The organism is Henriciella marina, from assembly GCF_027213945.1.
GTDB classification, from domain to species: Bacteria; Pseudomonadota; Alphaproteobacteria; order Caulobacterales; family Hyphomonadaceae; genus Henriciella; species Henriciella marina_A.
Window position 1 is genome coordinate 171,808 of sequence record NZ_JAPWGW010000002.1, and the last position, 57,671, is coordinate 229,478.

51 protein-coding genes and 1 tRNA gene (2 of these 52 only partly in view) are annotated in these 57,671 nt (G+C 59.8%); 24 read left to right on the plus strand and 28 right to left on the minus strand.

All coding sequences use genetic code 11. The features are described 5' to 3' along the window. A protein-coding gene (gene dgcA / locus O4G74_RS07240; RefSeq protein ID WP_269401968.1) for an N-acetyl-D-Glu racemase DgcA crosses the window boundary here: on the plus strand, nt 1-192 show its final stretch. 786 nt of this gene lie to the left of the window's left edge; only the last 192 of its 978 coding nucleotides appear in the window; the start codon falls outside the window, past its left edge; the stop codon is at nt 190-192. Here dgcA and O4G74_RS07245 read toward each other — a convergent pair. After that, nucleotides 189-1,286: a hypothetical protein gene (locus O4G74_RS07245; protein ID WP_269401969.1), complete on the minus strand. Its 1,098-nt coding sequence runs from the start codon at nt 1,284-1,286 to the stop codon at nt 189-191. The two genes, dgcA and O4G74_RS07245, sit on opposite strands and share 4 nt — an antisense overlap. A 5-nt stretch (nt 1,287-1,291) precedes the next feature. After that, nucleotides 1,292-1,696, minus strand: a complete 405-nt coding sequence (locus O4G74_RS07250; RefSeq protein WP_269401970.1) for a hypothetical protein — start codon at nt 1,694-1,696, stop codon at nt 1,292-1,294. 98 nt (nt 1,697-1,794) lie between these two features. On the opposite strand from O4G74_RS07250, the gene O4G74_RS07255 reads away from it, so the two are divergent. The 8 genes from O4G74_RS07255 to groL all read left to right on the plus strand — a co-directional run bounded on the left by O4G74_RS07255 (nt 1,795) and on the right by groL (nt 8,875). Continuing rightward, entirely contained in the window at nt 1,795-2,214 is a 420-nt protein-coding gene (locus O4G74_RS07255) for a PaaI family thioesterase (protein WP_269401971.1), read from the plus strand. A 92-nt stretch (nt 2,215-2,306) separates the two neighbouring features. Beyond that, nucleotides 2,307-3,809 (plus strand): flavin-containing monooxygenase, encoded by a 1,503-nt coding sequence (locus tag O4G74_RS07260; protein WP_269401972.1) that lies wholly within the window; start codon nt 2,307-2,309, stop codon nt 3,807-3,809. A 63-nt stretch (nt 3,810-3,872) separates the two neighbouring features. Further along, complete coding sequence (locus tag O4G74_RS07265) at nt 3,873-4,226, plus strand: DUF423 domain-containing protein (RefSeq protein WP_269401973.1); 354 nt, start codon at nt 3,873-3,875, stop codon at nt 4,224-4,226. A 100-nt stretch (nt 4,227-4,326) separates the two neighbouring features. Then, nucleotides 4,327-5,097: an SDR family NAD(P)-dependent oxidoreductase gene (locus O4G74_RS07270; RefSeq protein ID WP_269401974.1), complete on the plus strand. Its 771-nt coding sequence runs from the start codon at nt 4,327-4,329 to the stop codon at nt 5,095-5,097. Nucleotides 5,098-5,111: 14 nt separating this feature from the next. Beyond that, on the plus strand, nt 5,112-5,483 hold the full coding sequence (locus O4G74_RS07275; RefSeq protein WP_269401975.1) for a tRNA-binding protein: 372 nt from the start codon (nt 5,112-5,114) through the stop codon (nt 5,481-5,483). Then, nucleotides 5,480-5,968 carry a PaaI family thioesterase gene (locus O4G74_RS07280; protein ID WP_269401976.1) on the plus strand — a complete coding sequence of 163 codons (489 nt, stop codon included), beginning with the start codon at nt 5,480-5,482 and terminating at the stop codon, nt 5,966-5,968. The genes O4G74_RS07275 and O4G74_RS07280 overlap by 4 nt, the downstream gene beginning before the upstream one ends. A 904-nt stretch (nt 5,969-6,872) precedes the next feature. Further along, nucleotides 6,873-7,160 carry a co-chaperone GroES gene (groES, locus tag O4G74_RS07285; protein WP_269401977.1) on the plus strand — a complete coding sequence of 96 codons (288 nt, stop codon included), beginning with the start codon at nt 6,873-6,875 and terminating at the stop codon, nt 7,158-7,160. Nucleotides 7,161-7,219: 59 nt separating this feature from the next. Continuing rightward, nucleotides 7,220-8,875, plus strand: a complete 1,656-nt coding sequence (gene groL / locus O4G74_RS07290) for a chaperonin GroEL (RefSeq protein ID WP_269401978.1) — start codon at nt 7,220-7,222, stop codon at nt 8,873-8,875. A 188-nt stretch (nt 8,876-9,063) separates the two neighbouring features. On the opposite strand, the gene O4G74_RS07295 is transcribed toward groL, so the two are convergent. Next, entirely contained in the window at nt 9,064-9,747 is a 684-nt protein-coding gene (locus tag O4G74_RS07295) for a hypothetical protein (RefSeq protein WP_269401979.1), read from the minus strand. Nucleotides 9,748-9,910: 163 nt separating this feature from the next. On the opposite strand from O4G74_RS07295, the gene O4G74_RS07300 reads away from it, so the two are divergent. The 3 genes from O4G74_RS07300 (at nt 9,911) to O4G74_RS07310 (ending at nt 11,830) form a co-directional block, all read left to right on the plus strand. After that, nucleotides 9,911-10,609 carry a CoA transferase subunit A gene (locus O4G74_RS07300; RefSeq protein ID WP_269401980.1) on the plus strand — a complete coding sequence of 233 codons (699 nt, stop codon included), beginning with the start codon at nt 9,911-9,913 and terminating at the stop codon, nt 10,607-10,609. Between the two features lie 259 nt (nt 10,610-10,868). Further along, entirely contained in the window at nt 10,869-11,498 is a 630-nt protein-coding gene (locus O4G74_RS07305) for a CoA transferase subunit B (RefSeq protein WP_119380833.1), read from the plus strand. Next, the gene (locus O4G74_RS07310; protein WP_269401981.1) at nt 11,495-11,830 is read left to right on the plus strand and encodes a zinc ribbon domain-containing protein YjdM; all 336 of its coding nucleotides are present in this window, start codon (nt 11,495-11,497) and stop codon (nt 11,828-11,830) included. The genes O4G74_RS07305 and O4G74_RS07310 overlap by 4 nt, the downstream gene beginning before the upstream one ends. Nucleotides 11,831-11,833: 3 nt before the next feature. Here O4G74_RS07310 and O4G74_RS07315 read toward each other — a convergent pair whose 3' ends face one another. Next, complete coding sequence (locus tag O4G74_RS07315) at nt 11,834-12,811, minus strand: DNA topoisomerase IB (RefSeq protein ID WP_269401982.1); 978 nt, start codon at nt 12,809-12,811, stop codon at nt 11,834-11,836. A gap of 116 nt (nt 12,812-12,927) precedes the next feature. Between O4G74_RS07315 and O4G74_RS07320 the strand changes: the two genes are divergently transcribed. Genes O4G74_RS07320 through O4G74_RS07330 form a run of 3 tightly spaced genes read left to right on the plus strand, consistent with a single transcriptional unit; the run spans nt 12,928 to nt 15,879 of the window. Continuing rightward, complete coding sequence (locus O4G74_RS07320; RefSeq protein WP_269401983.1) at nt 12,928-14,436, plus strand: acetyl-CoA acetyltransferase; 1,509 nt, start codon at nt 12,928-12,930, stop codon at nt 14,434-14,436. 22 nt (nt 14,437-14,458) lie between these two features. Continuing rightward, on the plus strand, nt 14,459-14,896 hold the full coding sequence (locus O4G74_RS07325) for a hypothetical protein (RefSeq protein WP_269401984.1): 438 nt from the start codon (nt 14,459-14,461) through the stop codon (nt 14,894-14,896). After that, the gene (locus O4G74_RS07330) at nt 14,893-15,879 is read left to right on the plus strand and encodes a zinc transporter ZntB (RefSeq protein ID WP_269401985.1); all 987 of its coding nucleotides are present in this window, start codon (nt 14,893-14,895) and stop codon (nt 15,877-15,879) included. The genes O4G74_RS07325 and O4G74_RS07330 overlap by 4 nt, the downstream gene beginning before the upstream one ends. Nucleotide 15,880: 1 nt before the next feature. Here the strand turns inward: O4G74_RS07330 and O4G74_RS07335 are convergent, their stop codons facing one another. The 12 genes from O4G74_RS07335 to O4G74_RS07390 form a co-directional block, all read right to left on the minus strand. Beyond that, complete coding sequence (locus tag O4G74_RS07335; RefSeq protein ID WP_269401986.1) at nt 15,881-16,564, minus strand: DUF938 domain-containing protein; 684 nt, start codon at nt 16,562-16,564, stop codon at nt 15,881-15,883. Next, entirely contained in the window at nt 16,565-17,572 is a 1,008-nt protein-coding gene (locus O4G74_RS07340) for an aldo/keto reductase (RefSeq protein ID WP_269401987.1), read from the minus strand. 15 nt (nt 17,573-17,587) lie between these two features. Beyond that, a complete protein-coding gene (locus O4G74_RS07345) occupies nt 17,588-19,333 on the minus strand; it encodes a class I adenylate-forming enzyme family protein (protein ID WP_269401988.1) in 1,746 nt (581 codons plus the stop codon). A gap of 119 nt (nt 19,334-19,452) precedes the next feature. Next, complete coding sequence (locus tag O4G74_RS07350; protein WP_269401989.1) at nt 19,453-20,115, minus strand: hypothetical protein; 663 nt, start codon at nt 20,113-20,115, stop codon at nt 19,453-19,455. A gap of 99 nt (nt 20,116-20,214) precedes the next feature. Continuing rightward, nucleotides 20,215-22,131 (minus strand): 1-deoxy-D-xylulose-5-phosphate synthase, encoded by a 1,917-nt coding sequence (dxs, locus tag O4G74_RS07355; RefSeq protein ID WP_419715374.1) that lies wholly within the window; start codon nt 22,129-22,131, stop codon nt 20,215-20,217. A gap of 54 nt (nt 22,132-22,185) precedes the next feature. Then, complete coding sequence (locus O4G74_RS07360; protein WP_269401991.1) at nt 22,186-23,070, minus strand: polyprenyl synthetase family protein; 885 nt, start codon at nt 23,068-23,070, stop codon at nt 22,186-22,188. A gap of 11 nt (nt 23,071-23,081) precedes the next feature. Then, nucleotides 23,082-23,330, minus strand: a complete 249-nt coding sequence (locus O4G74_RS07365; protein ID WP_119380822.1) for an exodeoxyribonuclease VII small subunit — start codon at nt 23,328-23,330, stop codon at nt 23,082-23,084. A gap of 72 nt (nt 23,331-23,402) precedes the next feature. Continuing rightward, nucleotides 23,403-24,011: a histidine phosphatase family protein gene (locus O4G74_RS07370; RefSeq protein WP_269401992.1), complete on the minus strand. Its 609-nt coding sequence runs from the start codon at nt 24,009-24,011 to the stop codon at nt 23,403-23,405. A gap of 73 nt (nt 24,012-24,084) precedes the next feature. Next, on the minus strand, nt 24,085-25,257 hold the full coding sequence (locus tag O4G74_RS07375) for a GNAT family N-acetyltransferase (RefSeq protein ID WP_269401993.1): 1,173 nt from the start codon (nt 25,255-25,257) through the stop codon (nt 24,085-24,087). Nucleotides 25,258-25,330: 73 nt separating this feature from the next. Next, on the minus strand, nt 25,331-26,188 hold the full coding sequence (gene lepB, locus O4G74_RS07380; protein ID WP_269401994.1) for a signal peptidase I: 858 nt from the start codon (nt 26,186-26,188) through the stop codon (nt 25,331-25,333). Nucleotides 26,189-26,393: 205 nt separating this feature from the next. Further along, the gene (locus tag O4G74_RS07385; protein ID WP_269401995.1) at nt 26,394-27,461 is read right to left on the minus strand and encodes an MBL fold metallo-hydrolase; all 1,068 of its coding nucleotides are present in this window, start codon (nt 27,459-27,461) and stop codon (nt 26,394-26,396) included. 69 nt (nt 27,462-27,530) lie between these two features. Continuing rightward, nucleotides 27,531-28,910 carry an L-serine ammonia-lyase gene (locus O4G74_RS07390; RefSeq protein WP_269401996.1) on the minus strand — a complete coding sequence of 460 codons (1,380 nt, stop codon included), beginning with the start codon at nt 28,908-28,910 and terminating at the stop codon, nt 27,531-27,533. A gap of 127 nt (nt 28,911-29,037) precedes the next feature. Between O4G74_RS07390 and O4G74_RS07395 the strand changes: the two genes are divergently transcribed. The 8 genes from O4G74_RS07395 (at nt 29,038) to O4G74_RS07430 (ending at nt 41,451) form a co-directional block, all read left to right on the plus strand. Then, on the plus strand, nt 29,038-30,522 hold the full coding sequence (locus O4G74_RS07395; RefSeq protein WP_269401997.1) for an amidase: 1,485 nt from the start codon (nt 29,038-29,040) through the stop codon (nt 30,520-30,522). 31 nt (nt 30,523-30,553) lie between these two features. After that, entirely contained in the window at nt 30,554-31,342 is a 789-nt protein-coding gene (locus O4G74_RS07400; protein WP_269401998.1) for an enoyl-CoA hydratase/isomerase family protein, read from the plus strand. Nucleotides 31,343-31,567: 225 nt separating this feature from the next. After that, nucleotides 31,568-33,910: a TonB-dependent receptor gene (locus O4G74_RS07405; RefSeq protein ID WP_269401999.1), complete on the plus strand. Its 2,343-nt coding sequence runs from the start codon at nt 31,568-31,570 to the stop codon at nt 33,908-33,910. 196 nt (nt 33,911-34,106) lie between these two features. Continuing rightward, nucleotides 34,107-35,111, plus strand: coding sequence for a zinc-dependent alcohol dehydrogenase family protein (locus O4G74_RS07410; protein WP_269402000.1), 1,005 nt, complete (start codon nt 34,107-34,109; stop codon nt 35,109-35,111). 178 nt (nt 35,112-35,289) lie between these two features. After that, nucleotides 35,290-37,491, plus strand: coding sequence for a catalase/peroxidase HPI (gene katG, locus O4G74_RS07415; RefSeq protein ID WP_269402001.1), 2,202 nt, complete (start codon nt 35,290-35,292; stop codon nt 37,489-37,491). 152 nt (nt 37,492-37,643) lie between these two features. Beyond that, complete coding sequence (locus tag O4G74_RS07420; protein WP_269402002.1) at nt 37,644-38,132, plus strand: (2Fe-2S)-binding protein; 489 nt, start codon at nt 37,644-37,646, stop codon at nt 38,130-38,132. Then, complete coding sequence (locus O4G74_RS07425) at nt 38,129-39,178, plus strand: FAD binding domain-containing protein (RefSeq protein ID WP_269402003.1); 1,050 nt, start codon at nt 38,129-38,131, stop codon at nt 39,176-39,178. Before O4G74_RS07420 ends, O4G74_RS07425 begins: the two co-directional genes overlap by 4 nt. Continuing rightward, nucleotides 39,178-41,451: a xanthine dehydrogenase family protein molybdopterin-binding subunit gene (locus tag O4G74_RS07430; protein ID WP_269402004.1), complete on the plus strand. Its 2,274-nt coding sequence runs from the start codon at nt 39,178-39,180 to the stop codon at nt 41,449-41,451. The genes O4G74_RS07425 and O4G74_RS07430 overlap by 1 nt, the downstream gene beginning before the upstream one ends. Here O4G74_RS07430 and ligD read toward each other — a convergent pair. Both ligD and O4G74_RS07440 read right to left on the minus strand, forming a co-directional pair. Further along, nucleotides 41,448-43,931, minus strand: coding sequence for a DNA ligase D (gene ligD, locus O4G74_RS07435; RefSeq protein WP_269402005.1), 2,484 nt, complete (start codon nt 43,929-43,931; stop codon nt 41,448-41,450). The two genes, O4G74_RS07430 and ligD, sit on opposite strands and share 4 nt — an antisense overlap. Before the next feature lie 6 nt (nt 43,932-43,937). Continuing rightward, entirely contained in the window at nt 43,938-44,807 is an 870-nt protein-coding gene (locus O4G74_RS07440) for a Ku protein (protein ID WP_026180582.1), read from the minus strand. 219 nt (nt 44,808-45,026) lie between these two features. On the opposite strand from O4G74_RS07440, the gene O4G74_RS07445 reads away from it, so the two are divergent. Then, nucleotides 45,027-47,546, plus strand: coding sequence for an NAD-dependent epimerase/dehydratase family protein (locus O4G74_RS07445; protein WP_269402006.1), 2,520 nt, complete (start codon nt 45,027-45,029; stop codon nt 47,544-47,546). A gap of 13 nt (nt 47,547-47,559) precedes the next feature. On the opposite strand, the gene O4G74_RS07450 is transcribed toward O4G74_RS07445, so the two are convergent. The 10 genes from O4G74_RS07450 to O4G74_RS07495 form a co-directional block, all read right to left on the minus strand. Further along, a complete protein-coding gene (locus tag O4G74_RS07450) occupies nt 47,560-48,633 on the minus strand; it encodes a serine hydrolase domain-containing protein (RefSeq protein ID WP_269402007.1) in 1,074 nt (357 codons plus the stop codon). A gap of 48 nt (nt 48,634-48,681) precedes the next feature. After that, nucleotides 48,682-50,034, minus strand: a complete 1,353-nt coding sequence (locus tag O4G74_RS07455) for an efflux transporter outer membrane subunit (protein ID WP_269402008.1) — start codon at nt 50,032-50,034, stop codon at nt 48,682-48,684. A gap of 4 nt (nt 50,035-50,038) precedes the next feature. Continuing rightward, the gene (locus O4G74_RS07460) at nt 50,039-51,976 is read right to left on the minus strand and encodes a MacB family efflux pump subunit (protein ID WP_269402009.1); all 1,938 of its coding nucleotides are present in this window, start codon (nt 51,974-51,976) and stop codon (nt 50,039-50,041) included. A gap of 11 nt (nt 51,977-51,987) precedes the next feature. Further along, entirely contained in the window at nt 51,988-53,334 is a 1,347-nt protein-coding gene (locus tag O4G74_RS07465; RefSeq protein ID WP_269402010.1) for an efflux RND transporter periplasmic adaptor subunit, read from the minus strand. Between the two features lie 103 nt (nt 53,335-53,437). Continuing rightward, nucleotides 53,438-53,513 (minus strand) — tRNA-Lys (locus O4G74_RS07470). A 217-nt stretch (nt 53,514-53,730) separates the two neighbouring features. Then, nucleotides 53,731-54,468, minus strand: a complete 738-nt coding sequence (locus tag O4G74_RS07475; protein WP_269402011.1) for a sulfotransferase — start codon at nt 54,466-54,468, stop codon at nt 53,731-53,733. A 209-nt stretch (nt 54,469-54,677) separates the two neighbouring features. Next, complete coding sequence (locus tag O4G74_RS07480) at nt 54,678-55,412, minus strand: proteasome-type protease (RefSeq protein ID WP_269402012.1); 735 nt, start codon at nt 55,410-55,412, stop codon at nt 54,678-54,680. Nucleotides 55,413-55,418: 6 nt separating this feature from the next. Next, entirely contained in the window at nt 55,419-56,237 is an 819-nt protein-coding gene (locus tag O4G74_RS07485) for a transglutaminase family protein (protein WP_269402013.1), read from the minus strand. A gap of 9 nt (nt 56,238-56,246) precedes the next feature. Next, nucleotides 56,247-57,185 (minus strand): alpha-E domain-containing protein, encoded by a 939-nt coding sequence (locus O4G74_RS07490; protein WP_419715375.1) that lies wholly within the window; start codon nt 57,183-57,185, stop codon nt 56,247-56,249. After that, nucleotides 57,185-57,671, minus strand: partial view of a circularly permuted type 2 ATP-grasp protein gene (locus O4G74_RS07495; protein ID WP_269402015.1) — the final stretch only. 941 nt of this gene lie beyond the right edge of the window; 487 of the gene's 1,428 nt are visible here — the last part of the coding sequence; its start codon lies beyond the right edge, outside the window; it ends in the stop codon at nt 57,185-57,187. The genes O4G74_RS07490 and O4G74_RS07495 overlap by 1 nt, the downstream gene beginning before the upstream one ends.

Below are 57,671 nucleotides of genomic sequence, written 5' to 3' on the forward strand. Positions count from 1 at the left end.
GCCTGTGGTCTCGGCGTCATGGTCGGCTGTATGGTGGCAGGCTCCATCAGCATGGCACCTGCCGTCCTGCTTGGCACGCTCGCCGACGCCGTCGATCTCGATGGCCCGCTCTGGCTCTCGAAGGATGTCGAGCACGGCCTGCAATATGAGGGCGGAACCGTCTTCCCGCCCTCACAAGACCTCTGGGGCTAGGCGTCCAGAACGTCTTTCCAGCCAGATGGCGCATGCGGCCCGATAAAGAGCTGCTCCAGTGCACCGATGCCCTCTGACGACTTTCCGTCTGGGCCTTCATGCGTGACCTTGGAAATCGCCTGGATGTGAAGATTGGTCGGTTCTTTCCAGGTCATAACGCCCGGCTTGAAGTCCTCTCGCTCGATCGCATACTCGCCCTTATAGACGCCGTGGCCCCAGCTTGGATGGCTGTAGCCAAGCCCCTTCATCTGGAAGATCGACTGCGGCTCATAGTGCACCTTGTGCAGGCGGCCCTGAGTGTCGGTGACTTCTAGGAGACCCTTGCTGATCCGCCGCGTGCCAGCCTCATATTCTGCTGTGAACTTCGGGCTATCGAGGTGCATCAGCGCCTCTGCGTCCGCGCCGTCCATGCCGAGCACAGAGCGGGTGTTCCAGCTATCGCCCTTTTCGTCCTCATTGACGTGGAAATAGACTGCCAGGTTCTCGAAATTGAGCGGCGTCCAGACCCAGTAGAACTGGAACGGCTTCTCAGGCACGACCGGCTGCGGGTCCTGCGCCCCGATGGGCCGGATGCCCCAGCTGCGGTCGCGCGTACCGTAATAGCTGGAAACCTCGATGCGCTCACCATCAATTTCGATCCAGCCATTCCAGTGGCCGTTCTGCGTCATGCGGGTGACATCCATGACGGTGCGCGAACCCGACCGGCGTTGGAAGCGTGGCTCCTCAACCGGGAAGTGGCGCCCTTCAAAGGTCAACTCGCCTGAGATGCCTTCCGCACCCTCGAGCGTGATTTTCACCGAGTGAAGCGGCTGGAGCACTTCGATCTTCATCGGTCCGACGCGGGTATCCATACGCTCATGGTGCATGACACGCGACAGATGGACCGAATGCTGCACGCCATCCTTCAGCACAGAAAACGCGCCATCCATTATGTTGAGGTGCGGATAGACGCCAAAGGCCGCGCCGAAAAAGACAGAGCCATCCTTCGAATAGCCATTGAAGAAATAGCGATCGTAAAAGTTACGGTCGGACCCTGCGACCCAGACCGGTTCAGGTGTCTGGTGGATCGGATATTCGTCGCCCCAGGTGAGCATATTGGCTAGCCTTTCTTTTCTATACTTGCGCCGAACCCGATAAGGTTTCCGGCAGGGTCCCAGAGGTGAAATTCGCGCATGCCATGGCCGGGCTGATCCTTGGGTTCAGCCTCGATGCGTCCTGGCACGAAGTCGCTATAGGTCGACGCTTCCAGCCATTCGGCATGAAGCAGGTCGAGATGCTCGACGCAGCCAATTTCGGTGTAGCAGGCGGTGTTCTCAGCAATCGCCCGATCCGCGCATTTCCATAGATGCAGCGCGAGCTTGCCGCGCCGGACGATTGCGTAATTCCCATCGTCAAAAACGGCGGTCCGAAAGCCCAGATGCTTTTCATACCAGCGGGCTGCCTCACCCGGGTCGGGCGCAGCAAATTTCGGTGCCGTGTGTGCCCCCTCCAGCGGATCGTACATCCGGTTTCCTTCCCTGTCGTGACCTCTTGGCGGGTCCTTCCTCTTGCCTACACTGTCGAAACCAGAGACCGGGATCAATCACTGACGCGGGGAGAGACATGACGTCGAAAGTAACAGTTGAGGAAGCAAACGCCTTTCTTGCCCAGGCCTTCAACAATTCCCAGAACCGGTCCGAAGTCATCCTGATGGAGGATGGCCACGCCATCATGCGCCTCAAGGCAGGCCCTGAACACTTGCGTCCTGGAGGATACATCTCCGGCCCGACACAGATGACCATGGCCGACAGCGTCACCTATATGGCAATCTTCACGCGTCTCGGGATCACGCCGATGACAGTGACGAGCAATCTCAACATCAACTTCCTGCGTCCGTGTATCGGCGATGCCGTCATCGCCGACGCAAAGCTGATGAAGCTCGGCAAGACGCTCGCCGTCGCCGAAGTAGAGATTCGCGCGGAAGGGTCGGACAAGGTCGCCAGCCACGGAATTGTGACCTATTCTATCCCCGCGGCGAATTAGCCGCCTCCCGCTACGTCATACGCATAGCTCCCTATTCGGGCGCCCTCTCGCAGTGCTAGCCTGACCTCATAAAAGTCCAAGGGAGGACAGGTATGAGCGAACAGATTCTCGATGTGCTCATCGTCGGTGCCGGCATTTCCGGCGTCGGAGCTGCCCGGCATATCAAGGCTCGCTGCCCGGGTAAGAAGCTTGCCGTGTTCGAAGCGCTAGATGGCTTTGGCGGCACTTGGAGAGTCCACACCTATCCCGGCATCCGCTCCGATAGCGACCTCTACACCTTCGGCTATCGCGACAAGCCCTGGACAGGCCCGCCCATCGCGACCGCACAAGAGATCCTCACATATATGGGCGAGTTCATCGAAGAGAACGATCTTGCCCCGCTCATCCATTACAATCACAAGATCACGAGGGCTGAGTGGTCCTCAGCCGAGAAGCTCTACACCGTCACCTATGAAACGCCCGATGGTGAGCACACCGTAAAGGCGCGCTTCCTCTGGATGTGTCAGGGCTATTATGACCTCGACAAGGGCTACACACCTGACTGGGAGGGCATGGACAGTTTCAAGGGAGAGATCGTTCACCCGCAGGACTGGCCGGACGATATCGACCTCTCCGGCAAGAAGGTCGTCGTTATCGGGTCGGGCGCCACCGCCGCGACGCTGGTGCCGAACATCGCGAAGTCCTGCGAACACGTCACCATGCTCCAGAGGTCCCCGACTTATTTTTCGACCGGGCGTAACGCGAATGATCTAGCCGACGAACTCCGCCGTCTTGAGATCGATGAGGAGTGGATCCATACCATCATCCGCAAGAAAGCGCTGACCGATCAGCGGGACTTCACAGCCGCCGCACGGTCTGACCCGGACGCCGTGAAGAAGATGCTGTTCGACAATATCAAGGCCGTCATGGGCGAAGATTGCGACATGGCGCCGTTCACGCCGAACTACCGGCCATGGCGCCAGCGCATCGCCTTCGTGCCGGATGGCGACTTCTTCCATGCTGTGCGTGAAGGCCAGGCCAGCGTCGTGACCGACCATATCGACCGTTTTGTCCCGGAAGGCATAAAGCTGAAATCCGGCGAAGTGCTTGAAGCCGACATCATCATCACGGCGACGGGCTTTAATCTCAAATTCCTCGGCAACATTCTTTTCGTCGTCGATGGTCAGACAGTCGATTTCAATGAGCGCCTGACATGGCGCGGCATGATGGTCGAGGACGTGCCAAACATGCTCTTCGTCTTCGGCTATTTCCGCGCCAGCTGGACCCTGCGCGTTGACCTTCTCGGGGATTTCATGGTCCGCCTTCTGGAGCATATGGGGAAGACCGGCGCTGCCGAAGTGCGCCCTGAAGTCCCCGCAGGTGAGCGCACGCTCGAGCGGATGAGCTGGATGGACGCGGTCGACTTCAACCCGGGCTATCTGCAGCGCGGTGAGCATCTGATGCCGAAGCGGATCGATCACCCTGAATGGCAGCACACGCAGGACTATTGGCACGAGAAGGACGCCCTGCCCGAGGTCGACCTCGACGAAGCCTCCTTGGTCTATGAGGACGCCTCTGGCCAGCTCGTCGGCAAATCGGCGGCCAACGCGGCCTGAGATCGAATGAGCCGTTGAAGGTATCTACATACCTTCCTTAGAGGTAAGGATTGGAGGCCCAGAATGGTATTGACCCTTATTGCTTCAGTCCTTGGTTTTGCCGGTGTCGCCCTTGGTGCATTCGGAGCCCACGGCATGTCTGGCCGGTTCACACCGGAGAGCCGCGGCTGGTGGGAAACCGCCACGCTCTACCTGCTCGTTCATGCAGTGACCGTCTTTGCGGTCAGCCTGTCCGGGCGCACAGGGCTTTTCTCGACCGGCGGCTGGGCGATGATCATCGGCGCCGTGATCTTCTCCGGTACGCTCTACGCCATGGCACTCGGCGCACCGCGCTGGTTTGGCGCGATCACCCCGATTGGCGGTCTCGGCTTGCTGGCAGGCTGGGGCCTTTTCGCGCTCGCGGCCCTGCGTAGCTAAAAATTCCCTGCATCGGTTTCCGCGAGGGGATTGGCAGCGCGCGCGATTTGAATATGGTGCGGCGCCAGATACTGCACATGTGAAGTAAATGGAGGAAACCATGGCCAGTCTTTTCGATCTCACCGGCAAGGTCGCGCTCATCACCGGTTCGTCGCGCGGTATCGGTAAGTCCATCGCGGAACAGATGGCAGAGCAAGGCGCGAAGGTTGTCATCTCCTCCCGCAAGCCCGGCCCATGCCAGGAAGTTGCCGAAGCCCTGAACGAGAAGCATGGCGCAGGCACAGCGATTTCTGTCCCGGCCAACATCTCCTCCAAGGAAGAGCTCCAGCACCTCGTGGAAGAAACGCGCGCCTCTTTCGGCAAGATCGACATTCTCGTCTGTAATGCCGCGTCCAACCCGTATTACGGTCCGATGGAAGAGATTGGCGACGAGCAGTTCGAGAAAATCCTGTCAAACAACATCATCTCCAATCACTGGCTGATCCAGATGGTCGCGCCAGAGATGAAAGAGCGCAAGGACGGCGCCATCGTGATCATCTCGTCGATTGGCGGCCTGAAAGGCTCACCTGTCATCGGCGCCTACAACATCTCCAAGGCGGCCGATTTCCAGCTTGCGCGCAACTATGCGATCGAGCTTGGACCGCACAATATCCGCGTCAATTGCGTCGCGCCTGGCCTCATCAAGACCGATTTTGCCAAGGCGCTCTGGGAAAACCCGGAGAACGCCGCCCGCATCGAAAAAGGTACGCCCATGCGCCGCATCGGTGACCCGGTGGATATCGCGGGCGCAGCCATCTTCCTCGCCTCCGACGCAGGCAAGTACATGGCCGGCCAGATGATCGTCGTCGATGGCGGCTCGGTCATCGTCTAGGAAAGATCAGTTCCATGCATAAGGTAGACCTGCCGGGCGATGGCCCGGCAGACCCGACCGATTTCGACACGTTCCGCAAGATCGATGTCCGCATTGGCACAGTGCTGGAAGCCGCCCCGCTCGAAGGCGCGCGCAAGCCTGCGATCCGGCTGCTGATCGATTTCGGCCCCGGCGTGGGCGAGAAGAAATCGTCAGCGCAGATCACTGAACACTACACCCCCGGACAGCTTGTCGGACGACAGGTCATGGCGGTGGTCAACTTCCCGCCGCGCCAGATCGGCAAATTCATGTCCGAAGTTTTGACCCTTGGCTTCCCCGACGACGGCGGCGCCATTGTGCTGGCCGCACCAGATACGCCAGTCCCGAACGGAGCCCGCCTCGCATGAGCCTAGCCTATAATCCCGACGACTATTCGCCGATGTTCCAAGGTTTCCTGAAAGGGATCAGTTCTGGCGACTGGCCGAGCAAACCAAAAGGCATCGCCAAGCTCGGCATCATGCCGGAAGACTGGCTGAAGGAAATCACTCCCGGCAAGGTCCATTATGTCTGGCCGAATGATGGCAGCCATGACATTCAGCCCGGCCGCGCCTTTGGTGGCTGGGTCGGCGCGCTTTCAGATCATGTCGTCTCCATCTGCATGTTCTCGGCGCTGACCGATGGCGAGGCGTTCACGACGCAGGACCTCCAGATCAAACTATTCCGTCCTGTCAGCCATGGCGACATCACCATCCAGGCACACGTCGTGAACCGATCCAAATCGACCGGCTATATCGAGGCCGAATGGCGTAACGCCGAAGGCAAGCTGCTTGTCAAAGTCCTCGCCTGGAAAGCCATCCGCACCGTGGAGGCCATTCACGGTCCGAGGGATTAGACGCAGGGATCTAAGGTGCCTTAGTCCAATGTAGACGCTTTCACCTCTCCCTTGGGAGAGGGGCTAGGGGTGAGGGGGCGGGACCTTCCAAACCTGTCCTACGTCTCAGCGATGCTCCCGCTCATCGCTGCAAGCCTTTGCGCCCGATGAAATGCAAGTCCCCCTCATCCCCGGCCCTTCTCCCAGTGGGAGAAGGGTGAAGTGAAATTTCATCCCCACCCTCCAAAGTCCATCCCATACTACACGCCTCCCATCACCAGACAGGGCGGTCCGGACCGACCGGGTGGAGGTGGTTCTCGTTGACGCTGCACGCACCGGCACAGACCCCGGCGCGGGCAAGCTGAAGCGAGAGGGCTCATGCGCGGCAATCGCGGCGCAAGAGCGGAGTGCGAAGGTGACCGGTGCTGCCGGCGGGGTGTAACGTCCCTGCTATGCGGTCGGCGTCATGTGGGGTAATCAGTGCTGCGCAGGCTGTCCTGCGTACGAAAATGTTTCCGAGACGGGCCGGGAGTGAGACATCCGAACGGCCGACACCCTTCGCAAGGGCGCGTCCATGGCGTACGCTCTACAGCCACGCCGAAAGGCTGGCATTACCTATAGCGTCCACCCTGGACGCGCCCGGCCCTGTCATCTCAGGGCGAGACGAAAAGCGCACCGCCAGCGGGGACACCCCGCGTGGCGATATGGGTGTTTGCGCGCTCTTGCAGGGCTCTGCGGCCGTGGCCACCTAAGCAAACAACACACGAATGCAATTGGCGCGGAACCTTTTGCATTTTTTCACAAAACTACCCGTTGACGTTGCTTCCAAGCGCTCCTAACTCAGCGCCGTTAGCAGTCACCCTTGGTGAGTGCTAACCAACAGAACACATTGCCCTGCGGGGCGAAACCAAAGGTAAGTGAGCAAATGAAATTCCGTCCTCTGCATGACCGCGTTCTCGTGAAGCGCGTTGAAGAAGAAGCCAAAACCGCTGGCGGGATCATCATCCCTGACACCGCGAAGGAAAAGCCGCAGGAAGGCGAAATCGTCGCTGTAGGCTCCGGCGCGCGCGGTGACGACAATGAGATCATCCCACTGGAAGTCAAAACCGGCGACCGCGTCCTGTTCGGCAAATGGTCGGGCACGGAAGTAAAGGTCGACGGCCAGGACCTTCTTATCATGAAGGAAAGCGACATCCTCGGCATCGTCGAGTAAGCGCTCCCCTTTTTTCCCAAACACGAACTTCGAACTGAATTTCAGGAAGGAATACAGCTATGGCTGCTAAACACGTAAAGTTCGGCGCTGATGCGCGCGAGCGTATGCTCAAGGGCGTCGACACGCTCGCAAACGCAGTAAAAGTCACCCTCGGTCCAAAAGGCCGTAACGTCGTCATCGAGAAGTCCTTCGGTGCCCCACGCACCACCAAGGACGGCGTCACCGTCGCCAAGGAAATCGAGCTTGAGGATAAGTTCGAGAACATGGGCGCACAGATGCTGCGCGAAGTCGCTTCCAAGGCAAACGACGTTGCTGGCGACGGCACCACGACCGCGACGGTTCTCGCACAGGCCATCGTCCGCGAAGGCATGAAACGCGTTTCTGCCGGCATGAACCCGATGGACCTGAAGCGCGGCATCGACAAGGCCGTTCTCGAAGTGACCGCTGACCTCGCGCATCATTCGCGCAAGGTGAAAGAGAACTCCGAAATCGCACAGGTCGGTTCGATTTCCGCCAATGGCGACAAGGAAATCGGCGACATGATCGCTCACGCGATGGAAAAAGTCGGCAATGAAGGCGTCATCACGGTCGAGGAAGCCAAATCCCTCGAAACTGAACTCGACGTCGTTGAAGGCATGCAGTTCGACCGCGGCTACCTGTCCCCGTACTTCGTGACGAACCCGGACAAGATGGCTGTCGAACTTGAAGATCCATACATCCTGCTGCACGAGAAGAAGCTTTCTTCGCTCCAGCCGATGCTGCCGATCCTCGAGCAGGTCGTTCAATCCCAGCGCCCGCTGCTGATCATCGCTGAAGACGTCGATGGCGAAGCGCTCGCAACGCTCGTCGTCAACAAGCTGCGCGGCGGCCTCAAGGTTGCTGCCGTGAAGGCGCCTGGCTTCGGCGACCGCCGCAAGGCCATGCTGCAGGACATCGCTGTCCTCACCGGCGGCCAGGTCATCTCCGAAGACCTCGGCATCAAGCTTGAGAACATCTCGCTCGACATGCTCGGCACCGCCAAGAAGGTCGAGATCGACAAGGACAACACCACGATCGTCGATGGTGCTGGCTCCAAGGAAGAGATCGAAGCCCGCGTTGGCCAGATCAAGAAGCAGATCGAAGACACCTCTTCGGACTATGACAAGGAAAAGCTCCAGGAGCGCCTTGCCAAGCTCGCTGGCGGTGTTGCCGTGATCAAGGTCGGCGGCGCAACCGAAGTCGAAGTGAAAGAGCGCAAGGACCGCGTCGATGATGCGCTGAACGCAACGCGTGCAGCAGTCGAAGAAGGTGTGATCCCGGGCGGCGGCGTTGCCCTGCTTCGCGCAGCTCGCAACATCTCGGTCAAGAGCCTGAATGCTGACGAACAAGCCGGTATCGACATCGTCCGCAAGGCACTCGAAGCGCCGATCCGTCAGATCGTCAACAATGCCGGTCTCGAAGGTTCTGTCATCGTGGCGAACATTGTCGCTAACGACGATCAGGCCTATGGCTTCAACGCCCAGACCGAAGAGTATGGCGACATGTACAAGATGGGCATCATCGACCCGGCAAAGGTCGTTCGTTCCGCCCTTCAGAACGCTGCTTCCGTCGCAGCCCTGCTGATCACCACCGAAGCTGGTATCGCCGAAGCACCGAAAAAAGACGGTGACGGCGGCGGCATGCCAGACATGGGTGGCATGGGCGGCATGGGTGGCATGGGCGGTATGGGCTTCTAAACCGGTCTGCGAAGCAGAATTATCGATCCAGTGGATCGATAATAGGTTTGGAAGGCCACGGCAGTGGCTCGAAACTGGCACAGTCAGCAAAGAGCCACCAGCCCACCCACCAGACGCAAAAAAGAAAGCCCGGCGCACCACGCGCCGGGCTTTTTCTATGCGTCTACAAAAATAAACGTCCGCCCCGGTCAATCCTCAATTAAGTTGCTGATCTCCTCCTCGGAGTAGCCAATGTCTTCCATGATCCTGCGTGTGTCAGCATCTGCCTTCGCATTCAGGTCCGCTTCCCAATCATCGATGAAGGCTTCAGCTTCAGCACCTGTCAGCCCCTCTTTCATCGCCACCGTGTCGGGCAGGTCATCGGAACTGGAGATTGCTACGCAGCTTCCAAAGTCGTCCATACTGCTGAACGAACCGGTTCGCCCACCAAAGTCATGCCGGGTCCGGTATCGCATTTCATCCAGGCGAAGGAGGACACTGTAGCCACCGGGCCCATCGCTGAATTGATGCCCCGCAACCAAGGTCTTCTCGCCATCCTGCTGCAGACCATAATGCGTGGAAAGTCGCCGGGTGGAGGTATGATACCGGCGAAGCTCGCCCGTCTCGGCCGTATCAGGCACGAGGCCTTCACCCCCGGGCCTGTCGACCACGTAGATCGACTGTCCCTTGTCGATCAGCCAGACATTCGACGTATTCTCGATGGAGATCTCTGCTTCCAGCCCGGTGTCGATCGTCACCGAGCCCTCATACGTGCAAAGATAAGCCTCCTCAGCAAGGACGAGGCTTTTCTCAGCGATCTCATGAGCGCTCGCATGCGGCGCCACCATGATCGCCGAAACGCAAAGTCCCGCCCAACAAATCCGACAAGCCATCTCATCTCCCTTCGATATCGTCCTGACACCTTGGATAGAAAAAAGACCTCGCGCAATGGCCTCGGCGAAAAACTTCGACGTCATACGAATGAGCGAAACTGTTCATATTTCCTGACGTAAACTGTCCCTTGAAAGCCCCCTGCCCCAAGCGTAAGCATTTCCCATGAGCAAGATTTACGACAGCGCCGCGGCCGCCCTTGATGGTGTGCTCTTTGACGGCATGACGATTGCCGCGGGCGGCTTTGGCCTCTGCGGCATTCCCGAGCTTTCCATCGCGGCGATCCGCGAGGCAGGCACGAAAGACCTCACCGTCTATTCCAATAATGCCGGTGTGGACGGCTTCGGCCTCGGCGTGCTGCTGGAGAGCGAGCAGGTGAAGAAGATGGGCTCGTCCTATGTCGGCGAGAACAAGGAATTCATGCGCCAGTATCTCGGCGGAGAGCTGGAGCTGGAGTTCAACCCGCAAGGCACGCTGGCCGAACGCATGCGCGCTGGCGGCGCTGGCATCGCTGGCTTCTACACCAAGACCGGCTACGGCACGCAGATCGGTGAAGGCAAGGAAGTGAAGGAATTTCACGGCGAGAAATACATTCTCGAAGAGGGCATCTTCGCAGACCTCGCCATCGTGAAAGCCTGGAAAGCCGACACGACCGGCAACGCCATTTTCCGCAAGACGGCCCGCAACTTCAACGAGCCTGCTGCCATGTGCGGCAAGATCTGCGTCATGGAAGTCGAGGAAATCGTCGAGCCGGGTGAGCTTGACCCGAACCATATCCACCTGCCGGGCGTCTTCGTGCACCGGCTGGTACAGGGCAAGTTTGAAAAGCGCATCGAGCAACGCACTGTGAGAAAGCGTAGTTGAGCGAATTTAGAGTGTTTCATTGCGTGAGGATCGAAAAGACCGTTGGGCAAGAAACCGAAGAGCTATGGGAAGTTTATCCCACGGAAGCCGAAGCACGATTTCGCTTTCGCACTTGGGAAAATTCTAATGTTCCCAATATTAAGCATCTGAGATTGGAATACCTCAGGTGCGACAAGGATCCTACATCAGCTCAGAATTACTGGGCGAAGCAAATTGAAGCCTGTGAGATCACAGCTGAAAAATCGGAGACCTAGCACATATGCCCTGGACACGTGATGACATGGCCAAGCGCGCCGCGCAGGAGCTTGAAGACGGGATGTATGTCAATCTCGGCATCGGTATTCCGACGCTGGTGGCTAACTATATTCCGGACGGTGTTTCCGTGACGCTGCAATCTGAAAACGGCATGCTGGGCATGGGCCCCTTCCCCTATGAGGGCGAGGAGGACGCCGACCTTATCAATGCCGGCAAGCAGACGATTACGGAGCTGCCCCATACCGCCTTTTTCGACAGCTCCATGAGCTTTGCGATGATCCGCGGCGGCAAGATCAACATGGCCATTCTTGGCGCAATGGAAGTTGCCGAAAACGGTGACCTCGCCAACTGGATGATCCCCGGCAAGCTGGTCAAGGGCATGGGCGGGGCGATGGACCTCGTCGCCGGTGTGAAACGCATTGTCGTCATCACCGACCATACGTCGAAATCGGGTGAGCCGAAGCTTATCAAGGAATGCACCCTGCCGCTCACCGGCAAGGGCGTGGTCAATCGCATCATCACCGACCTTGGCGTCTTCGACGTGGTCGATGGCGGTCTTGAAATCATCGAGCTTGCCCCCGGCGTCGAGCGCGATGAGGTCTATGAAAAGACCGCTGCGAAGATCGTCAATTGAGCACGCTTCCGCCCTGTCCGGCCTGCAGCTCTGCCTTCACCTATGAGGATGGCGAGCTACTGGTCTGCCCGGAATGCGCACACGAATGGTCCGCTGATGCGTCCCTCAACCCCGACCACAAAGTCTGGCGGGACGCGAACGGGACTGAGCTCCAGGACGGCGACACCGTCACCGTCATCAAGGACCTGAAGATTAAGGGGGCATCCTCGGTCGTGAAGGTCGGAACCAAGGTGAAAAACATTCGCCTTGTCGACGGCGATCACGACATTGATTGCAAGATCGACGGCATAGGCCAGATGGGCCTGAAGACCGAATTCGTCAAAAAGGCCTGATACTCAGTCTGCCTCCAGCACAGCGAACAGCCTGCGTTCATCCTTGCGCAGGCGGACCGGCCCGGCCTCGGCATCAGGCATCTCGCCATCGCGGGCCATCTCCACGAGCTTTGGGTGGATGTAAGAATTGCGGGCGATGGTTGGGGTGTTGCCTAGGCGCTCTGCGGCAGCTTCGGAGATGCCCTTGATGCTGTTTGCGCCCTTGCGGAGCGCTTCGACAGCGGCAACCGATCCCGCCCATGTGCGAAAATCCTTCGCCGTAAATCCCCCGTCCCCTGCGTCCCGGATAAAACGGTTCACACGGGTCGAGTCGACACCCCCATCTGGGGTGGCAAACAGTGACTGGCCCGGCAGGCACTGGAGCTCGTAAACGGCATGGGCAAGGGTTTCATCGCAAATGGAGACTTCCTGCTCCTTGCCGCCCTTGCCTTTGAACTTGAGACGGATGGTGTCTTCGTCCGTCTGACGGATGTGCCGCTTGTACAGCGTCGAAGCACCGAACGTGCCGTTCGAGGCGTGCCGTTTGGAGCCGACGCGTATGGCACCCTTGTCCAACAGGCGCACAATGGCCGCTGTGGCGAGTTCGACATGGTCGGCCGGGTCCTCGAGAATCGCTTTCACCCGCTTGCGAATGCGCGGCAACGCACTGCCAAAAGCCAGCATGTCGGAGAACTTCACGCCTTCACAATGGGCCCGCCAGTCCTCGTGATACCGGTATTGGGTGCGCCCCGCTTCATCCTTGCCGGACGCCTGCAAATGGCCCTTCGGCTGCTTGCAGATCCAGACATCTGCCCAGGCGGGCGGCAGGACCAGCGCTTCAGCTCTCTCCCTTTCCTCGCCCTTCAGAACATCGCCCTGCTCGTCGAGATAGGTGAAACCGCGCCCATGGGGGCGGCGCGTCCAGCCGGGCTCCGAGCTACAGACATAGACAAGCCCTGCATCAGCAGGGTCGAGAGATTCGCGGGCGAGTGAGAAAGGCATGAAGTCAAAACCTGCCAGAGCCCTACCGGTTCCTGCACCATTTGGCGCAGCGTCATGGCTTGCAAGCCGCTCGCCGAGACCGGACAGTGCGCAGAGATATTTCAGGGAGTTTTCAGATGGCTAAAGGGTCAATGCCGGTACTGGTCGGCGTCGGACAATCGATGAGCGAATGGGGCGGCACCAACGGCCAGGATGGCGCGCCATCACCGCTCAGCCTCGCCGTGACAGCATCGAAGGCAGCTATCGAAGATGCCGGCATCGAAGCCTCTGCCATTGATACGCTGACCTTCGTGCGGATCTTTGAAGACTCCGTGCGCGGCGCAAAGCACCCACACGGTCACAATACCAACCTGCCGGGCACGCTGGCGCGCGACATTGGCGCGAAGCCCGCCCGCCTGATCTATTCGGATGTCGGAGGCCAGAGCCCGCAGGCCCTCGCCAACGAGATGGCCAACCGCATCTATGAAGGCGAGCTTGATGTCGCACTGGTTGCAGGCTCTGAAGCCAACCGCGCCTCCAAGGGCGCGCTCAAGAACAAGGTCGAGATCAACTGGGCCGATGGCGACGACGCCAACTATGAGGACCGCGGCCTTGGCGGCGAGATGCTGTCACGCGCCGAGATCAAGCATGGCCTGATCGCCCCGGCCTTTTTCTATGCGCTGTTCGAGAATGCGATCGCCGCCCGCGAAGGGCGCACCCGGTCTGGCCAGCGCGAAGCCATGGCAAAGCTTTTCCATCCATTCTCGAAAGTCGCGTCGAAGAACGACTACTCGCAGTTTCCGGTGGAGCGCTCCGAAGAGTTTCTCGCGACCCCTTCGCCCAAGAATTACGAGTTCGCTGACCCCTTCCTGAAATGGCATATCGCGCAGGACGCTGTGAACCAGGGCGCCGCCATCCTCATCATGTCCGAGGAGAAGGCAGATGAGTTGGGCGTTGCCAAGGACAAGCGCGTCTATCTGCATGGCGGCGGTGAGGCGAGCGATGACCTTCTCTCGCTCCGTCCAAAGATTGACGGATCCTGGGCGATGGACACCGCAATTTCCCGCGCACTTGAGCAGGCAGGCCGCACTTCTGGTGGTATTGCCCATTTCGACCTCTATTCGTGTTTCCCTTGCGCGGTCTTCTCATCGACGGCGGCCATGGGCATTGACCCGTTCACCGATGAGCGCCCCCTGACGCTGACGGGCGGCCTGCCTTTCTTTGGCGGGCCGGGCAACAACTACTCCATGCATGGCCTTGCCGAGATGGCGCACAAACTTCGCGAAGAAGCCGGTGCCTTCGGCCTCGTCCTCGCCAATGGCGGCTGGATGACCAAGGAAGCGGTTGGTGTCTGGTCCACCACGCGGCCAGACGCCTACAAGCCGGTCGCGCCTTCTGCCAAGCCGACAGAGCAGGTCGAGCTTGATCCGCAACCAAATGGCGGCACGGTCGAAACCTACACGGTCGTGCATGGCCGCGATGGCCCGCAGCACGGCGTTATCTTCGGGCGCACCGACGATGGCAAGCGCTTCCTCGCGATTGCAGACCCGGCCGCGCTCGACCGCCTGCGTCAGGAAGAAAGCCCAGTCGGCGCGCGCGTTACGACCCGCACGGAAGGTGAAGTCACACATTTCAGCTTTGCGTGACCTCTCTGTGCGATATGTCTGAATGATGACATCCAGACGCATATCCACCCGCCTCGCCGGTGTCGCAGTTGCGGCAGCCACGCTGACCGCCTGCGTCACGCAGCCAGACCCCTGCACGCCCGAATGGATCGAGTGGAAGACCGATCAGGTCCTCGAACGCTTTGCGTATTCCAACCTCGACACGATAAGGGCGCTGCGGCGGGTGTCTGGCGACATTGAGAATCCGGGACCACTTCTGGCGATCCAGCTTGCCACGTTGGCGGACGATTTCACCGAACTCGCCAGAGACTTCGACAGGATCGTCCTGCCAGAGTTGAACGACGCCGTTGCTCTCTGCTCGCGTCCGCAGGAATTCATGCCGGCCTTTGCCGCTTTCCTGCGTGATGAGGGCGTCGACGAAGACGTTATCGTCTGGGTCGAAGCGCTCGGCTATGTCGCCATGGATCACGGCCGCAGATGAGCGAACCGTCCGCCACGCCGCTTATTCATGGCTTTGAGTTTGACAGCAATGGCGGCGTCAAACGCCTGAGCTGGGAGGACGTAAAGTCAGCCCCAGCCGAATGTCCCGGCGTCTATCGCTGGCTGCACCTCAACCGGTTATCGCCAGAGGTCCGCGACTGGCTCACCCGGACGAGCGGCATCGACGATGTGATCGACGCTTCGTTGCTTCAAGAGGACACCCGCCCCCGCTGCATCCGGCACGGGTCCGGCCTGCTCGTCAATCTGCGCGGCGTGAACCTCAATGAGGGCGCCGAACCCGAAGACATGATCGCCATCCGCATCTGGATGACCGAGAGTGTCGTCGTGTCACTGCGGGCCTTTCACATTCGGGCGGCGCAGGATCTACGCGACCAGATCATGGCGGGCGATGTTCCAGAGACGACGGGTGAGATTATCACTTTTATCGCCGCCCGATTGACCGACCGGATTGAACCCGTGGTCTCGGACCTCGACAGTCAGACCGATGATTTCGAGGAGCAATTGCTCCAGCCGGGCGCTAGCCTACCGAAAACGGCACTCGCAAACTTCCGCCGGAAAGTACTGGCGCTGCGCCGCTATATCATCCCGCAGCGCGAGGCCCTCTCACATCTCGCCCGTGAGGGAGACGGCATCCTCTCTCAGGGCGACGTGCTTCATCTGCGCGAGATTGGTGACCGCGTCACACGCATTGGCGAAGAACTGGACTCAATTCGTGAGCGGTCTCTCGTCCTGCAGGAGCAGGTTGTCGAGGAGCGCGCTGAGCGGATGAACCAGCGCCTTTTTGTGCTGGCCATCATTTCGGCCGTTTTCCTGCCACTCGGCTTCGTGACAGGGCTGTTTGGCGTGAACCTCGGCGGGATGCCCGGTGCGGCGAGCCCTCTCGGCTTTACGATCCTCTGCCTGATCATGGTCGTTGTCACAGCGGGCCTGCTTTTCCTGTTCAGGCGCATGCGCTGGCTCTGACTTATTCCTTGCGGAAAATAACGCTCAGATTGTTGGCTGGCATGTCGACAACTGTCTCAAGCGTCAGGCCCGCCCGGACGGCTAGTGGCAGGACTTCCTGCACGAGGTCACGTACACCCCAGCTCTGGTCGCGGCGCTTCAGGTCCTCGCTGAACGCGGCGTTGGACGGCGCGATCTCACCATCCTGCGCGAATGGTCCGTAGAGCATCAATTTGCCGCCCGGCTTCAGAAGGCGCCCCGCCCCCTTAATGAGACCTTCGGCGGCTTCGAACGGCGCGATGTGTACCATATTGGCACAGAAGATGCCGTCGAAGTTTTCCGGGCGCTCTGCGTCGCCCCAGTCTGAGCGGGAGGCATCAATGCGCAGCGGTCCCGCCAGACGGTCGCCTGCATTTGCTTGCGCGACCCACGCTGCCTGGCTCGACAGGCTGACTTCATCAAGGTCCGAATACGTCCAGCAAAGGTCTGGAAAACGCGCGACAAACCTGGCCCCGTGTTCACCAGTGCCCGATGCAATTTCGAGAATGTGTCCGCCGACGGGCATGTGTTCGGCCAACACATCCGCAATGGCCTCACTATTGCGGGCGGCCGACGGCGAATAGCGCCGTCCATCCTCACCCGTGTTGCGCGCTTCTAACGCAACAGACTTGCCGCTGGAGCCGATATCGTCCTGATCGTCTGACATTCAGGTCTCGCCCCGTTCAAAGTCGAACCGTTCAGTATCCACAGTTGCCTGCATTTTTTCCGCATAACGCGGCCCCACCGCTGATTGCGGCGTGAAGTGTGTATCAAGCTGCTCGACAATATGCGCTGGCAACGTAATGCGGCCTGCTTCAATATTGTCCTTGAGGTGGTCTGTACGCGTCGTACCCGGAATTGGGAGGATGTGATCCCCTTTCGCCAGCAGCCAGGCGAGTGCGAGCTGGGCTACTGTGCAGCCGACCTCTGTGGCAAGGCTGCGTGCCTTCTCAAGCAAAGCGAGGTTGCCAGGGTAATTCTCCGCTGAGAAGCGCGGGAAGAGCCGGCGCATGTCGCCGTCCTGCATATTCGCTGGATCATAGGGCGGATCGGCCAAGAAGCCGCGCCCGACAGGCGAGAACGCCACGAAAGCGATGCCGAGCTCCTTGCAGAGCTCCAGCACCGCGATCTCGGGGTTACGGACCCAGAGCGAATACTCAGTCTGCAGTGCGGCAATCGGGTGCACGGCATGGGCACGGCGCACGAGCCCTGCGCCCATCTCACTCAACCCGATGAAACGTATCTTCCCGGCATCGACGAGGTCTGACAGCGCGCCGACCGAGTCCTCAATCGGCACGTTCGGATCCGGGCGGTGCATGTAGTATAAGTCGATGACGTCCGTATTGAGACGCTTCAAGCTCGCGTCGCAGGCGGCCTTGATCGATTCCGGGCGGGCATCGAGAACGCGCTTGCCATCCTTGACCGCAAGCACGCATTTGCTGGCGAGGAAGTACTCATCGCGCCGGTGACCAACAGAGGAAGCGATCAGCTCCTCATTCGTGCCAGCTCCATAGATCGTCGCCGTATCGAGGAAGTTACAGCCCTGATCAAGCGCGCTATTGAGCAAGGCCGAGGCCTCACCCGGCGGCGTTGGCGGCCCATAGGCATGGCTGAGATTCATGCAGCCAAGCCCGATGGGCCATACCATCGTATCGCCGATTTTCCGGTCCGTCATGACGTCCCTTTCTATCTAGCTTCGCGGCGCGAACTGCTCTCTCAGGGCTGGCTTCAGGATCTTGCCGTTGGCATTGCGCGGCAGAGGCTCATCCTGGAAGCGGATTTCGACCGGCACCTTGAAGGCAGCCAGCTGGCTGGCGACGTGAGCGCGAAGTTCGTCCTGCGTCACCGATTTGCCGGGCTTCAGCTGGACCACCGCGCCAACTTCCTCGCCGAGCACCTTGTGCGGAATGCCGACCACAGAAGCATCCATCACAGCCGGGTGATCGTACAGGGCGTTCTCGACCTCGATACAGTAAATGTTCTCTCCGCCGCGGATCAGCATGTCCTTGGCGCGGTCAACGAGGAAAAGGAAGCCGTCTTCATCGAGACGGGCAAGGTCTCCAGTCACCACCCATCCATCCTTGAATGTCTCAGCCGTCGCGTCCGGGCGGTTCCAGTATCCCTTGCAGTTTGCCGGGCTCTTACACCAAAGCTCGCCGACCTCACCGGGGGGCAGAATTTCGCCTTCCGGGCTGACGACTTTCAGCTCCACTGCTTTGGGTGGAGCGCCCGCACTCGTTGGGCGGTGGACGTAGTCTTCGCCGATATTGAGCGTAGCGGTCGCACAGGTCTCGGTCATGCCCCAGCCATTGCCAGGCATCGCTTCAGGGAAGCGTTTCTTGATCGTTGCGACGAGCTCTGGCGCAGAGGGCGCGCCGCCGTAGGACACGGCAACGATCGAGGAGAGATCATACTGGTCGCGGTCCGGGTGCTCGAGCACCTGCCATGCGATAGCAGGCACGCCGCCAATGGTAGAGATCTTCTCAGCTTCAATGATCGGCAGCGCCTTGCCAGCATCCCACTTGTACATGCTGACGATCTTATCACCGCGCAGCAGTGTGGGAATGAGAACGGCGAATGAGCCGGTCGCGTGGAAGAACGGAATGGAGAGAAGCGTGGCGCGCTGTTCGTTCGGATCGGGCTCTGGAGGCTGCTCACCACGGCGCAGGAACATGCGTGCCTGACACGTCATGGAGTTGAGGAAATTCGAGATAACCGCACGGTGCGTTGCGAGCGCGCCCTTTGGCTTACCCGTCGTACCGGAGGTGTACATGATGGTCGCGTCGTCATCCGGACCGAGATCGATGTCTGGCAGCCCCTTATCCTTGAGATCTGCCCAGCTATTCGGCTCACCGATAAAGCTCTCGAAATTGTGGACACGCGGATCGTTGCGCTCTTCCTCGGTTTCGCGCGCGATGATGACGGCTTCCAGATCGGACAGGCCGGACATGTGTTCGCGCATCCGCTCAAAAATTTGCGGGTCAACGACCGCGACTTTCACCCCGGCATTCTGCAGCCCGTATTCCAGTTCTTCACCCGTCCACCAGGAATTCATCGGTGTGGCGATCGCGCCGATGCTCAGCGCCGCGAAGAAAGCCACCGGCCATTGCGGATAGTTGCGCATCACGATGGCGACGCGGTCGCCCTTCTGAACATTGAACTCAGTTTTCAGGACATGGGCAAAATGGCTGACGGCGCGCCAGTGAGCATCGTACGTCACGCGCTCATTCTCATAGACGAGGAAGGTGCGTTCGCCGTGCGCCCGCGAAGCTTCTGCAAGAAAGCGGAGCGTCGGTGGCGCTTCTGGATAGTAGCGCATGGTGACACCATTGATCTCGCCTTCTGCAACAGCAAGCGGCGTACCTGGCTGGGCAAGCATTTCGTTCGCCTGCGCAATGGACATTGCAGGCCAGGCGGGTGCGGCATCAGCGGCCATGACGTAACTCCCTCATAGTTTTGATAGGTTGCGCGCACTCAATCACGAGCGCGCCAAGCATGGAAGTGGGACCTGTCGAAAGCAGGGACAAATCCGTCAGAAATCAGCTTTGGTGCGGTTCAGGACGACGCGGCAGGCGTGGACGCTGCAGGTGATGCAACCGGACACCAGTCGAGATCGGACAGGTGGGCGGTATTCTCACCGAGTTGCCACCTCCCTGCACCGGCAGATGTGCTGCGGCAGAGGTAGCCACCCGCTTCGAGCAGTCCCGCATCGAACGGGTCCGGTGCCAGCCCGGAATTGCGATAGCGGTCTGCCGCCTCGGCGACTTCGGACACCGCGACCTTGTCGTCAAACCATTGCGGCAGGGTCTGAAGACCTGCGAGGCGTGCCCGTGAAAGCTGGAGCTTGGCCTCCGCAATGCGGATCATGGACGAGGTATCAGGAATGGAACGCACAGGCGTTGCGCCATCTTCCGGCACGACGGTTGCCTGTAGCGCCGCAGCTTGCTGGAGGTCCTGAATAGCATTCGGAAGCTCGATTGCGTTTTCAGTGCGCAGACGGCCCCGCTCATACAGGACGCGAGAACGCTGCGCTGAAGACAGCGTCTGCGTTTCAAGCATCGAGCTGAGATCCTGAATGCCCGCATAAGGGTGCCAGGCGGAGGTCGCGCGCGACACCGCCGTCTGGAACGCCGATGGCTGCATGTTCACTTCTTGGGGAACTGTTTCACAGCCAACCAGCATGAAAGCGCCGATTGCGGCAAGCACTAGTGATCTCATTGTTGTCCTCATGGAAAACCGATTTGCGGCGACCATATCCCCAGCCGCCATTATGGCAAACGGGCTAACCAAAAACTTAGGCAGAAAATCGGCGGCGCATCAGGCGCTTGCGAAACGCTCAATTTCGCGCATGTCGCCGCGCCCAAGGGCGTCAATGGCGCGGGTCGCAATGCTTTGCGCATCGAGGCCAGCCTGCGCGTACATGATCTCTGGCTTATCCTGATCCTGGAAGATGTCCGGCAGGTGAAGGGTGCGAACCTTGAGGCCGTTATCGAAGGCGTTCGTCTCTGCGAGGTGATGCAGCACAAATGCGCCGAAACCGCCGCGTGAGCCCTCTTCCACAGTCAGCAGAACCTCATGGTCCCTGGCGAGGCGGTTCACGAGTTCTTCGTCCAGAGGCTTGGCAAAGCGTGCATCCGCGACCGTGCAGGAAAGCCCCTGCGCCGCGAGCATCTCTGCCGCCTTCCGACATTCCTGCAGGCGTGCACCGAAGGACAGCAAGGCAATCGTGGAGCCTTCGCGCACAATGCGGCCCTTGCCGATTTCGAGCGCTGTCGGCTGGGCAGGAAGCTCAATGCCGACGCCATTGCCGCGCGGATAGCGGAAGGCGCTCGGCCGATCGTCAATCTCCACAGCCGTGCGTACCATGTTCACCAGTTCGGCTTCATCGGCCGCGGCCATACAGACCATGCCCGGCAGAGCGCCAAGGAAACCGATATCGAAGCTGCCAGCATGGGTTGGGCCATCGGCGCCGACGAGACCGGCCCGGTCAATCGCGAAACGGACAGGAAGGCGCTGGATCGCCACATCGTGTACGACCTGGTCATAGCCGCGCTGGAGGAAGGTCGAGTAAATCGCCGCGAAGGGCTTCATACCGTCGGCGGCAAGACCGGCGGCGAAGGTCACAGCGTGCTGTTCGGCGATACCGACATCGAACATACGCTCAGGGAATTCCTGTTCGAACAGGTCCATGCCCGTCCCGCCCGGCATGGCGGCCGTAATACCGACAATCTTGGCGTCGCGGCGGGCTTCTTCGATCAAGGCCTTTGCGAAAACCTTGGTGTAGGCGGGCGGTCCGCCGGCAGATTTCTGCTGTTCGCCCGTGACGACGTTGAACTTCGCCACGCCGTGATACTTGTCCGCAGAGTTCTCGGCTGGCTCATACCCCTTGCCTTTCTGCGTCACGACATGAAGCAGGACCGGGCCGGTTTCCATGGCCTTGCAGTTCTCGAGCACTGGCAGGAGCACGTCGAGGTCATGGCCGTCGATCGGGCCGACATAGTAGAAGCCAAGCTCCTCGAACATGGTGCCGCCCATGGCGAAGCCGCGAAGGTATTCCTCGGCCTTGCGGGCCTGGCTTTCAAGACCGATTGGCTTGGCGATGGATTTGGCGAATTTGCGCAGGCCCCGGTAGGAGCGCGAGGAGACGAGCTTCGACAGATAATGGCTCATCGCGCCGACGGGCGGGGCGATGGACATGTCATTGTCGTTCAGGATGACGAGCATGTCGCTCAGGTCAGAGCCTGCATTGTTCATCGCCTCATAGGCCATACCCGCAGACATGGCGCCGTCACCGATGACGCAGACGACCTTGTTGTCTCTTTCCTGCAGGTCGCGGGATTTTGCGAAACCTAGACCTGCCGAAATCGAGGTGGAGGCATGAGCTGCGCCGAACGGGTCGTACTCACTTTCGTCGCGCTTGGTGAATCCTGAAAGACCGCCGCCCTGACGAAGTGTGCGGATGCGATCCTTGCGCCCGGTCAGGATCTTGTGCGGATAGCACTGGTGGCCAACGTCGAAGATGAGCTTGTCAGACGGCGTGTCGAAAATGGCATGGATCGCCAGCGTCAATTCAACCACGCCAAGGCCCGCTCCAAGGTGGCCACCCGTGCCAGACACCGCGTCGATCACTTCTGCACGCAGTTCGTCGGCGAGCTGTTTGAGATCTTCGCGCGAGCGGGACTTCAGATCAGCCGGAGTGTTGATCGTGTCGAGAAGGCGGGTTTTCGCAGGCAAGCTCATGCAGCCGGGTCCTTTCAACGGACAGTCTTTTTTGCGTTCAGACGGTTCTTAACGTGTCCTGTCCAGAACATAATCAACCGAATGCAGCAGGATATTGGCGCGACCACGGAAAAAATCGAGGTGCTGACGAGCCTGTGCTGCAAGAAGATTGATACGTTCGCGCGCACCCTCAATCCCCAGAATGGTCACAAAGTTAGCCTTGCCGGCCGCTTCATCGCTGCGCAGCGTCTTGCCGACAACATTCTGATCGCCCGTCGCATCAAGGAGGTCGTCTGCAATCTGGTAGGCCAGACCAAGGTCCTGCGCGAACCCGGCAAGGGCATGCTTGGCATTGGCACTCGCACCGCCGACGATTGCGCCCGCTTCGACCGAATAGGAGATGAGTGCGCCAGTCTTCAGTCGCTGCATGCGTGTGATGGTATTGAGGTCGCGTGGGCTGGCTTCCTCCAGCATATCGATCATCTGGCCGCCAACCATGCCGGTTGCGCCGGACGCGTCAGCAAGACGCTCAATCAGGTGCAGGCGGACAGCCGGGTCGCTATGCGTCTCGTCGCTGGCGAGAATCTTGAAAGCGAGCGTCAGCAGCGCGTCGCCAGCGAGGACAGCGGTCGCTTCGTCAAAGGCCTTATGGACGGTCGGCTGACCACGGCGGAGGTCATCATCATCCATGCAGGGCAGATCATCGTGCACCAGCGAATAGGTATGGACACATTCGAGCGCTGCGGCTGTCCGCAAAAGGGCTTTGTGGTCAGCATCAAAGAGCGCCCCCGTCTCGATGACGTAGAAGGGACGCATCCGCTTCCCATTCGCGAGGGCGGCGTGACGCATCGCCCGCATCAGGTCAGCCTCTGGCCCTTGCGCGGGCGGGATGAGCTGATCCAGCGCGACCGTTACCTTGTCGGCGATTTCGGTCAGGCGCGTCTCGAACTCCATAAAGCGGTTCCTTACTCGAAGCTTGCGCTTTCGGTTGTGGGTTTGCCGTCCGGCCCCTGGACGATCTGCTCAATCTTGAGCTCAGCCGCTTTCAGCCGGGCCTCGCAATGCGATTTTAGTTTCGAGCCACGCTCATAAATTTCGATGGATTTCTCAAGCTCAACTTCGCCGCCTTCGAGCTGACGAACAATCGTCTCGAGCTCCCGAAGGGCCTGTTCGAAGCTCATTTTTTCGATGTCAGTCACTGTCTGATCGCTCATAAGAGCTATTCCTCATACGTGTTGAGCAGCCGCACCCTAAGCAGGCGCTGGCCGCATCACAATGGTGCGGGATCAAGATTTCCCGCGATATTCGTAGATGCGGTAGCTCCAGTATTTGTCGCCACCATCGCGCACGCAGACCCAGCCGATTCGCGCCATTGCCGGCCTCAGCATGCGATTGAACCAGCCATGAGCGGCCAGGTAGACTTTCCCGTCGGCCGAGGCCTCGTGCAGGTGCTGGGCAGCCTTGTTCGCGCGCTCACGAGCCTGACGGTTACTCTCGCCATCGAGGCTGTGGCCATAAAGCCAGGCGGTGCGCGCGATCACGTTCCAGGTCTTGGGAAGGTATTTGCGATTGCGCAGGCGCGGGGGTGGAAGCGGCGCTTCGACAAAGACCGGGAAAGTCTCTGGCTCGCGGCCCGTCGCCAGCCTGGCCGTTTCGACCGCGCGCGGCGCAGTCGAGCTGAGGACGATGTCGGCGTCGGCAACGGCCTCTTTGAGGTTCTCTGGCGCTTGCTGACCTTCGGCGAGACTGCCAATTTCGTAGCGATCCCACCAGTCACGGTATTGTCGCCAGTCCAGTCGCGGTCCCGCCGTCCTGTCCAAAGCTGGACGGCCGTGACGGGAAACGATGATCGGCCCGCGCGCTGTCTTGTCTTTTTCGCGCCTGGCTGCACTCATTATACTTCATCCCAAATCGAAAGCGGACGCGAGCCTTCCATGACTCGCGCAACCGGCTCAACAGATGAAGCGCTTAACGGGACGCAGTACCGTCGGCAAGATCAAGAGCTGCCGCAGTCCGCCGAAGGGAATTTCCGATCCCGATGAGACGACCCGTGGGTTTGATCTCACTGATACAAACCTGATCGAGGCGGCGGCGAGCAGATTTCATGACATCAGACAGGCGGCCATCCAGCGTCTGCTCACCTGTCCGCCAGGCGTAGCCGAGAACGCGGTCCGGTCGGATAGCGAGCGCCTTGCTGCGCACGACACCTGATCCGACGGGCAGCTGGAAGTTGGAATAATGGCGCTTGTAGTGATCAAGGCCCGGCCCGGCATCATAGATTTTCGGACCGTCGCGGTTCGCCATCTCTTCAAGCATGTGCTGAACAACGAAGTTGCCGGGTGAATACTGCGCATAGTCGGCTTCGTAGGCAGTGATCCAGCCATGCACCACGTTGCGCGACTGAAGAACCAGCTCACTAGCCGCGTGCTGTCCGTCCAGATGAAGGCTGACAAGCCTCAATCGGAATCTCTCATCCTTCTGGTGGCGAAGGGCATCGAGTAATTGCTGGGCCCATCCCGTGCCGAGCACATCGTGGCGGCCGGTGCGGCGGAACTGCTCTCGCTTCAGGAAGATCAGCCGGCTGAACGTGTCGTCGCACTGATCGTCATAGCGGAATTCGACTTCGGAGAAGTCCCGCTCCATATTGCGTGCAAGACGGCGCATCTTCTTGAAGTGCTTTGGCCAGCGTTCGCCCTGGTTTCCCATGAAGCCGTCCCAGCCGCCGCTGACGTCACTCATGTTAGCGCCGGCGACGGTGAGTCTCCCCTCGCTTTCGGCGTCCTGTGGGAGCCAGCCGAAGCTCGACATTCCGAGTACGCCGATCCCGCGAAGGAAAGCGTGTGCGGTAAGATCCGTGTCTGCTGACAGGACGGGCCCGTGCCAGTCGGAAAACGGACCGCCGATTGGACGCGCCCAGGCGCCGGGGCGCCGGTGAATGGGCCAGATGCCGACCAGCTCATCACCTTCAAATGCGAGCCCAAGACGCGCATCGGGCCGGACGCCAGCAACAAGCCGTGCATAGTCCGGGTCGAAAAATGGGTCATCATAGCGCCGGCGCGCATCGCGCAGCGCGTGGAATTGCGACCAGATGTCTTCGGTCACACTCTCAAAACGCAAGAGACGAAAGCGGATCTTTTCCATGCCGCACCTTCAAGCAGATACGGATTAGGATTTTGCAAACATTGCGCCAGAATTCGGGCGTAAGGAGTAAGGTCTAGAGTCCTCTCCAGAGGCGCTTTTTCATACACGGGTCCGCATCGGCGCGTGCGCAGGAGTAGGTCGACAGGAGGACAGTATCCGCGCGGCCGATCAGGTTCTCAGCTGGAACAAAGCCGACAGAGGCGCGCTCTGCAGACACGCCGGGCGCAAGTTCACATCCAGCTTCATCAATAACACCATCTTCGCCAACCGGGCAGTGACCCGTGATGGAGCGCCCATCCTCGGAATTGTCACGATTGTCACCAATGAAGAGGTAGTGCCCCTCCGGAATGTCGAAGACAGGTGTATTGTCGAGACTGCGAACCTGGCTTGGTCCCTGCTGCCACTGGTGGCTCAGCCAGGACTTGTCGCCAATCGTCTCGCGGTACTCACGGGCCGTTTCAGTGCCCCGAAAATCATGCGGACGGTAAGTTACACTGCGCATGAACTCACGATCAATCGGCTCACCATTCAGGTAAAGCTGCTCATTGACCATCTGCACCCGGTCACCCGGCAGGCCGATGATACGCTTGATCATCACCCGGTCAGTGTGTGGATGCATGAAGACGGCAACGTCGCCGCGGTCCGGCTGGCCACCGAGCACCCTGCCCTCGCCCTGCGGGATCAGTCGCCAGGCACCCCAGGGCAGGCTGTAACGGCTATAGCCATAAGCAAACTTGTTGACGGCCACGCGGTCACCAACCTGGAGGTTCGGCACCATGCTTTCGGACGGAATGACGCGCTGTTCGTAGATCAGGAACGAGAAGACGTAGAACGCCGGAATGAAGATGAGCAGCGTGACCGCCCATTCCCGAAGTTCGTGCAGCACTTTCTGCTTAAGCGTCCGGTTGTCCTCGGGCTCTGATTCAGTCATGTCGGATGAAGTGCTCATGACAGGCTGATGGAGACCCCTTGCAGCGGGCGCTGTGAGCGTCCGGCTTCGAAAACAATTACTTGCCGGGTACCGCAAAGGTTCCGAACGGTCATGGCTTTGAGCACAGACGGGGCCGCGGTCAAGTAGATCATTGGCCGCTTCTGCGATTCTTCATGACATGTGTCCGGTCTGCTTCGCAGAGAGTTTACACTGCGCGATACCAGTCCACGCCGTCCCCGTCCCGTTCAACGACAGCCTTTCCTGCGGCGATGAGATAGTTGAGATGAGCCATCGCTTCACCCGTCGCGAGGGAGAGCGATTCCTCCCCGATCTTGCGTCCGAAGAGTGCAGGAAAGGTATCGACAACACGCCTTGGGTTCTCGCCAAGGCGCTGAGCGAGACGTTTCAGACCCACTTCGTGACCGCGGATGAGATGATCGAGCCTTTTATGGGCGCCGCGGAAGGGTGTATTGTGGGCCGGCAGAACCAGAACGTCGTCACTGACTGTCGCCTTCAACTTGTTACAGCTCTGCAGCCAGTCCTTGAGTGGATTGGCCTTCGGCTCCGTCGGATGAACGGAGACGTTGGAAGAAATACGCGGCAGCAACTGGTCGCCGGAAATGATGACATTCTCAGCCTTGCAGTAAAGACAGACATGTTCGGGTGAATGACCATTCCCAGTCACAATTTGCCAGTCGCGTCCGCCAAGCCTGATTATCTCGCCGTCGACGAGGCGCCGGTACGCATCCGGCATCTGGCTGACGCCTTTGCCAAAACGCCCGAACCGGCTGCGATAGGTCTCGACCTGCGCCTCATCCCAGCCTGCAGCGACATAGAAATCGGTCCCGGCAGCCGGGGCTTCGCGACCTGTGTCAGCAACGAGCATCCGGCAGGAAATATACTCAAGCTGGCTCATCCAGAGTTCGGCGCCGGGAAATTTGCGGGTGAGCCACCCAGCATTGCCAACATGGTCCGGGTGCATATGGGTGACGATGACGCGCCAGACTGGCCGGCCGCCGAGACAGGTCTCGAAAATCTTGCGCCAGGCCTCCTTGGTTTCAGGCAGGGGCATGCCCGTGTCGACAATGGTCCAGCCGCGCTCGCCATCATCAATGAGCCAGAGGTTTATCCATTCCAGCGAAAAGGGCAGGCGCATGCGAACCCAGTGAAGACCAGGAATGATCTCTGTCGTTTCGCCCTGTTCGGGCACGTTTTCATCGAAGGGGTATGTCAGGCCGGGCCTTGCCGGCGTTTTCGTTTCTAAGCCATCCATACTGGTAATGGTGACACGCGAGTCACCCTTCACCAATCCATGACCGCGCGGAAGACCCTATCATTTCTGCTAGCAGGCGATCACGTTCACAGCGAGGCCACCCGTGCTGGTTTCCTTGTACTTATTGGACATGTCATTGCCCGTCTGGCGCATCGTTTCGATGACCTGATCAAGGCTGACCTTGTGATGCCCGGTGCCCTGCAGCGCGAGTCTCGCAGCGTTGGCGGCCTTCACCGCGCCAAAGGCATTACGTTCGATGCATGGGATCTGGACGAGTCCTCCAACCGGGTCGCAAGTCAAGCCGAGATTGTGCTCCATGCCGATCTCGGCCGCCACGCAAACGGTTTCAGCGTCAGCGCCCCAGACTGCGGCAAGACCGCCAGCCGCCATGGAACAGGCAACGCCAACCTCTCCCTGACAGCCCATTTCTGCGCCGGAGATCGAGGCGCGTTGCTTGTAGAGAAGACCGATACCGCCGGCCGTCAGAAGGAACCGCCGCGCTTTGGGGAGGTCCAGTTTATCGTCGTCACAGCAATAGTGGCGCATCACAGACGGCAATATGCCCGCCGCGCCATTGGTCGGCGACGTCACAACACGCCCGCCTGCAGCGTTTTCCTCATTCACGGCCATGGCATAGACATTGAGCCAGTCGAACAGCTGCTCGCGTTCATTTGAGCCCGGGTTTTCGACCAGGCGCCGGTGAAGGTCAGGCGCGCGGCGCTTCACATCGAGACCGCCTGGAAGCGTACCCTCGGACTTCAGGCCATTGCGGATGCACTCCATCATGGTCTGTGCAATTTTATCGAGCCTTTTCTGTGTCTTGTCGCGCGCTCTTCGCGCGTCTTCATTATGCAGGACAAGCTCATCCACACGCCAGCCATGCGTTTTGCAGAGGCCGATCAGCTCTTCGGCAGAGTGGAACGGATAAGGCGCACCGCGCGCGCTAGCGACCATGTCGCCGCTGGTTGGTTTCTCCAGCTGCTTGCGGGACGCGATGAAGCCCCCGCCGGTCGAGTAGTACTCACGCGAATAAGGCTTTGCGTCTTCTGCGCCGAAGACTGTGAGCACCATGCCGTTGGGGTGCAGGTCCGGTACGATATCCGTGCAGAATTTGAGATCTTTCAGCGGATTGAAATCAATCTGCGGGCCACCTTCGAGGCGAATGGTCTTGGCCTGGACGATCTCACGGAAGCGCGATTCGGCTTCGACGGGGTCCGCCGTCTCTGGCTGCATGCCTTCAAGCCCGAGCATCACGGCCTTGTCGGTCCCATGCCCGACACCTGTAAGCGCCAGGGAGCCTTGAAGCGACACCTCGACCCGCACCGCGCCCTCCAGTTTCCCTGCCCTATCTGCCTCCTGCAGGAAGCGGCGCGCAATGCGCATCGGACCTACAGTGTGAGAGCTTGAGGGGCCAAGCCCGATACGAAAAAGGTCAAGAACTGACAGCATGAAGAATACGTCCGATGCGCGAAAAAACGAAACGCCTACCGGGCTATAACCTGCTTGCCTTTGCGGCAAGACCGACGCAGGCTGGCGCACACATGGCCCGACAGAGGCTGACCCGGGAGGAAATTCGATGACCATGATGACACGCCGCCGCCTTCTGGCAGGTGGCACAACGCTCGCCGCCTTTCTGCCATTCGCGAAGGCCTGTGCTCCAGCAACTGTCATGGCGGCCGGCGCCGGGTCGGCAGATCTCGACGGTGTAGCCATGGCGCAGATGATCGCGCGCGGCGAGACGACCTCCCTCCAGTTGACCGAAGCGGCAATTGCCCGCGCCGAGGCGGTGAACCCGTCCATAAATGCTCTTGCGACCAAGACGTATGACCTCGCCCGCTCGCGGGCTGCAGCGGCACCTGCTGGTTCGTTCGGCGGTGTACCAACAGCCATCAAGGATCTTGTGAACTGGAAAGGCGCCCCGACCATGTATGGCAGCCGCGCCTTTCGCGGAAATCTGGCTGAAGACGATTCGCTTTTCGCCGCGCGCTGGCGGGAGGTGGGGGTCGTCTCAATCGGTAAATCAACAACGCCTGAGATGGGTCTTATCTCGTCGACCGAGCCACTGGTGACCGGGCCTACACGAAATCCATGGGACCTCTCGCGTATACCGGGCGGTTCGTCAGGTGGGGCCGCTGCGCTTACCGCGGCTCGGGTCGTTCCGTTTGCGCATGCAAGCGATGGCGGCGGCTCCATCCGCATTCCTGCGGCATGTTGCGGCCTGTTTGGCTTAAAGCCCTCACGCGGAGCTCTTGCGTCCCCTCAGAGCAATGCGCCTGTCGATCTTAGCGTCAATCACGCTGTGACGCTCACCGTACGTGATAGCGCAGCACTGTTTGCCGCTGCCGAAACGGGCGACACCTTGCCCAAGATCGGTGACATCAAGGGGCCGTCGTCCCGCCGATTGAAGATCGCATTTGCGCCTGAGCCGGGAACAGATGCTTCGCTGGATCCTGAAGTCCGCGCCGCGACCGAGCAGGCTGCCAAGCTATGCCGGGAACTTGGCCACGAGGTGATCGAGTGGGCATTGCCCGTCGATGCGCGGAAGTTCCAGGACCAGTTTATCCTGTTCTGGGCAGCCGGGGCTGCGCAATTCATCCAGGATGCGGCCAGTGTGCTCGGCGCGCCGCCGTCACCTGATACGATTGAGCCGTGGACGCTGGGGCTGGCCAAACTGTTCAGCGAGCGCCAGGGAGAATTCGCCGACGCCGTAGCCGACCTTCAAGCCTTCTCTGACGTTTATGCAAACTGGTTCGACCAGTTTGACGTTCTGCTCTCGCCAACCGTTACCAAGCTGCCGCCAAAGATTGGGGAGCAGGCCCCCGACGGCGACTTCGAAACCGTCATGAAATCGGTCACCGATTACGTTGCCTACACACCTTATATGAACGTTTCCGGCGGCGCTTCGATGAGCGTACCCCTGTTCTGGTCGCAAGGCGGACTTCCGATCGGCACCATGTTTTCCGCCCGGCAGGGCGATGACGGATTGCTTCTGGCGCTCGCGTATGAACTGGAGCAAGCGCAGCCGTGGGTTTCAAGGCGACCGAAGTTGATCGCGACTTGACGGCGAGCCTGTAAGCTGAAAGCGGTGGCCAATGTCCACACCGGAAAAACGCCCCGTATTTCTTGCAGGCTCAGGCAGCGTTGCGGAGATCGTTATTAATGCGCCTTCCAGGCGCAATGCGCTCAGCATGTCCATGTGGGCGGCCCTACCCGTCCTCGTCAGGACGGTAGACGCCGATAGCGCGGCGAAGGCATTGATCATTCACGGCGGCGATGTCGGGCATTTCGCGGCCGGCGTGGATATCTCTGAGTTCGAGACGATCTATTCTGACGAAGCAAGCACGCGTGAGACCACTGCCATCATCTGCGAAGCGATGACTGCGATCGAGAAATGCAGCAAACCTGTCATCGCCGCCATCGACGGGAGTTGCTTTGGCGCCGGGGTTGCGCTGGCGGTCGCCTGCGATATCCGGATTGCGTCGGCTAATGCAGCTTTCGGACTACCTCCAGCGAAACTGGGCATTGTCTACCCGCCGGCCGACCTAAGACGCCTAGTAAAACTGGTCGGACCGTCGAATGCCAAACATATGCTGTTTTCCGCGCGCCGGTTTTCGTCAGCTCAGGCGCTGACACTAGGGCTGGTGAACGAAATCGCTGGCGAGGGCGGCGCACTCGAGGCAGCTCGACAGACAGTCCAGGACATCGCCGCTAACTCCTCCTGGTCTGTGAAAGCGTTGAAGAAGATGGTCAGCGAAATCGCAAGTAATGCGAGCGACGATGAACTTCTTGAATACATGGTTGAAGGCGCTGCCGGTGCAGACTTTCGCGAAGGTTACAGCGCGTTTCTCGAGAAACGCACAGCGGAATTCCCCTCAGGCTAGAATTTTCCGCCGCGAACCTATGCTGCAATGCATTTTTTGACGTCTATGCTTCCCTACAGTGATGCAACAAAACATCACTAGTGAAGTATTTTTGCATAACGCTGAATTCTGCCATTGAGAATTTGCCGCAGCGCGCTTTATGCCTTGCTGCGGTGCGATCTCCAATGACTGTTGGGGTTATCGCCTCGCAAAACACAAAAATAACGATCTGGGAGTCTAAACTTAATGCAACGCAGCAAATTCCTCCTCGCGACCGCGGCTTCTGCCGCAATCCTCGCGCAACTTCCTGCCATCGCTCAGGAAGCTCCTGAAGCAGAACGCGAGTCCGCCGTCGACCGCGTCCTTCAGAAGGTCACCGTCTCGGCAACGAAGAAACAGAACGTTGAGGACGTCCAGGACGTTCCAGTGTCTGTCACCGCGTTCAACGAAGACACGCTCGACGCGCTGAATGTCGCGAACCTCGAAGACCTTTCCTATTCTACGCCAAACGTCTCGCTCGATGACGTTGGTACAGCACGCGGCACGGCGAACTTCGCTATCCGCGGCCTCGGCGTGAACTCGTCGATCCCGTCGATCGACCCAGCCGTTGGCGTGTTCATCGATGGCGTCTATCTCGGTGTGAACAACGGCGTTGTCGTCGACCTGTTCGACCTCGACAGCGTTGAAGTCCTGCGCGGCCCACAAGGCCTCCTGTTCGGCCGCAACACCACCGGTGGTGCGCTGGTCGTCAATACGGGCAACCCGACCGACGAGTTCAGCTACAAGGCACAGGCAACCTTTGACGGCCCGATCGACGATGATCGCGGTGGCCTCAACTCCACCATCCAGGGCACCGTTTCCGGCCCGCTGATCGATGGTGTCCTGAACGGCAAGATCGGTGCTTACTACAACACCGACTCTGGCTACTTCAAAAACCTGAATGACGGCGACAATCACGGCGAAGCACAGGTCGCGATCTATCGCGGCGCGCTCGAGTGGTTCGCTAGCGACCGCCTCACATTCCTCGCGAAGGCTGAGTACACCGACAGCCGCGTCGACGGCCCGTCCGGCCAGAACCGCTCCTACTTCGATCGCGACAGCTTCGACTTCTCGATCAACAGCCCAGGCACCGGCGAAGCCGAAACCATCTTCGCATCGCTGCGCGCTGACTATGATGTCGACTTCGGCAACGGTACGATCACCAACATTCTCGGCTACCGCGAATACGACTCCCTGAGCACCGGTAGCGACATCGACGCAACGCCGTTCACCCTGTTCCACTCAAACGCCGAATTCCTGCAGGAGCAGATCTCCAACGAGCTGCGCTATGCTGGCACGTTCGGTGACGTGGATCTAACCACCGGCGTCTACTACTTCAACCAGACCCTCGACTATACCGAGATCCGCGACCTGCCGACCACGCGCCCGGCGCCTCTTCCCGCGTCCATTCCATGGGCGTTCTATGGCGGCGGCTCGCAGGACCACACCGTCTATGGTGCGTTCGCAAACGTTGACTACTCGATCACGCCTGATCTGATTGCAACAGTCGGCCTTCGTTATTCGAAGGAAGAAAAAGACGCAGACGTGACCTTCATCCGTCCGCGCTTCGCATGCTCTGTCGTTGATGGCACCTGCCCGACCGATGGTTTCAACGCCCTTCTCGGCGCGCTTGGAGCACAGGAGCCGAATGGCTTCTCCGATGGTGATGACTGGTCGAACTGGACCCCGAAAGTTGGCTTGCAATACTTCTGGTCTGACAACTTCCAGACCTATGGCTACTACACCAAGGGCTTCCGTTCCGGTGGCTACAACTTCCGCATCACCGATGTTGGCGTCTTCCTGAACCAGATCGTTCCAGCAACGGGCGGCAATTTCGGCTTTGACGAAGAAGAAGTCGACGCATTTGAAATCGGCTTCAAGTCCGGCAGCGAAGACGGCCGCATCCAGCTTAATGGTGCAGCCTTCCTGACCGAAATCGCCGACATGCAGCGCGAAGTGAACACCGCTGGCCCGTCGGGCGTCGTTCAGAACATCCTGAACACGGCTGATGCGACCATCATCGGTGTTGAAGTCGAAGGCCGCGTTGCCGTGACCGACAACTTCCTGGTCAACTTCAATGCTGGCCTGATCGATGCGAGCTATGACGATGTCCGCTTTGACATCTCTGGCGACACGCAAGTCAACATTCTTGACCAGCGTCTCGACCTGCCGCGCGTGCCTCCGGTCACCTATGGTGTCGGCGCAATCTATGACATCGATCTTGGTGACATGGGCGCCCTGATCAGCCGCGCAAACTATCAGTACCGCGACCGTATCGCCTACACCGATAGCAACTTCGGCTGGATTCAGGATTCCCATCAGCTGTCGGCGAACATCAGCTGGGAAACACCATATGATGGCTTCACCGTTTCGCTCTTTGGTCAGAACCTGCTCGACAGCGTTCAGGCCGGTAACGACACGCAGCTGCCATTCCCTGGCCCGCTATCGAACGGTGTGCAGACCCCTTACCAGCCATTCCCGGGTGGCGGCACGTTCTCGCCGCTCAAGAAGGGCCGTCTGGTTGGTGTCGAGTTCACGCTCCGCCGCTAGTCCGGTAGCACTATAAAATTAGAAGGGCGGCAGAGCGATCTGCCGCCCTTTTTATTTGCGCGTGGGCGACGTCAACCAACAGCTCCACTGTTGTGGTGAACGCGCATGCGTTGCCTCCGCCGCTTTTCGCTTGGCTTTCGCAGGGGCAGCGATGCTTTGGCTTGCCCAAATCAAGCGATGACAAGGGAGAGCCTCAATGAAAGTTGCCAGCCTGAAGAAACCGGGCGGTCTGCAGAATATCCAGATCGAAACCCGCGATGACCCGAAACCCAAGGCCGGCGAAGTGCTGATGCGGGTGAAGGCGAGCTCACTTAACTACCATGATTTCGTTGTCGCGCAGGGCGGCATACCAACGCCTGATGGCCGGGTCCTGATGTCTGATGGCGCCGGCGAAGTGGTCGAAGTCGGTGAAGGGGTCACGCGCTTCAAGAAAGGTGACAGGGTTCTCTCTACCTTCTTCCCTGGCTGGCGCGACGGCCCACCCGAGGTCGACAAGATGCTGGCCGTGCCAGGCGACCGGATCGATGGCTTTTCGGCTGAACTTGTTGCAGCATCGGCAGAAGGTCTGACCCGTATGCCTGAGGGCTGGAGCTTTGCTGAAGCTGCCACCCTGCCCTGCGCAGCGCTGACAGCGTGGCGCGGCCTTATGGTGGAGAACTCCATCCAGCCCGGCGACTGGGTGCTGACGCAGGGTACCGGCGGCGTGTCGATCTTTGCGCTTCAGTTCGCAAAGGCCGCGGGCGCGCGTGTGATCTCGACTTCCTCGTCCCAGGAGAAGCTCGACAAACTGAAAGATCTCGGGGCCGATCATGTGATCAATTACAAGGAAACGCCGGACTGGGGCGCCAAGGCCAAGGAATTAACGGGCGGCCGCGGCGTTGATGAAGTGATCGAGATTGGCGGCCCCGGCACGATGGCCCAGTCGATCGCGGCCTGCCGCATTGGTGGCCACATCTCTCTCATAGGTGTGCTGACGGGTATCTCCGGCGAAGTGCCGACAGCTGCGCTGTTCAGCTCCAATATCACCGTCTCCGGCATCACGGTGGGGTCGCGTCAGTCGCAGGAAGACATGATCGCCGCCATCGAATCATCCGGTATCAAGCCTGTGATCAGCGATCATTTCCCGCTCGAAAAGCTGGCAGACGCATTCGCGCACCAGGCGAGTCAGAAGCATTTCGGGAAGATTGTTGTGGACATCTGATCCAAGGCGGAATTTGCAGTAACACGAGACAGGCCGGCACCCCCGGCCTGTCTTGCTTTAAGCCAACCTATCGATTTTACCTATAGGTAATCATCGCCGTTTTGATTTGTTCGATGCTGCTTGATGGAGTACTGTCCGGTATCAGTTCTACGCACAGGTTAGAAGGAAGGATTCAACCATGGCTGACGACGCCAAGTGTCCAGTAATTCACGGTGAAGAGCGCCACTGGCTCTTCAAGGGCCGCTCCAACAAGGAGTGGTGGCCCAAGCTCCTCAACCTCGACATTCTTCATCAGAGACACCCTGCAGGTGATCCGATGGGTGAAGACTTCGACTATGCCGAAGCCTTCAAGAAGCTCGACCTCAAGCAGGTCAAGCAAGACATCGCGGTCGCGCTGAAGGATTCCAAGGAGTGGTGGCCAGCTGACTATGGTCACTACGGTCCATTCATGATCCGCATGGCCTGGCACTCCGCAGGCACGTATCGCGTCGGCGATGGCCGCGGTGGTTCAGGCACGGGCCAGCAGCGCTTCGCGCCGCTGAACTCCTGGCCAGACAATGGCAATCTCGACAAGGCTCGCCGCCTGCTCTGGCCAATCAAGCAGAAGTATGGTGCCAGCCTTTCCTGGGCTGATCTCATGATCCTCGCCGGCAATGTCGCGCTTGAGGATATGGGCTTCAAGACCTTTGGTTTTGCCGGCGGCCGCAAGGACGTCTTCGAGCCAGAGAAAGATGTCTACTGGGGCACTGAAGAAGAGTGGCTTGCCCCCTCGGACAACCCGAACAGCCGTTACGCTGAGGGCCGCGCGCTCGAAAACCCGCTTGCAGCCGTCCAGATGGGTCTCATCTATGTGAACCCAGAAGGCCCGGACGGTGAGCCCGACCCGATGAAGGCTGCTTTCGACATCCGCGATACCTTCGCCCGCATGGCGATGAATGACGAAGAAACCGTTGCGCTGATCGCCGGCGGCCACACCTTCGGCAAGTGCCACGGGGCAGGCGATGCCTCCCTCGTCGGTTCAGAGCCCGAAGGCTCCGACATCGCAGCCCAAGGCTTTGGCTGGCACAGCACCCACGAGAGCGGCGTTGGTGGCCATGCCATCACCTCCGGTCTGGAAGGCGCCTGGACGCCAACTCCAACCGAATGGAGCATGAACTACTTCCGCATGCTGTTCGAGTATGATTACGAGCTCACCAAGAGCCCGGCGGGTGCCTATCAGTGGGAGCCGAAGAATGTGAAGGAAGAAGACCTTGCCCCGGCAGCTGATGACAGCTCCAAGAAGGTCTCGACCATAATGCTCACGACCGACCTCGCACTCAAGATCGACCCGTCCTATGAGAAAATTTCCCGCCGGTTCTATGAGAACCCGCAGGAATTCGAGGACGCGTTTGCGCGCGCCTGGTTCAAGCTCACCCACCGCGACATGGGTCCGAAGACCCGCTATCTCGGCGAAGAAGCCCCACAGGAAGACCTCCTCTGGCAGGATCCGATCCCGCCAGTCGATCACGACCTCGTCGATGCGTCCGACATCAAGTCGCTGAAGGAGAAAATCCTTTCTTCCGGTCTTTCGATTTCCGAGCTTGTGTCAGCTGCATGGGCCTCCGCGGCTTCCTTCCGCGGTTCGGACATGCGCGGCGGTGCCAATGGTGCGCGCGTGCGTCTCGAACCAGCCAAGAACTGGGAAGCAAACAACCCAGAGCAGCTCGCCAAGGTCCTTGCCAAGCTGGAAGAGATCAAATCTGGTTTCGACTCCGGTTCGAAGAAAGTCTCCATGGCCGACCTGATCGTGCTCGGCGGTTGCGCCGCAGTCGAGAAGGCAGCCAAGGATGCAGGCCATGATGTCGACGTGCCATTCACCCCGGGCCGCACGGATGCGACCCAGGAAATGACGGATGTTGAATCTTATGCCTTCCTTGAGCCGAAAGCAGACGGCTTCCGCAACTTCGTGAAGCCTGACTATCTTGTGCCGGCCGAGGAACTCCTCGTTGACCGCGCCCAGCTTCTGACCCTCAGCGCGCCGGAAATGACGGTTCTGGTCGGCGGTATGCGTGTTCTCGGCACGAACTCCGACGGCAAGCCGCATGGGGTGCTTACCAAGCGCGTCGGTCAGCTGACGAATGACTTCTTCGTCAACCTGCTGGAGATGGAAACGGCCTGGAAAGCCTCTGAAGAGAACGAGCACCTCTATGAAGGGCATGACCGCGCTAGCGGCGACCTGAAATGGACGGCAAGCCGGGCTGACCTGGTCTTCGGGTCCAACTCGCAGCTTCGCGCAATCGCCGAAGTCTATGCCGAGAATGGCCACGAGAAGAAGTTCGTGAATGACTTCGTGAAGGCCTGGAACAAGGTGATGATGCTCGACCGTTTCGACGTCAACTAGTCGGCTTTTCAGCGATAGAAACCAGAACGCGCCCCGGTTCCGGCCGGGGCGCTTTTTCGTTGGGTCAACCAATTAAATCGAGCCGGACGCCTCGCCTTCCGCTCACCCGCGCACTAGCATCATGATCAGGACGGCAGCGCGCGGGAGAGAGCATGGCGTTTCAGATATCTCTGAAAATCAATGGCAATGGACACGACGTAGAGCTGGAGGATGCGCGGCCGACACTGCTCGATGTCCTGCGCGAACGCATCGGCTTGACCGGCACCAAGAAAGGCTGTGACCGCGGCCAATGCGGGGCCTGTACGGTCCTCATCGACGGCCGGCGGGTGAATAGCTGCCTGTCGCTGGCGGTCAGCCTCGACGGCGCTGAGGTCACCACTGTTGAAGGCCTTTCCGATGGCGATACGCTCCATCCAGTACAGGCTGCCTTTATTGAAAATGATGGCTTCCAGTGTGGCTACTGCACACCGGGACAGATCATGAGCGCGGTCGGCTTTCTCGGTGAGACGGGCGGCGACGCTTCTGCCGAAGCCGTGCGCGAAGGCATGAGCGGCAACCTCTGCCGCTGCGGCGCCTATGCCGGCATCCAGGACGCCGTATTGGACGCTCAGGCGCGCATGTCGAAGGGGGGCAAAACATGAAGGCCTTTGATTATCAGCGCCCCGAAACAATCGCTGAGGCGATCAAGGCCGCGAGCAAGCCCGGCGCTTCCTATTACGCTGGTGGCACCAACCTTCTGGACCTGATGAAGGTCGGGGTTCGCACGCCCGACAGCCTGATCGACATTACACGCCTCGATGACCTCAAACGGATCGAGCCACAGAAAGACGGATCGCTCCGCATCGGGGCGCTGGTGCGAAATTCAGACCTTGCCCGCAACGTCGATATTCTAAGTGATTACCCGGCGATTGCCGAAGCACTGCTGTCAGGGGCGTCCGGCCAGCTTCGCAATTCGGCGACGGTTGGCGGTAATCTGATGCAGCAGCCGCGCTGTGCCTATTTCTACGACCCCCATAGCGCCTGTAATCTGCATGAGGTTGGTGAAGGCTGTGATGCACTCGAAGGCGAGAACGGCAAGCATGCTGTGCTCGGCTGGACGAAAACATGCATCGCCGTCCACCCGTCTGATTTCTGCGTGCCACTGGCGGCCATGGGGGCGCGTGTCGTGGTCGATGGCCCGGACGGATCGCGTGAGATTTCTATCGATGAGTTTTACACACTGCCAGGCAGCGTCCAGCCGCCCGGAAGCGCGCTCAAACAGGGCGAGATCATCACCGCGATCATCCTTCCCTCGGACGCCAAGCGGTTTGCACCGCGGGCCCGCTATATCAAGCTGCGTGACCGGACCTCCTATGCGTTCGCGATCGTCTCGGCGGCGGCGATGCTCCACATCGGAGATGGCCGGATCAAGGACGCGCGGATTGCGCTCGGCGGTGTCGCCGCAAACCCCTGGCGGGCACGCGAAGCAGAGGACACGCTCAATGGTGCTGAAGCCAATGAGGCCTCCTTCAAGAAAGCTGCCGATGCTGCGCTGGCCGACGCCAAACCCTCAGGCGACAATGCCCACAAGATCGAACTGGCAAGACGCATCCTGGTGCGCGCGCTCAAAGCTGCCGCAGATGGGACGCCGCCGAAGATGCCGGACCTGCCCGGGTCGGTCTTTGCGGTTGGAAAGGAGGCCCGCTAATGGCTGACACACCTATGGTCGCGGCCCACCACGTCCGGCTTGGCTCGAACTCGGGCCAGCCGATGACGCGCCGCGATGGCATCGCGAAAGTCACCGGCACGGCAACCTATGCCGCGGACAATCATCCGCAGAACCTTCTCCACGCAGTGTTTGCAGGCGCCAGTATCGCCCGCGGCCGGGTGACCTCCCTCGATATAAAGGCTGCACTCGCCCATCCGGGCGTCGTTCATGTTATGACGCCAGACAATACCCCTGCCCTGTCGCAGGACCCCGATCAGAAGACCACACCTTTCACCGCCCGCATCGACGTGCTGCAGAATGACAAGGTCCGCTATGCCGGCCAGCCAATCGCGGTTATCCTCGCAGAAACGCTTGAGGCCGCCGTCGAAGGCGCCCGGCTGGTAAAAGCGACGTACGATAGCGATCAGGCGCGCATCGGCTTTGATGACGGTGAAGCGTTCGCCCCGGAAGCGGTCGGCATCTCCACGCCGCCAAAATTCTCAACGGGTGATTTTGAGGGCAACCGCAAGAAAGCGACTCAATCGGCCAGCGTCGAAATGGAGACGCCGCTCCAGTATCACAACGCCATGGAGACCCATGCCGTCGTCGCTGAATGGGACGGCGACCATGTCACCGTCGACATGCCAAATCAGGCCATCGGCCTCGCCAAGCCTGGTATCGCCAATTATTTCGGCATTCCGCCTGAAAACGTAACGCTCCGGTCGCCGTATCTTGGCGGCGGCTTCGGCTCCAAGGCGGTGCTGTTCGGCCCGCAGATGCTGGGGATCCTGGCGGCACGTGAAATGAAGCGTCCCGTCAAGCTCGTGCTGAAACGGGGCCAGATGTTCGGACCGGTCCAGCACCGAAGCGCGACACGCCAGACCGTTCGCTATGACATGGACGCCGACAACAGATTTCTCGCCTTCGAGCACACGGCCAACGTCTCGACGAGTAGCTTCGACAACTGGCTCGACGGTGCCGCGAATGCAGGCCTCAGCCTTTATGCGACGCCGTCGATCAGCGTCAGCCATTCCGGCACACGGTTTGACACCGGCACGCCGGGCGCAATGCGCGCGCCGGGCATCGCCACCGGCTCTGCCGTGATCGAATGCGCCATTGATGTCGCCGCAGAAAAAGCGGGCATGGACCCGCTCGAGTTCCGCCTGCTCAACTATGCCGAGAAGGACCCGTCTAACGGAAAGCCCTATTCTGCCAAGGCTTTACGGGGATGTTATAAAGCAGCCGCTGATAGCTTTGGCTGGAAAGACCGACCGCTGAAACCTCGCCAGATGCGCGACGAGAACGGCCTCCTGACAGGCTGGGGCATGGGCACCAGTATCTTCCACGCGCCCTTCTTCCCTGCAAAGGCGCGGGCGGTCCTTCGCAAGGATGGCAGCGCGCGCGCAGAAACCTCTGGCGCCGATATGGGTCAGGGCGCCTGGACGGTTCTCTGGCAGATGGCGGCTGACGGGCTTGGCATGGCCGCCGACGATATCGAGTTCGACATCGGCCATTCCGACCTGCCTGATGGCAGTGTCGCCGGCGGCTCGGCACATACCGCATCGGCAGGCGGCGCGCTCTTTGCGGCTGGCAATGATGTCATCCGCCAGCTCGCCGAGATCGCGACGCAGGACAAGGACTCGCCGCTCTTTGGCGCGGGCAATGAACGCGTGCTGGGTGAAAATGGCCGCCTCTTCAAGGCCGAGGATCCGAACGTCGGCGAAAGCTATACCGACATTCTGCAACGGGCCGGGATCGAAGAGATTGAAGGCAAAGGCCGCGGCAACCGCGACAAGGCTAGCACCGAAACCTATGCCATGTTCTCGCACGGGGCGGTCTTCGCTGAAGTGAAGGTCGACCCCGACCTATTCCAGGTTCGCGTTACCCGGCTGGTCGGGGCATTCGCCGCCGGACGGATCATCAATCCGCGCCTCGCCCAAAGTCAGCTCACCGGCGGCATGATCTGGGGCGTCGGTTTTGCCCTCCACGAAGAAGGTATTCACGACAAGCGTAGCGGCAGACCGCTCAATAATGACTTTGCCGGCTATCACATTCCGGTGCTGGCTGACGTACCGCACCTCGAAGCGCTACTGGTCGATGAAGAGGACCCGCACGTAAATGACCTTGGTGTGAAAGGTGTCGGCGAGCTGGGCATTACGGGCACGGTTGGCGCGATTGCCAATGCGGTCTGGCATGCAACCGGCGTTCGCACAGCGCGCTATCCGATCAAGATCGAGGATCTTTTGAAGGGCGCGCAGGCGCTGAAGGCTTAATCGTCTGCGAGTACGCTTAGTACACTCTTCGAAATTGACTGTCTGACATCATCATAGCCCTCCCACGGGTCCGATTTGAGAGAGCTTAGACGCCGTCTGATATTGGACAGCGTGTAATCATGGCCGGATGATATGCCAGCGAGCTCATCCCAGCGGACAGGCGTTGCGACCGGTGCACCGGGCCTTGCGCGCAGCGAGTATGGACACACCGCTGTCGCGCCACGCTCATTGCGCAGCCAGTCGATGAAGATACGCCCCTTGCGCTTGGCTTTCGACGCCTCGGCGACATAGATATCCGGGGCTGCCTCCGATAGCTTTTTTGCGAGGCCCCGTGAGGCGGCCTTGACCTCATCCCAGCCCTGCCGGCGCTCAAGTGGCGCTATGACATGCAATCCCTTGCCGCCAGTCAGCAGCACGAAAGTCGTCAGACCCGCTGCGCCCAGCACGTCGCGCACCTCGTAGGCGGCTGACTTCACATCCTCGAAATCAAGCCCCTCATCAGGGTCGAGATCCAGCACAAGCCGGTCCGGCTTCTCAAGCTTGTCGGTTCGCGAGCCCCAGACGTGCAGTTCAAGCGCGCCGATCTGCGCTGCGGAGACAAGCGCCTCAGCTGTGTTCAGAACGAGATAGCTCGATGTCTCACCATCCTTTTCCTTGATTTTCGTTTCGCCGATCGCGGCTGGAACGGAGTCAGTGTGGTGTTTCTGGTAGAAGCACTTGCCCCCTGCCCCTGACGGGCACCGGACAAGACTTACCGGATGGTCCTTGATATGCGGGATCATGCGCGGCGCAATCTCTGCCAGATATTTGGCGATTTCGCGCTTGGTGGCGCCCTGCTCTTCATAGACCACGCGGTCGGGGTGGCTGATGCGGATACCGAGCACCTTGCCATCGTCTTCGTCGCCAGCCTCTTCCTGCTTGGCTGCGGTCGTCTTGACGTCCTTTGGCGCCTTGTCCTCTCGCAGCCCCTGGAAGCTTGGATGGCGGAGCAGGCCGTCGGACGTGCGCTCTGTGTAAGCAATCTCACCGACAAGTTTCGGCGTCAGCCAGACCGCGCCGCGTTTCGCGTCCGATGGAATATCCTCGAAAGCCGGCGTCTTGCGCTCAAGCTTTGCCATCGCGCCCGCTAGCTCATCCATGAGCGCTTCATTGAAGCCTGTGCCCACGCGCCCTCGGTAAAGCAGCTTGCCATTTTCGAACTCCCCCAGGAGCAGCGAAGCAAAAGGCCGGCCGCGCTTGTCGGACCTGCGATACCCGCCGATCACGAATTCATCGCGCCCCACGCATTTCGACTTGATCCAGCCGGAGCCACGTCCCGACACATATTTCGCGGCCGCCTTCTTGGAGATAATTCCTTCGAGGCCCATGCCGCAGGCCTTGCCGATGACGTCCTCGCCCTTGCCTGCAATGTGATCGGAGAACCGGATGATATCCTCATCTTTCGGCATAATGTCCTTGAGTGCGGCTTTGCGCTCGGTCAGCGGTTTCTTGCGGAAATCCTTGCCGCCCAGCGACAGGAGATCGAAGGCGTAATAGGCGAGCGCTGCATCCCCTTCACCTTTTGTGGCCGCCTGCAATGACGCAAAATGACTGTGGCCACGATCATCCAGCGCCACGAGTTCTCCATCTATCGCCGCGCTCTTCACATCCAGCTCCGCAAGCGCTTTGGCGACATCCGGATAGCGATCCGTCCAGTCCTTGCCATTGCGCGTGATCAGGCGGACCTGATGTCCTGCGATCAGTGCCTGAATGCGGTAGCCGTCGAATTTCAGCTCATGCAGCCATTCTTCGCCGGAGGGCGGATCATCGCGCAGTTTTGCAAGTTGTGGCTCAACGAAATCCGGGAAATCGGGCGCCTCATCCTCGCCCAGAATGTTGGCGTCCCCGCTTGCCGCGGCCACGGCTATCTCATCGAAATCCCGATTGGTTGTGACGCTGGTCTGCCAGGTCTCGCGCGGGTCGGAATTGCGGTCGGCTTCGTCATCCTTTTCCTTGATGAGAAGCCAGTTCTCTCTGCCCTTTTTCGAGTTGTTCTTCATCAGGACGAGCGCCCAGCCGCCTTTCATACGCTGACCTTTGAGGTCGAACTTCAGGGACCCTTTCTTCAACCCTTCTTCAGGGTCTTCGCGCGGGATCCATTCTCCCTGGTCCCAGAGCATGACCGTCCCGGCACCATAACCGTCCGGGATGACGCCTTCGAAGTCGCCATAGTCGAGAGGGTGATCTTCAGTGCGCACGGCGAGGCGCTTGTCGGCGGGGTCGAGGCTCGGCCCCTTCGTGACCGCCCAGCTTTTCAGAACACCGTCCAGCTCCAGCCGGAAGTCATAATGCAGACGGCTTGCATCATGCTTTTGAACGACAAAGCTGAGCTTACCCCTGGATTTTGACCTGCGCCTTGAAGAGCCGTCAGGTTCCGGCGTTCGTGAGAAGTCGCGTTTCTCACGATAGGTCTTGAGGGTGTCGGAGCTGGATTTCGCCATGCCTGATTACGCCGCCTTTCCAGACTTTGACTTCGAGGACCTGGAAGAGGTTTTCGAGGCGGTCTTTTTCTTGGCGCCGCTCTTGTCCTTGTCGACGCTCTTCTTCAGCGCCTCCATGAGGTCGACCACCTTGCCCTTGCCGCGGGGCGTATCGCTGTCGCCGCTGTCATCGTGGCTAACCGCGCCTTCTTCCCGCTTCTCCTTAATGAGGTCCATGAGCGCATCGGCATAGCTGGACTTGAAGACTTCAGGCTTGAAGGGTTTGGTCTTTCGCTCAATCAACTCGCTGGCAAGCTCGAGCATCTCCTTGTCAGGTTTGACCTCAGGTATCTCGTCGAAAATCTTGTCGCTCTCGCGGATCTCGTCAGCAAAACGAAGCGTCTCGAGAAGCAGGCCATCCCCGCACGGCTTGATCGCAACCACATAGTCGCGGCCGCGCACCGCCATCTGTCCCAGCCCAACCATCTTGTTCTTGCGCAGCGCGTCGCGGATGACGGTGAAGCCTTCGGCAGCAACCTCATCATCGCGCGGAACGACATAGTATGGCTTCTCGAAATAGCGTGGATCGATCTCGCACGACTCCACGAACTGGACGAGGTCTATGGTCCGCTTGCTTTCCAGCTTGATCTCATCGAGCTCTTCAGGCTCCAGGATGACATACTCATCCTTGCTGGTCTCAAACCCTTTGACGATCTCATCCTTGTCGACGGGACCGACACCTTCAGCGATCTTCTGATAGCGGATCCGCTTGCCGCTGGGTTTGTGGATCTGTCGCAAGGACACGGTCCGCGAGGATGATGTCGCAGAGTATAATTCGATTCCGATATTGACGAGGGAAAGGCGCAAATAGCCTTTCCAGTAAGCACGCATAGCCATGATTGGCCCTCCATTGGCAAATCAATGCCGCATCGGCGAATCAGTTCCGCGCGAGGGCCGGGGCAATAGGACAGGCAGGGGCTACCGGGATCAATCACAGGCGCCAGCGCAGTCTTCCCGGGAAGCCTCCGCCGGAACAGTCCCCATACCGATGCGTTGGCCAAGAGCCATGGGCCAAACGCCTGAATGAGGAATATTTCGACACGGGGGTGGCGATCATTGGCAGATAAATATCAGGCCGAGCGCGGTACGGACGCGGCATCGGCGTCCCGGACTACAGACGGCAAACCCCTCATCCTGATTACTGGCGCCGCGGGCAACCTCGGAAGCGCGCTGGTTTCTGTCCTCAAGGACAAATACGAGATCGTCGGGTTGGACAAACCCGGAAAGGAGGCCGATTGCGAGTTGATCGGGTGCGACCTCACCTCCGATCAGTCCGTACGCGAAGCCCTCGACAAGCTCGCAATGGAGCATGGGCAATCCCTTGCGGCCGTCATTCACCTCGCCGCCTATTTCGATTTCACGGGCCAGCCTCACCCACTCTACGACAAGCTGAATGTCGAGGGTACGCGCCGCCTCTTGGAAGCGCTTCAGGACTTCACCATCGACCGCTTCATCTATTCCGGCACCATGCTGGTTCATCAGGCCGGTGACCCGGGCCAGCCGATTACCGAAGAAACCGAGCTCAATCCGAAATGGGCCTACCCGCAATCGAAGGCCGCCGCCGAAGGCGTCATTCGCGAGGCCCATGGTGCCATTCCCTATACTCTGCTCCATCTGGCCGGCGTCTATGATGAGACATTTGCTGTCCCGACGCTGTCTGAACAAATCCGCAGGATCTATGAGCGCAATCCGCATGGCCATGCCTATGCCGGCTCACTCCAGGTGGGTCAGGCTTTCCTGCATCAGAAGGACATGGTCGAGGCCTTCCGCCGCACGGTAGAGCGGCGCAAGGAGCTGCCAGCTGAAAACATTATCCTGATCGGCGAGACCGACACGATGAGCTATCAGGAGCTGCAGCAGGAGATCGCCCGCCTCATCCATGGCGAAGAGGACTGGCGGACCTTTTCGCTTCCAAAACCCGTCGCATCTGCAGGGGCCTTGACGGAATCCGTAACAGAACCTGTCGTTCCGGATGATATCGACCAGGGGGAAAAGCCCTTTATCCGGCCTTTCATGGTCGACATGGCGGACGACCATTACGAACTCAGTATCGAGCGCGCTAAGCGCCTGCTCAGCTGGGAGCCGAAACACAGCCTGCGCGAAACGCTGTCGGCCATGATCGCGGACCTGAAATCCGATCCACTTGCCTGGTATGAGCGCAACGGCATCACGCCGCCGCCATGGCTCACGGCCGCGGGCGAAGAGGATCACGACCCCGAACAGGTACGCATCAAGGACGAGAACGAGACGCTCAGCCTGCACCGTAAATTTATCTGGGCCCCCTTCCTGACGATCGCCATGGGGGCATGGCTCGCGAGCAGTCCGGCGATGATCGTCTACGATTCCGCGCCGCTCATCTGGAGCGATATCATTTCGGGTTTCGCCGTGATGGTCCTCGGCTTCCTGTCGCTCAGCTGGAAGCTTCGCCTCGCGCGCTGGGCAACCGCCGGTGTTGCGACGTGGATCATGTTCGCACCGCTTGTCTTCTGGGCGCCCACGGGCGCGGTCTATCTCAACCAGACACTCTCCGGCGCCCTGATCTTTGGCCTCGCCGTTCTGGCCAGGCCGACACCGGGCGTGCAGCCAGCCGCCGCCGCCACCGGCCCGACAATCCCCCCCGGATGGGACCAGTCGCCATCCAGCTGGTTCCAGCGCGTGCCGATCATCGCACTCGCCGTTATCGGCTTCCTTATCTCGCGCCATATGACCGCCTACCAGCTTGGGCATATCGACGCCGTCTGGGAGCCGTTTTTCTCAGGCATGCCTGGAAACGGCAAAAACGGGACAGAGGAAATCATCACCTCCAGTATCTCAGAAGCCTGGCCTGTGCCCGATGCTGGCGTCGGTGCCCTCACCTACATGCTGGAAATCCTGACGGGCATTGTCGGCTCGTCGCGGCGCTGGCGGACCATGCCGTGGCTGGTGCTGATCTTCGGCATCATGATCGTGCCGCTTGGCGTTGTTTCCATCACCTTCATCATTATCCAGCCCATCGTGATCGGCACCTGGTGCACGGTCTGCCTTATCGCGGCATTGATGATGCTGCTTCAGATCCCGTACGCCGTCGACGAGTTGATTGCGACCTTCCAGTTCCTCATCCGCCGCAAGAAGAAGGGGCGCCCGGTTCTATGGGTCCTGTTCCGCGGCGATACCGATGACGGCCCTGATGAGCGCGTCGAGGACGACTTCATGCAACCGCCTGGCACGGTGATCCGTGAAATGGTCACTGGCGGCATGACGTTCTCCTACACCCTGCTGATCAGCGCTGCTCTCGGCGTCTGGCTCATGTTCACACGCTTGTCGCTAGGGACAGAAGGCGCGCTCGCCGATGCTGACCACCTTCTCGGCGCGCTTGTCATTACCGTCAGTGTCGCAGCTCTCGCCGAACCGATCCGCCCCGTGCGTCTTCTCAACCTGTGTCTCGGCGTCGCGGTCGCGCTGATGCCCTTCATCGTAGAGGCGACACTGCTGCAGATGGCTGTTAATGTCGTCGTCGGCCTCGCCATCGCAGCCCTCGCCATTCCGCGCGGGAAGATCCGCCACAAATTCGGCGACTGGAGCCGCCACATGATCTGACCCAAGCGCTGGCTCAACCACCTTCGACAGCGGCCGGGACGATCCCTTCCTCGAGAAGCTCGTGAAGTTCGCGAATGTGGCTACTGCCCCGCTCGCTGTCTGTGTCGGACGTCATGACGACTGTAAGGCCGAGATCTGGCAGCACATAGATCATCTGGCCGCCATAGCCCCGGGCATGGCGTACCGGGAAACCGCCCGCGTCGCTGATGAACCAGCCATAGCCATATTGCTCACCGCTCCATGGCGAAACGGTCCGCGGCGTCCAGCTTTCCTCGATCCAGTCTTCCGAGAGGACGCGCTGACCGTCAACGACGCCGCCGAGCCGATAGAGCTCTCCAAAGGCGGCCATATCCCAGGGACTCATCGACATGTTGTTGCCGCCGAAATAGATCCCCTGCGGATCGGTTTGCCAGCTCGGGATGCTGATACCGAGCGGCTCGGTCAGCCAGTCTTCGGCCAGCTGATCGGTATCTTTGCCCGAGGCGCCGGTCAGCATGGCAGATAGCAGGTGCGTATTGCCCGTCGAATAGAGCATGCGTCCGCCCGGTTCATCGACGAAAGGCCGGGACAGGGCGTGGCGAACCCAGTTATCGCTGACGACCCAGCGGCCATAGTTTGCGCCAGAGGTTCGCTCCAGACCGGATTGCATCGACAGGAGGTGACCAACGGTGACCTCTGACAGCATCGGGTCCGGGTCGGCGGGCGCATCAGCCTCGAGAACGGAAAGTACCGTTTGATCGACCCCGGTTAGTACGCCTTTATCGATCGCGATCCCGACCAGCGCAGACATGACCGATTTGGAGGCCGACTTGATGTTTACGCCGCGATCCAGAAGCGGGCCGCCATTGAACCGCTCCTCAACCAGAACCTCGCCATCACGCATCACAATCAATGACCGCAATTGGGGTAGCGCCTCGGCGGCCTCCAGCGTCTCCTCGATAAACTGTTCATTGAGACCAGAGGTGTCTGGCGCCACCGGCGCTGACCGCTCGGAAACAGACGCCGGCTGTGCGTTTGATGTCGACGGCTCTGACGGGGCGCCGCATCCTGCAAAAATGACGGCAATGATTGTTGGCAAAATTCTCATGACACCGATGTAGAGCGCAGGCCTCGAGCTCCAATCGCGCACGTGCGCCTAATACCGACCCCCTAGCGAGACATAGACATTGATCGCAGACGTCAGCCGGTCGAGACGAACCTGAACGAGATTGCTGGACGCATCGAAATAAGTCTGCTGGGCATTAAGCAGGCTGGTAAGGTCGTCTGAACCTGCCCGGTAGCGGAGCTCCGCCGCCTCAAGCGCATCGGCAGCCGCGGCTTCTGCAATCTCCAGCTGGGCCTCGCGCGCGCCATTGGTCTCTGAGGCCTGCAAGCTCACATCAACATCGCGCAGCGCACTTAGTATGGACTGGCGATAGGCAGCAAGCTGCGCGTCGCGCCGTGCAACCGATGCCTCAAGCTGGCCGTCAAGCCGCCCGCCCGAGAAGACGGTCTGCGCGAGACCGGCCGAGAGCGACCCGGTCAAACTGGACCCCCCGGTTAGCAGCGCGCTGAGACCGGCGCCAAGGTCCACCGTCGGGAAGAAAGCTGCTCGCGCCGCCACAATATTGGCATTAGCGCCGCGAAGGCTGGCTTCAGACTGGAGCAGGTCGGGCCGCCGAAGGAGAAGATCAGAAGGGAGCCCAGCTGGTATCTGCGGCAGGGCAACGTCCAGAATATCCTCTCCGGGCGCCTCAAAGCCTTGCGGCACGCGGCCGGTTAGGATCGCAAGTGCGGTTTCAAACCCCGTGATCTGTGCCTCGATTTGTGGGATCCGGGCCCGCGCATTTGCTAGCTGGGCGCGCTGGGCCGACACATCGAAGCCGGAGATCGCGCCAGCCTCATAGCGCACCTCGACGATCTCGAAAATGCGTTCGGAAATATCGAGGTTCTGGCGCGCGACCTCCAGCTGGTCCCGCGCAGCAAGCAGGGAAAAGTAATTGCTCGCCACATCGGCCTGTACGGTGAGTTCGAGTGCGCGCTGGCTGAACACGGCCGCGTCAAGACTTGCGAGGGCTGCGGCGCGATTTGCTGCGTTCGCGCCAAAGAGATCAAGCTGGTAGGATGCCGAAAGGCGCCCGCTTGCGTCTATGTCGTCCAGACCCTCCCCTGCGGTGCTGCTGGAGGCGGACAACCCAGCGCTTGCTTGCGGCAGGAAAGCCGCATCGGCTATCTGCACCGCGGCGCGTGCAGAGCGGATATTGGCGATCCCCTGCGCCAGGGTCTGGTTTGCGGCGAGCGCGTCAGCCACCAGGGCTTCAAGCTCTGCGGTATCGAAACTTTCCCACCAGGCCTCATCGGTCTTCGCCAGCGTCTCGACCTCGGCCGCGTAATCATAGGCGACGGGCATCGCGATCGCGGCATCGCTGACGGGCGGTTGTGGAGCAAAGCTTGTTGTGCACGCAGAGAGCGCGACGAGGCTGGCAGAGATGAGGAATGAACGCAGCATTGGGTTACTCCGAAGCAAGCGCGGTAACGGGGTCTAGACGCGCGGCCTTGCGGGCCGGCAGGAGACCAAAGACAAGGCCGGTGCCGAGCGCCGATGTGAAAGCAAGAATGGCGGGCATCGCAGTGACCGCAATGGTCATGCCGCTCTTTGCCAGGATGAAACAGACGCCAAGGCCGAAGAGGACGCCGACGATCCCACCAAGCCCCCCAACGACAAGCGCCTCGACGACAAACTGGATCATGATGTCTGACCGCCGTGCGCCGGTCGCCATACGCACACCGATCTCTCGTGTCCGTTCCGAGACGCTGACCAGCATGATGTTCATGACGCCAATCCCGCCAACGAGGAGAGAGATGGAGGCCACAGACCCCAGCAGGATCGAGAAAGAGCTTTGCGCTTCCTGCATGGATTCCAGAAACGAGGCTGTGTTGCGCAGCTGGAAATCCTCGGTGCCGTGTCGCGCAAGGAGCAGCGCGTGTGCCGCCTCTTCGGTCTCGCTGATCCGGTCGGTATCGTCGACGGCCAGAGTGATGGAAGAAAGGTAGGATTGGCCAAAGAGGCGCATCATGCCGGTGGTAATCGGCACAAGCGCGACATCGTCCTGATCCTGCCCCCATGCGGTCGCGCCCCTCTCTTCAAGGACACCTGAGACCTCAAAAGGTGCACCGCCGAGAAAGACATATTGGCCGACCGCGCTCTGGACGTCGTCAAAGAGGTTGCCGGCGGTCGTCGTGCCAAGAACGACAACGCCAATGCGCCGGTCCATATCGTCCTCTGTGAAGAACGTACCGAACTTCATGCCTCTGTTCTGGACGATGGGCCAATCCTCTGACACGCCCTCGATCTGGCTGCGCGCGTCATTCGATCCAACGCGCAGCGTGGCATTGCTGGACCGCGAAGGGACGGCGGCGATGATATTATCCAGCTCTCCTAAAGCATCGGCATCCTGAAGGGTCAGGGTTGCGATGGCGTCGCCGCGCTGGCGCTGGTCCGGCGCGCCTGGCCGAGCGAAGAGCAGGTTCGGGCCAAGCGATTCAAATCGGGCCATGACGTCCTGCTGGCTGCCCTGCCCGATCGCCAGCATGGCGACCACGGCAGAGACACCGATGACGACCCCCAGCAAGGTCAGCGCTGTTCGAAACAAATTCGCGCGTAGCGACCGGAAGGCCATTTTTACTGCTTCGAAGACCTGCCCAATCGGCGACGGGCCCTTGCGCGTATAGCGATAGGGCTGGCGGGTCTCCTGATGGCCCTGCCGGTCGCCGCTATCGGAAACAATACGCCCATCCTCGATCGTCACGACCCTTTTGGCGCGCGCGGCCACCTTCTCATCATGGGTAATGAGAATGATGGTCCGACCGCTCTCATGCAGCCCTTCCAGCAGCGTCAGCAGCTCTGCACTCGACCCTGAGTCGAGCGCGCCGGTCGGCTCATCGGCGAGAATGACCTCGGCGTCGTTCACAAGGGCGCGGGCAACCGCCACACGCTGTTGCTGGCCGCCGGACAGCTCGCCGGGCTTGTGGCCTGTCCGGTCACCGAGACCGAGGCGGGCAAGCAGCTCCTTTGCCCTGGTCCGGCGCTCTTCCTGGCCGAGGCCGGCATAGACGGCCGGGATCTCGACATTCTCGGAGGCCGTCACACTGGCGAGCAGATTATATCGCTGGAAGATGAAGCCGAACGTCTCGCGCCTCAGCGCGGCGAGCTCGTCCGCATCGAGCCGAGAAATGGACTCTCCACGCACCGCGTATGTACCGTCCGTGGGCCGGTCCAGACAGCCCAGAATGTTCATCAACGTCGACTTGCCGGAGCCCGATTGACCGACAATGGCAACGAACTCGCCCTGGTTGACCGTCAGAGAAACACCGTCAAGCGCGCGGACTTCTGTATCGCCCGCACCATAATATCGGCAAACATTTTCGAGCTGAATCAAGGGATTTGACATCTGGCCTGCCCCTATCCGCGCATGAAGCGAGGGCCGCCGCCACGCCGGCCACCACGCTCATTCCCGGCCGGCCGCTGTATGGAGACACCGCCCGTAACAACGGTCTCGCCCGCCTCGATGCCATGAATGATTTCAGCCATAGTCCGCGTCTTCAGCCCGACAAGAACCCGCCGCGGCTGCGGCGTGCCATCGCCCGCCATGACGAGAACTGTGGCTGTCTCGGCTTCCGGATTTGCCTCACGCGCGCGCCGAAAGTCTTCCCGGTGCTGCGAACCGGGTCCAGCTTCACCATCCGGCGATGCTGCATCGGCCTGCATGAAGCCGCGGCGTCGGCCATCATTGCTCGCAACAGGCTGGCCGCCGCCCTGTCCTTGTGGGCGCTCTGTGCGCGCAGGGCGCGACTGGAGGGCCGTCACAGGGACGAGAACTGCATTGAATGCGCGCCCAGTGACAAAGAAAACCTGCGCGGTCATCTGGGGCTTAAGCCGGCCTTGCGGATTCTCAACGTCGACCAGTGCCTTGTAGAGCACGACATCATTGAGAACCTCAGGGGTCGGCAAGACCTGCCGCACCGTCGTGTCCCAGCGCCGGGTCGCATCGCCAAGTGTCGTGAAGTAAGCCTCCTGGCCTTCATCGATCCGCAGCACGTCTGCCTCGGACACATCGGTCTCGACCGTCATGACGCCAAGGTCAGCGATGGTCAGGATGATTGGCGCGGTCTGATTGGCGTTGAGCGTCTGGCCCTCGACAGCGGCCGACGACACGACCGTGCCGGAAATCGGCGCATAGATGCGGGTGAATTCGAGATTGGCGAGTTCTGACTGCAGGGATGATGACTGACGCTGGATCTGGGCCTCGATTGCCTCAAGGCGGCCCTGCGCAATTGTCAGCTCAGCCTGAGCGCTTTCGAACTCGGCGCGGGCTATGGCATCAGCCTCGTAGAGCATCTCGGCGCGGTCTGCGTCGGCGCGCGCAAGTTCAAGGGTCGCCTGCTGCTGTTTACGGCTCGCCTGAAGTTCGGATAGCTGCGCGCGATTGGCCTCGACGCTGGTCTGCGCAAGTGTCGGGTCGATCCGGGCGAGAAGATCGCCCTTCTCGACCTCATCCCCGATCTCGACGAGAAGTTCCTGAAGCTGGCCGGACACCTGCGCGCCAACATCGACGGACACTTTCGGCGTAATCTTGCCCGCCGCAGAAATCGTCACCTCGATATCGCCGCGGGTCGCCTGCGCGGTCTGATAGTCCGGCGTTTCGGGGCCCGACAGCACAGTGGCCTTAAGGCCGAACCACCCCGCCGCGGCCAGAACGATTATCCCGAGAACGAGCACCAAGCGCGACTTGAAGAGGCGTGATATCATGAGCTTGCAGGCTTTCTATTGGCATTACCTGAAAGCTTAGACGCCCGGCCCGGCGCGATCCGTCGGCCAGTGCTGCACTTATTCCCGGATATTTTCTGGAAAGTGGTGCGCCCACGAGGATTCGAACCTCGGACCCGCTGATTAAGAGTCAGCTGCTCTACCAACTGAGCTATAGGCGCCCGCCACTTGGGAAAACGCGATGTAATGCATCGCGCTCGGAAATCAAACACTCAATTCGGTAGACTAATACATAGCGACGGGACCGAACGCGTTTTGCTTTCTGCCAAGTGTCAGCAAGCTGTCTTCGCAAAGGCGCGAGCAACTATAATCCAAGCTGAGAGAGCAAGCGGTTGTTAACTCGGCTCGCCCCATCTACTGCGCGGCTGTACGCTGTCCTTACAGAGCGCCCTCATGAACGGGTTCATAACCCCATGCACGTGCGGCTTCTCCCGTTTCTTCCCATATTCCAGCGGCTTCTTCATCGGTGATGACTGTCTTCCAACCGTCATTTCCCAGGCCAGGATTTCGTTCTGGATTGAGGGCCTTGCTTGCAGCGATCGGAAGGTCTCTCACGACTTCCAGTTCGGGAAGCCCAAGCAGTTCTGCGCAAGGACGGACAACTACTTCCGGTTTGCCAACGACGTCTTCATAGCGAACGCTGACCCGCGGCATGGGCGAGTCGTGCCATAGCCTGTGAAAGTCACTCCAGTGTCCGCCAATATAGTCACCTCGGGCCGTCTTCATCACGTCCTTCGTGACGAGCAGCTTTCTGCGAGAGGCGACGGCCCGAACTGGGTGCCGAACCATGCAGACGAAAGCCTCGCCTTCGACTGGGTCTTCCGGCGGCATTTCGTGGGTCTTCACGAGGAAGGTTTCACTCATGGCAGCGAGTTCGCGGCGCAAGTCCGGCTTCTCATTTAGCAGATCGAGCGCACCATGCTGAAGCGCGAGCCGCGGCGGCTGGCCCTCATCCTGATACTTGATGAAATCAGAGAAATATTCGGCGTTCAGCCGCTCTGGCCATGGCGCCTTGCTCGGATAACCATCGGCTGTGATCACTCTGTAATTGAGATAGATCAGGTTGCGGACGAAGGCATTTCCGCAGCGTGGCCAGGTGGCAATATAGACGATCATTTAGGCAGCCTCTCAGATTTATCGCAATTCGACCGAGTCTGATAACCATGGCCGCATTCTAAGGTTGGTTTGTAAAGCTGATCGCCTGATACTCAAGTGGCGAATTTGCGATCCTGAATGCCGTGTAAAGCCAAGATACGCCTCGTTAATCGGACCTGCATGCCGGCTTTTCGCCAGTTCAGCCTCGAGCCTTGCTCCCAAGCTGAACTCTAGAGCTTGTACTGTGGCAGAGAGGCAAAAGTGGTCTTCAGCGCTTCGCCCCAATTGTCGGAAATGAGCGAATAATACGGGTCGTCTTCCTCGATCCTGGTCTGCTTCAGGATGTCGAGGCTGTCTGTCTCGTAAAGCAGGAGATCAAGCGGAAGGCCCACGGAGAGGTTCGCTTTCAACGTCGAGTCGAAAGACACCATGAGAAGCTTTACGGCCTCGGCAAAGGACATGGCCGGGTCATGGGCGCGCACAAGGATCGGGCGGCCATATTTGGTTTCGCCGATCTGGAAGAAAGGCGTTTCCTTGCTGGCTTCGACGAAATTACCTTCCGGGTAGATCATGAAGAGGCGCGGCTCGCTGCCGGCGATCTGGCCGCCCAAGATCAGCGTTGCCCGGAATGGGGACTCCGCGTCCGGCCCCGCAGCTGGCGCGCTTTCCTTGATCACATCGCGAAGCGTCTTGCCGACAAGGCGCGCGGCCTGGAACATCGAAGGCACTTCGAGGATGGAAGGGTTTCGCTCCTCGGGCGCCTTGGTGCGCTCTTCCAGCATGCTCACTACAGCCTGCGTGGTCGCGAGATTGCCCGCCGTCATAAGAACAAAAGTACGCTCTCCCGGTACGTTCCAGGTGAACATCTTGCGATACTTCGAAATGTTGTCGACGCCCGCGTTGGTGCGGGTGTCGGACATGAAGACAAGCCCCTTATCGAGGCATAGACCCACGCAGTATGTCATAATTACTTATTGCTGCTGCTGTTGTTGCTGCTGCACCTGAACCGATACTTCTAACCCCTGCCGAGCACTTCCGAAACTCAGCCCCGAAACTGGTGCGGCATCGTGATAATCCAGCCCCGTCGCCACGGCGACATACCGCGCGTCCGGCGAAATGGCGTTGGAGACATCGAATCCGACCCAGCCAAGGCCTTCAGCATACGCTTCTGCCCAGGCATGGGAAGCATTCTGTTGCACACGGTCATCCATCATGAGGTAGCCACTGACATAGCGGGCCGGAAATCCGAGATATCGCGCGCAGGTGACGAATATTTGCGTATGGTCCTGGCAAACACCGCGGCCGGACGCGGCAGCCTCTTCGGCAGTCGTGGCCACACCTGTCGCGCCAGCTTCATAGATGACCGTGTCCGCGATCACGCCCATTAGCGCGTGGAGGCGCGCCACATCGTCCTCAAAGCCTGTCCCTACCCGATCGCAGATCGCCTGGATGGCGCTGCCGGGCCGGGTAAGATCTGTCTTACGACGATAAAGCCAGAGCGGGGTCCAGCCGCCATGCTGCCCCACGATACCGTTCTGATCTTGCGTGAGGACAGTGCCTTCCGCACGGATGGCAAGTTCCCTGGTACCTTCCTCTAGCCCGATAAGAAGCGTGTGATTGTTGAACTGGTCAATGAAATGGACCTGCTCGAACCCGCCCTCAAACGTCACATTCCAGTCCTCGACGCTCTGACCGCGCCTCGTCTTCGGAACAAGCCGTATTTGCTGCAGACCGTAAATGGCAGGCTCAGCAAACTGGTAGTGTGTGAGATGGGCGATCTTGAGGCGCAAGGCTCTTCCTTATGCGTAAAAGCGGTAGTCTTTTTCGATCTGCAGACCGAGTGCGTTATTGGACTGAAGGATCGACTGAATGAATTCGTGCAGACCGCCGTCAAAAATAGTCTCAACATCAGTACTCGTCAGTCGGCGTAAGGTTGCTTCGCACATTTCCCGGCTTGGAAGGGTCTCGCCGTATTCTTCTTCGAGGTAGCCCAGATTACGCGAAAGGTTTGTGTAGCAAAAGGCAATGGAGCGCGGCAGGCGCTGATCAAGAATGAGAAACTCTGCAATCGCCCTCGGCCCGCTTTCCTTGTTGAGCCAGGCAAAGCTGCGCTCTGCTGCAGCTGAACGAAGGATCGCTTCCCACTGAAAGTTGTCGATCGTTGAGCCGACCATCGAGACCGATGGCAATAGCACGAAGTATTTCACGTCCAGAATGCGCGCGACATTATCGGCCCGCTCCGCAAAGGTACCGATACCACAGAAATTGAAGATGTCGTTGCGAAGCATCGTGCCTTGCAGAGCGCCGCGCACTTGCGCACTCTGTTGGCGAATAAGCTCCAGCACTTTGGGAAGGTCTGCGTCCGAGACAGGCCGCTCGAGCGCCTCCTTCAGTCTCATCCACGTATCATTGACCGCTTCCCAGACTTCTCGCGTCAAGGCAACACGCACCATACGAGCGTTATTGCGCGCAGACTCCACAACTGACATGACGCTCGATGGATTTGACCGGTCGCGAAGGATATAATCGATCACGTCAGCGCGCTTTACATGGTCATGCTTTTCAAGAAACAGCTCCTTCACATTGGCGGTGGAGAGCACAGACTCCCATTCTGCATCATCTGCCATAGAACGGGTCATCGTCATGCGAGAGCCGGCCTCGATGAGACGCGCATTGTTGGCGCTGCGCTCGAGGTAGCGGCACATCCAGAACAGGCCACCCGCTGTCTTGCCAAGCATCATGATTCAAGCACCCACGTATCCTTGGTGCCGCCGCCCTGACTGGAATTAACGACGAGCGAGCCCTTCTTCAGCGCAACGCGCGTGAGGCCGCCGGGCGTTATGTCGATGCCGTTTGGCGAAACGAGCACGAACGGGCGAAGGTCGACATGGCGCGGGGCAAGGCCCTTATTCGTAAAAATAGGCACAGTCGAAAGCGCGAGGGTCGGCTGAGCAATGTAGCCATCCGGCTTGGCTTCCAGCTTCGCGCGGAAATCAGCGATCTCCTTCCGGCTGGCTGCGGGGCCAACAAGCATGCCGTAACCGCCAGAGCCGTGCACTTCCTTCACGACCAATTCCGATAGATTGTCGAGAACATAGGCGAGCGAGTCCGGCTCTGAACATCGCCATGTCGGCACGTTGGGAAGCTTCGCCTTCTCACCCGTATAGAATTCGACGATGTCCGGCATGTAGGAATAGATCGCCTTGTCATCCGAGATGCCCGTG

Coding starts and splice junctions, on each gene's coding strand:
- O4G74_RS07245 (WP_269401969.1), bottom strand. CDS start 1,286: ATGCTCACCTGGGGCGACGAATATCCGATCCACCAGACACCTGAACCG.
- O4G74_RS07250 (WP_269401970.1), bottom strand. CDS start 1,696: ATGTACGATCCGCTGGAGGGGGCACACACGGCACCGAAATTTGCTGCG.
- O4G74_RS07255 (WP_269401971.1), top strand. CDS start 1,795: ATGACGTCGAAAGTAACAGTTGAGGAAGCAAACGCCTTTCTTGCCCAG.
- O4G74_RS07260 (WP_269401972.1), top strand. CDS start 2,307: ATGAGCGAACAGATTCTCGATGTGCTCATCGTCGGTGCCGGCATTTCC.
- O4G74_RS07265 (WP_269401973.1), top strand. CDS start 3,873: ATGGTATTGACCCTTATTGCTTCAGTCCTTGGTTTTGCCGGTGTCGCC.
- O4G74_RS07270 (WP_269401974.1), top strand. CDS start 4,327: ATGGCCAGTCTTTTCGATCTCACCGGCAAGGTCGCGCTCATCACCGGT.
- O4G74_RS07275 (WP_269401975.1), top strand. CDS start 5,112: ATGCATAAGGTAGACCTGCCGGGCGATGGCCCGGCAGACCCGACCGAT.
- O4G74_RS07280 (WP_269401976.1), top strand. CDS start 5,480: ATGAGCCTAGCCTATAATCCCGACGACTATTCGCCGATGTTCCAAGGT.
- groES (WP_269401977.1), top strand. CDS start 6,873: ATGAAATTCCGTCCTCTGCATGACCGCGTTCTCGTGAAGCGCGTTGAA.
- groL (WP_269401978.1), top strand. CDS start 7,220: ATGGCTGCTAAACACGTAAAGTTCGGCGCTGATGCGCGCGAGCGTATG.
- O4G74_RS07295 (WP_269401979.1), bottom strand. CDS start 9,747: ATGGCTTGTCGGATTTGTTGGGCGGGACTTTGCGTTTCGGCGATCATG.
- O4G74_RS07300 (WP_269401980.1), top strand. CDS start 9,911: ATGAGCAAGATTTACGACAGCGCCGCGGCCGCCCTTGATGGTGTGCTC.
- O4G74_RS07305 (WP_119380833.1), top strand. CDS start 10,869: ATGCCCTGGACACGTGATGACATGGCCAAGCGCGCCGCGCAGGAGCTT.
- O4G74_RS07315 (WP_269401982.1), bottom strand. CDS start 12,811: ATGCCTTTCTCACTCGCCCGCGAATCTCTCGACCCTGCTGATGCAGGG.
- O4G74_RS07320 (WP_269401983.1), top strand. CDS start 12,928: ATGGCTAAAGGGTCAATGCCGGTACTGGTCGGCGTCGGACAATCGATG.
- O4G74_RS07325 (WP_269401984.1), top strand. CDS start 14,459: ATGATGACATCCAGACGCATATCCACCCGCCTCGCCGGTGTCGCAGTT.
- O4G74_RS07330 (WP_269401985.1), top strand. CDS start 14,893: ATGAGCGAACCGTCCGCCACGCCGCTTATTCATGGCTTTGAGTTTGAC.
- O4G74_RS07335 (WP_269401986.1), bottom strand. CDS start 16,564: ATGTCAGACGATCAGGACGATATCGGCTCCAGCGGCAAGTCTGTTGCG.
- O4G74_RS07340 (WP_269401987.1), bottom strand. CDS start 17,572: ATGACGGACCGGAAAATCGGCGATACGATGGTATGGCCCATCGGGCTT.
- O4G74_RS07345 (WP_269401988.1), bottom strand. CDS start 19,333: ATGGCCGCTGATGCCGCACCCGCCTGGCCTGCAATGTCCATTGCGCAG.
- O4G74_RS07350 (WP_269401989.1), bottom strand. CDS start 20,115: ATGAGATCACTAGTGCTTGCCGCAATCGGCGCTTTCATGCTGGTTGGC.
- O4G74_RS07360 (WP_269401991.1), bottom strand. CDS start 23,070: ATGGAGTTCGAGACGCGCCTGACCGAAATCGCCGACAAGGTAACGGTC.
- O4G74_RS07365 (WP_119380822.1), bottom strand. CDS start 23,330: ATGAGCGATCAGACAGTGACTGACATCGAAAAAATGAGCTTCGAACAG.
- O4G74_RS07370 (WP_269401992.1), bottom strand. CDS start 24,011: ATGAGTGCAGCCAGGCGCGAAAAAGACAAGACAGCGCGCGGGCCGATC.
- O4G74_RS07375 (WP_269401993.1), bottom strand. CDS start 25,257: ATGGAAAAGATCCGCTTTCGTCTCTTGCGTTTTGAGAGTGTGACCGAA.
- lepB (WP_269401994.1), bottom strand. CDS start 26,188: ATGACTGAATCAGAGCCCGAGGACAACCGGACGCTTAAGCAGAAAGTG.
- O4G74_RS07385 (WP_269401995.1), bottom strand. CDS start 27,461: ATGGATGGCTTAGAAACGAAAACGCCGGCAAGGCCCGGCCTGACATAC.
- O4G74_RS07390 (WP_269401996.1), bottom strand. CDS start 28,910: ATGCTGTCAGTTCTTGACCTTTTTCGTATCGGGCTTGGCCCCTCAAGC.
- O4G74_RS07395 (WP_269401997.1), top strand. CDS start 29,038: ATGACCATGATGACACGCCGCCGCCTTCTGGCAGGTGGCACAACGCTC.
- O4G74_RS07400 (WP_269401998.1), top strand. CDS start 30,554: ATGTCCACACCGGAAAAACGCCCCGTATTTCTTGCAGGCTCAGGCAGC.
- O4G74_RS07405 (WP_269401999.1), top strand. CDS start 31,568: ATGCAACGCAGCAAATTCCTCCTCGCGACCGCGGCTTCTGCCGCAATC.
- O4G74_RS07410 (WP_269402000.1), top strand. CDS start 34,107: ATGAAAGTTGCCAGCCTGAAGAAACCGGGCGGTCTGCAGAATATCCAG.
- katG (WP_269402001.1), top strand. CDS start 35,290: ATGGCTGACGACGCCAAGTGTCCAGTAATTCACGGTGAAGAGCGCCAC.
- O4G74_RS07420 (WP_269402002.1), top strand. CDS start 37,644: ATGGCGTTTCAGATATCTCTGAAAATCAATGGCAATGGACACGACGTA.
- O4G74_RS07425 (WP_269402003.1), top strand. CDS start 38,129: ATGAAGGCCTTTGATTATCAGCGCCCCGAAACAATCGCTGAGGCGATC.
- O4G74_RS07430 (WP_269402004.1), top strand. CDS start 39,178: ATGGCTGACACACCTATGGTCGCGGCCCACCACGTCCGGCTTGGCTCG.
- ligD (WP_269402005.1), bottom strand. CDS start 43,931: ATGGCGAAATCCAGCTCCGACACCCTCAAGACCTATCGTGAGAAACGC.
- O4G74_RS07440 (WP_026180582.1), bottom strand. CDS start 44,807: ATGGCTATGCGTGCTTACTGGAAAGGCTATTTGCGCCTTTCCCTCGTC.
- O4G74_RS07450 (WP_269402007.1), bottom strand. CDS start 48,633: ATGAGAATTTTGCCAACAATCATTGCCGTCATTTTTGCAGGATGCGGC.
- O4G74_RS07455 (WP_269402008.1), bottom strand. CDS start 50,034: ATGCTGCGTTCATTCCTCATCTCTGCCAGCCTCGTCGCGCTCTCTGCG.
- O4G74_RS07460 (WP_269402009.1), bottom strand. CDS start 51,976: ATGTCAAATCCCTTGATTCAGCTCGAAAATGTTTGCCGATATTATGGT.
- O4G74_RS07465 (WP_269402010.1), bottom strand. CDS start 53,334: ATGATATCACGCCTCTTCAAGTCGCGCTTGGTGCTCGTTCTCGGGATA.
- O4G74_RS07475 (WP_269402011.1), bottom strand. CDS start 54,468: ATGATCGTCTATATTGCCACCTGGCCACGCTGCGGAAATGCCTTCGTC.
- O4G74_RS07480 (WP_269402012.1), bottom strand. CDS start 55,412: ATGACATACTGCGTGGGTCTATGCCTCGATAAGGGGCTTGTCTTCATG.
- O4G74_RS07490 (WP_419715375.1), bottom strand. CDS start 57,185: ATGCTTGGCAAGACAGCGGGTGGCCTGTTCTGGATGTGCCGCTACCTC.